Source organism: Streptomyces sp. NPDC002490 (assembly GCF_040296045.1).
Taxonomy (GTDB): Bacteria; Actinomycetota; Actinomycetes; order Streptomycetales; family Streptomycetaceae; genus Streptomyces.
Genome location: NZ_JBEOWM010000043.1, coordinates 1 through 57,671, shown reverse-complemented (window position 1 = coordinate 57,671; position 57,671 = coordinate 1). Strand labels below are relative to the sequence as shown.

Genomic DNA, 57,671 nt, shown 5'->3' with positions numbered 1-57,671 from the left:
GTCGAACGCTTCCTCCGAGGTGACCGGCGGGGGAGGGGGCTGTCGTCGGCCCGGCCACGGCCACCAGCGTCTCGGCCGGCGTCGGGGTCGTACGGGGCCGGTCGTGGTGCGGTGTGCAGCGAGGTATGTGAGGGCGGGCGGGCTGGTCAGGACCTCGTGGGGAATACCGTTGGGGTCGAGCAGGGCGGTGAGGTGGAGCATGGGCCGGGCCAGGCCGGCCGGGCGCAGTGCGTCGGCGCGGTCGATGGAGAGGGACCAGGCGGCGGCGAGAACGGCGGCCTGGTCGTCGGGCAGGGTGTCGGGGGCGAGGTCGGTGAGCTTCATGGTGCGGTCGGCCAGCAGTGCTCGGTAGCCGGTCGTGGTCTTGCCGGAGTCGATGAGGTAGGCGGCGGCCTGGGCCAGGGCCAGGGGTAGGTGCCCGAGGTCGTGGGCCAGGGCGGCGAGTTGCTCGATGGGTTCGGTTCGGCCCTGGGCGTTCAGGGCCCCGGTGAGGTAGGCGATCGATTCAGCGGGGGTGAACACGCCGACCTCGATCCGGCGGCGTCCTTCGCCGAACAGGGCGGCGTCGCGGCGGCGGGTGGTGAGCAGGGTACGGCCGTGCGGGCCGGCCGGCGGCCACAGGCCGAACCGCAAGGCGGGGTTGTCGGGGTGGACGATGAGATCGCCCGGGTCGGTGACGTCGTCCAGGACGATCAGCCACCGGCAGGGCCGTGGCCCGGGCTTGGCCAGCCAGGCCAGGAACTGCTTCGCGGCGCGCTCGGGGTCGTCCGGGTCGGCTCGACACAACTCGACACCGGCCTGCGCGTACCCGCTCACCACAGGTGACTGGGTGCTGGCGGTGACCCAGACCAGGACGTCCAGGTCACCGTTGTTCCAGGCGGTCTGGGCGTAGTCGGCGGCGAGTTGGGTCTTGCCGACCCCGCCGAGCCCGGTCAACACCTGGGAGAGCACCGCGGTGCCCCCGTCCTCGACCGCCACCCGGAGCCGATCCGCCTCGGCACGGTGCTGGAAGGAGCGCGCCACGGAAGGGATCACACCGACCTGGTGCGGCCAGGGCGCCGGCTCCCGCGGCGCACGCCGCTGCACGATCAAGTTCTGGACGTTGCCGCTGATGCCCGTCGCGCCGTTGGTGGCGGTCACGCTCCCGGTGCCGGAGACATGAACCGCGGCGGGAAGTTCGAAGCCGCTTCCCGGGACAGTGCCGCGATGTCCGGTCACGGCCGTCTCACCGCTGGCCGCCCTGGCGTTGCCGGTGTCCGCCACAATCACCGACGGTTCAGGCTTCTTGCCCCGTTTCATGCGTGATGATGCCTTCGCTACGAGTGCGGGAGCTAGTTCGAGTAGTCGATGCCGGACACGGAGTTCGTGCCACTGGCCTCGCCCGTCCGGTCGACGGTAGCCGAACCCCGCCCCCGACCACCGGGCCGCCGAACACCGGTGACCCCACCACTGTCAGCCCTGCCTGTACGAGTGGCCTTGTCCGTAGGCCCGTTCGCAGACGAACGCGGCCACACCGCCCAGACCAAAGCACCAATGCCAGCACCGGCTTGGACCGTCGCTCCGACCCACTGCCCCGCACCCGGACCGTCAAGAAGCCACACCAACGGTGTGGACAGGGCACCCACCACCGCCAGCACGACAACCGTGATCTTCCACCCCTGCGACATGCACTTCTCCCCACCCCGAGACCCGCCACCACGGATTGTCCCGCCGCAGCCTCCACCCACACCGGAAAACGCCATATCCAACACCGCAGTTCCCCATACCACCCCCGCCCACCGAACACACCCACCGCCACCGGGGCGGCGCGCACCCGGGAGACCGGGACCAGATCCGCGCCCGCCAGGCCGCCAGGCCGCCACCAAGGCCTACCACGCCGAAGCCGCGGCCGCGCAGCCGGCCGACGACGTCCCGGCCACGCCGGTGGCCCCGGTCGTACTGCCCACGCCGTGCCCGACCGCCGTCATTATCCCCGCTCCGGAGCCGGAGTTCACCGACGTCGACGACGACCAGGACCTCGTCCTCGAAGACCTCACCCGCGAGCAGGTGCGCGACTGGCGGGTGCGGGCGCTGAAGGACCACCAAGTGGTGTTCGACCGCATCGACCGCTACGGCGAGCCGTCGGCCAGGCGCCTGCTCAGCAACCGCCTGGTCGACCAGGCCCACCAGCACTCCAGGCACGGTCACCTGGACCTCGGCTACACCACCTGGGGGCAGGCGTGAGCGGCGAGGTGTCCGGCGTCGACCTGGCGAGGGTCGCGCTGCGGGCCGCGATGGAGCAGGCCCGCCGCAACGGCGCCAGCCGTACGACGAAGTCGAAGCCGCGCCCGGTCCGGACGGTGCGCCCGGCACGAGCGCGAGCCGGTCGCCCTCGGCGCCGCGCTCGGCAGGGCTGATCACCGAACGCGCCTGGGAACTCCCGGCCGCCGTCGCGGCGCTACGCGGCCGGTGGGCGGCCATCGCCCTCGAACTCGCCGAAGACGTCACCGTCGTGTCGTACGACCTCGATTCCGGCCGGCTCACCGAGTGCCCGGAGTTGCCGGCCTGGGCGACCAGGACCCGGCTGCAGCAGACCCGCGTCATCACGGCCACCAGCACCTCGGCCGGCCGCACGGTCGTCCGCGCCCTGAGGGCCCTGGCACCCGGCACGGTGCCCGAGCCGGCCGGCCTCGGCCTTCCACCAGGCCCTGCCCGACAGCGACGCGACGAAGCCGAAGCGGCGCGCCGGCACGGCTCTGCGGCGGGACGGCCGGGAGCCGCTCGGGCCGGGGTCGCCGAGCCGCGGGCCACCGGTCAGCCCAGGTCCGCAGGCCGGACCCCACGGTCGGCTTCAGGTCCGTCGTCGGAGTAGGTCAGCTCATACGCCTGCCCCGGAGCCCCGGGTGGACCGACGTTCTCCACGATCGGCCGGACGGTAAGTCGCTCCCCCGGAAAGAGGGCGAACAGTGCGACTCCGCAGGTGGGTGCCTTGTGGAACCGGGACGGATCGGTGTCGGATCCCGAGGACGCGCGTTCCACGTCGAGTCGGCCGACCTCCGGGCCGACGAGTACTTCGTGGAAGCACAGTCGCTCGTACCCTTCGTCGGCCTGGGGCCGTCCGGTGAACAGCTCGGTCTCCGACTCCCCGAACGGCGCCAGGGGTCTGCCGCGCAGTACGCCCACGACGTCCCGGTCGTCGGTCGGGTCGATCCCGAGGGCACCTCCAGACAGGTGGTCGGCCGCCGCCCAGGACCCGTCGTCCCGCCGCGTCGAGAAGTAGAGCTCCTCGGCGGCCTGGCCGTCACGGCGCCGGTGCAGGAGCAGCACGAAACCGAGGTCGTCGCGTACGCAGATGTCGGCGACGACAGGTCCGGCCCCGATACCGGGCCAGGTGGCGGTGACCTGGATCGCGGCGGTGGCCCGCTCGGCCTTGGCCGTCAGGGCGGCGTGGGCGAGCTCTGCCAGGTTCTTGGGCATGTGTTGATCCTTCGGGCACGGAGGCGGTGTCCTCGCGGGAGTCCTTACGAGCCGGGGTGGCCCACCAAGGTTTCGGTGCGCCACCCCGGGAGTGCGCCGCGTACGCACTGATGTGATCACCGTACGCGGCCGTGGACCGGTTAGGACCTGGCGTTGCAGATGGACGAGACCGCGGTCACGAAGCCGTTCCAACCGAGCACCACGCCGTTGCCGTGGGTCACGATCTTCGTACCAGGCTTGACCTGGATGTTGTAGTGGACCTCCCACTGCTTCTTCCAGGGCGTGTACCAACTTGCCTTGCCCTGGAGCTTGGTCATCCTCCTCTTGCCGGGCCGGGTGCCCCAGGTCTCCGCGTAGACGCCGTTCCCGGACAGGTAGCGGTTTGTGAAGCCCTTGATCTGGGTCTCCACGTAGTACCCGATGTAGCGGTGGCCGTCCCGGGTCACGCCGCCGCCGCGGCGCCTGGTGATGATCTGGAGGCTGTAGCCGTTGGTCTTGTGGACCTTCCCGCACTTGGGCGCGAGCCCTGTGGTGTCGGAGCTGTTGCACGGGTCGGCGTTGGCGTAGTCGTAGGCGTTCGCAGACCCTCCGGGAACGGGGTCGGCCTGGAGGAACCGGCCGAGCTTCGGGTCGTAGAGACGGACGCCCATGTGGACGAGTCCGGTCAGGGTGTCCGCGGAACGTTGTCTGCCGCCGAGCCAGGCGTAGCGGGCGGTCGTCCGGCCGGCGCGCGGACCGCCGTACTCGTCGTAGTCCAACGCTGTCGGCGCCTCGGCGCTGTTCAGCGGGAGTTGCAGGGCGACGTCCCCGTGCAGGTTGGTGAGTTGGAGCACTACGTCACTGGTCCTAGTGCTGGTCGCGGTGAGAGCTCCAGCAGCGGAGACGATGTTGCGGGTGACCGCGCCGGTCGTGGTGTCCTCCACCACCCATCGCGGGCTGTCGGAGTCGCTGTCGTAGTGGTTGCGCTTGGACTCGGTCTGCGTCCAGGTGCTGCCGGAGCCGGTTTCCGTCGTCCAGGACCGTACGCGCAGCTCGGGGTCGCGCTGCCAGGTCTGTCGGCTGGAGCCCACGGTCTGCCGGTGGACGAGATCGTTCGCGTAGTAGGAGAAAGTGCCGTGGCCCGGGGCGGTCGTCGTCCGGCCGAAGATGTCGTGGAGGTAGCCGGTGCCGGTGAGGCGGTCACCACTGTCGTAGGTGTGGTTGGTGGTGGTCCCCGCAGAAGTCGGGCAGTCCAGGCCCGGAGCGGCGGTGGCCGTGGTCAGGGCGGTGCGGGTGCTGCGTTCCCCGAAGGTGTAGGAGCGGCGGGTGCAGACGGTGGCCGCGGTGTCGTCGACCCCGGCCAGCCTTCCGACGGCGTCGTACCGGTACTGCTGGTTCGACCAGCCCGAGTGGGCCGTCCGTTGGCTGTGGACGGAGGTCTCGATGGAGTCGCTGAGGACGACCGCGCTGTCGGAGTTCCTGGTGTAGGTCCGGGACCGGGCCGAGCCGGTCGGGTCGATCTCCTGGGACAGGGTGTAGCCGCCGGGGAGTGTCTCCTTGGTCACGGCACCGTCGGCGTTGTACACGGTGCCGATCTCACCGGCGACGGAGTCGGTGGTGCTGGTGGCCAGGCCGCGGGGTTCGGCCTGGTGGTCGTAGGTGTAGGTGACGGTCGAGGGGACGGAGTCGGAGGTCTGGGTGATCCGGTCGAGCAGGTCGTAGCGGATCTGGGTGACTCCGCCATCCGCGTCAGTGTAGGAGATCTGACGCCCCAGCTTGTCGAACACCTTGGTGATGGCGGCACCGCCGTCCGCGGTGTTCCGGACGGCTTCGCCGGTGGTGTCGTCGTACGTGGTGGTCGTCGTGGGCAGGGCCTGACCGGTGCCTCCGGTCATGGCCACCGACACCGGTCGGCCCGCGTCGTCGTACGTCGTCACGGTGTTACGGGTGATACCCCCGGCGGTCTCCGAGACCTTGGCGGGGCTGCCCCACCGGTCGTACTCGGTGACGGTGACCGGCAGTTCGGCTGGGTTGGTGCCCCCGCCGACGACGGCTCCGCCGGGTGAGGTCCGGCACGGCAGGTCGGCCCACTCGGGGCGTCCGGAGCAGGTGCCTGTGCCGGTGGCCGACCAGTAGTCGGTCACACGGGTGGTGGCCGATGTCGCGGTACCGCCGGGGCGAATCTCCTTGACCACGCGTCCCTGCGCGTCATATTCGGTGACCGTGGTGACGGAGAGGCCGCCAGGGTCCTGGACGGTCCGGGTCGCCAAACCGCGCTGCCAGTCGTAGATGGTCTGTGTCTCACGGGTGTCGGCGTGCAGGGTGGGCTGGTCGCGGAGCTGCGCCCCGGTGACGGTGCCGGTGATCTGGTCTTTGACGGTGGCGGTGCCGTCCGTCGGCCGCCCGGTGTCGTAGGTGTTGACGGTCCAGGCCCGCGCCACCACGGAGGAGCCTGCGGAGTTGAGGGTGGTAGTTCCGGATGTGAGGTCCCGTGTCAGGTCGATCCGGGACAACGGTCCCAGTTCCTGGAGTTCGCGGGTCCCGGTGGCGTCGTGGACGGAGCGGGTCGAGAGCAGCTCAGCCCTTTCGGCGCTAGGCAGGTCCCCGATGCCCAGGTCCGCGAGCGCGGCACGGTCGGCGGCGGTGGTGCCGAGTGCGAGGGCACGGTTGGCCGGAGTGAGCTCGCGAACGGTGTTGCCGAACCGGTCGGTCTCGGAGGCAGAGATCCGGCCGCCGGGCGCGGCAACGTTGACCTGGTGGCCCGAGACGCCCAGGTACTGGACGGTGGCCCGTGCGTAATCCCCGGCTCCGAGGGCGCTGCCCGTGTGGGAGGCGGGTGCGGAGTCGGCCGGGAAGACCGCTGTCGCGTCGGTGGGCGCGTCCGACTGTCCCCATGCCTTTACGTCGGCGGAGCCCATGCCGTAGGGGGCGGACGGGCCAGTGAGCGGTACGTCGTAGACGACGCTGGTGACGGCTTCGCCCTGTACGGTCCCGGCAGTGCCCGGCTGGAGGCCCGGACGCGCTACGCGCAGCAGCATGCCCGGTCCGGCGGTGGCGGAGTTCCCCGCCTGACCGTAGGCGAAGGTCCAGGGCAGTTGGCCCGGCCTTGTCTGCTGTGTGACCCGGCCCGCGCTGTCGTACGTGTACTCAGTGAGCAACCGCGGGGTGATCTGCGGGTTCCAGGTATGGCGCAGGCGCCCGGAGGTGTCGTACGCGTAGCTCTGTACGGGCTTCGCGGTGGCCGCCGTCGCTCCAGGCTGGGTGGCCCAGACCTGGATCTCCTTGACCTGGCCGGTGAAGTCCCCGGGGGTGGTTGCGGTGGCCGTGGTGGTGGTGGCATAGACGAACTCCAGCACCCGGCAACCGCGGGTGGCGGGGGTCTGTGCGCAGGTGTTGGCGGCGACGGCGGAGGTCGCGGCCACCATCCGCTTGGGCCGTGCCTTGATCCCGCCACCCATCGACACGTTCTCGGAGACGACCGTGGTGGTGGAGTTGCCGCGCCCGTCCAGCCGCACCGAGAAGACCTGCCAGGTGGTCGAGGCGGCGTCGAGCTTCTCGAAGTCGGTGACTGTGCCCTCAGCGTCGGTCAGGGTGAACGAGCTGGTCGTGCTGCCGCGCAGGGTCAGCTTCTCCGCGCCCGGTTCCGCGATCCACCCGGTCCTGGCAGCGTTGGCGGTGAAGTGGACGGCGTCGCCCTGGCTGCCGACCACGTTCACGGCGGTGTCGGAGATCCTGGTGATGTGGGAGTAGTCCGCACCTGCGGACTCCGCGACCACCCCGGAGGCCCATTCGTCCCCGAAGATGGCTACCTGGCCTTCCTGGTCACCGGCGGACGGGGTCCGTGAAGAAGCGGTACGGGTCACGGACAGCCCGAAGTGCGGGGCCTCAACCTCGGAGAGGGTGAAGTCCCCGGTGAGCAGGTTCAGCGCCCCCGGTCCGACGAGTCGGGGTGCGGCGCCGGGCGCGTGCCGGTCGACGACCACCGTGTGCGGTTCGGTGCTGCCCGAGGCGCTGCCCGGTCCGGTGAAGTCGGCCTTGATCTGCACGGAGCCGTCGACGGCGACGGTACCGACGGCGTTCCACACCAGCGGCGCGTTCTTGCCGCTCGTCAGGGGGACGGGCCACGCAGCGACCGGGCCGCTCCCCGAGGTGACGTCACCGGCCGGGATCTGCTGCCAGTTGTCCGCCGCGGAGCGGCGCCAGGAGAAGGAGACCTCGTCGTACTTGCTCGCGTCACCCTCGGCGACCAGCGGCAGACGTCGTGCGGTGCGTTCACCATCGGACGGCTGGAGGAAGCCACCGGGGCCGGCATGGAACCGGTACTCGGCCGCTTCGGACTTGTTGTCCGCGTTGTCCACGGCGCGTACCTGAAGGACATGGGTACCGTCCAGCGGCGGGGTGACGGAGAGTGCCTTAGCGGCGTTGGAGCCGCCAGTGACGACCTTCGTCCAGGTCACCCCATCCAGGGACCATTCGAGCCAGTGGTGGTCGGAGGCGGGCGGGGTGACGGTGAAGGTACCGGCGTGGCCCGCGCCCTTGACCCATGCGGTGGACGGGTAGTCCGTCGAGGTGACGGAGGTGGGGGCGGAGGGGGCGGAGGTGTCCACAGTGAACGTCTTCCACGCCGACCAGCCGTTGTTGTAGTGGCTACCGTCGTAGGGGGATGTGCGGAACTTGTACGTCCTGCCGTTGGTCAGCACACCCGTGGGCACAGTGACGGAAGCGACCTGTCCTGACGGTACGTACTTGGAGACGAGTACGTCGCCGGCCTGGGTGTTGGTGGCGTTGTCGAAGATCTGGAAGGTGCCGGTGACCTTGTCACCGTCGGCGTCGACGAAGGTGTCGCGCAGGGTCGGCGTCACTGTGTTGACGGCGTAGGTACCGCCGTTGGAGAAGTACGGCGGTCCGGCCTCCTGTTTGGTGCCGGTACGGGGCCGGTAGTTGTAGGTGACCACGAGCTTGGGCGGATTGGACGCGGCGTTCGCCGAGTTGACCCGCTTCCACTGCGTGGTGACCGACTCGCTGGATGCGCGCAGACCCATATGGCCACGGGTGGCCTTGGCCGACGCCCACTCCTGGACCAGGGTGGACACATCGGCGTCGACCCAGCCGTCGGGCTGGGCGGCGCAGCCCGGGTTTCCCCTGGTCTCGGTGGAGGTAGCCTGCTTCGCCATCCAGGCCGGCTGGGCGGACCACCGCGAGGAGGTCGTGGCCGCGCCGGTGGCCCACACCTCCCACGGGTACGCCTTGCAGTCGGTGTTGCCGGAGTGGAAGTTCCACAGCGACAGCTTGGCGTTCACGACCAGCGCGTCCTGGATCGGCGTGGTGTTCCAGGAGATGAACGAGCGGGCGGTCCGCGGGGTACCGTCGGGGTTCGTGGTACCGGGGTTGCCCAGGTCCAGCTCGGTGTCGGCGGACCAGTCGACGGTCTCACCCTGCTGTACATAGGTGTCGAACACGTTCGAGAGAGCGGACGTCGACGGATCGACCGTCACCGGGTACTTCGTGGCCGGGTGGGCCAGGAACTCAGCGTCCGGGGTCACCACCAGTTCGAAGGACGAGCCCTTGGCGACGACCTTCATCCCCACTGGCACGCGCCGGGTGTGTTCGCCGGAGACGGGGTCGACGGTGGCATCCCACATCACCGGCGCGGGCATCAGGGCCGTCTTCTTGTTTTTCCGGTCGGTGAAGAGCACGCTGCCGTCAGCCTGTTGGCGTACCTTGAGGCCCTGTGCCTTCAGGGGCAGGGTGTAGCTGTAGCCATCGGAGGCCGGTCTCCGCTTGATCTCGACGAACTGCTCGAAGCCGGTCCGGGTCGCCTCGACCACGACGTCGGCACCGGGGACGGCGTTGACGTACTTCGCGCGCGTACCCTCCAGCTTCGGAGCGGGCAGGCCGCCCTTCCACTGGAGCGTGATCTGCTGATCGCCCTCGCCGAGCGTCACCAGGTCGGTGGCCTTCGCCTTCCGCGCCGCCTTCAGCGACGTGGCCGGGCTGCCGGTCCGGCCGGCCAGCACCAGCCCCTCGGGGTGGGCCACCGGCGCCACCGAGCCGTCGGCGCGCGCGGCGAGTTCGAGGTCGACGTTCCGCCAGGCGTCGGTTTCCGCGTTCCGGAAGCGCACCGGACCGGCGGTCAGTTCCGATGTGAGCGAACCGTCCTTGTTCACCCAGGTCGTGGATGTCTCCGTGCGCTCCGACAGCGCCTCGACCCGTTTGCCGGACAGTCGGGCCGCCACCCGTGCGGAGGTGATATCCGCCGCCTGGGTCGCCGACGCCTTCCGGGGTTCCGCGGCCGGCTCGGCCGGGAGCGCCCTCGCTGGTAATCCGTCGAGCAGGGTGATGGACAGCGTCAGGACGAGACTGCCTGCTATGAAGCCCGAAATCCCTCCGGGCCAAACCCGTCCGCGCTCTTCCGGCGCGGGCAGATGAACCGTCATATTCCCTCGTTTTCTGCATGCTTGAGCTTCACATCTATGAGCCGCCTGTGAACGTAGCAAGGAGGAAATGCGCTCAAAAGCATGCCTAAACCGGCGAAAGAAGTTACATCCGCTCATGGCAGGTGCGTGATCATTATCACCGAGAATTCGGGATTGCGGCGCCCAAGGAACAGCGGCGCATCTTCGGTAGTCGCCTTGTCCTCCGATGAGGCCTCTGCATGGGATGAGTGCAGAGAAGAACAACCGCAAGTACGGGCCGGGATCCGCCACAGCACGCGCGTGCGCGCCACACCCCAGGTCTGGCTGATCGGACGGCCGCTCAGACGTCGGCGTGTGCTACGGCTACTCCAACGGTGACGTGAAGGTGTTCCGCTGGCTGTCCAAGGCGACGGCACCTTCAGCGCACCCCTCGTCGCCTGGGAACGCGACGAAGGCCTTGCCGATCCCGGGGCAGATACTTCTCGCACCGCCGCGCGCGGGAACACCGGTGCGCGTTGATTCGTGCGCTGCATCGTGGGTGTTCTCCGCGCGCGGGGATTTCAGAGCGGTTGTGTTGGTTGGTGCTTCAGTGGGCTGGGGTTCTGCCGACTTGGCTGCATACCCAGGTTTCGATGTCCAGCTGGCGTAGGTAGCCGGTGGCCACCGCGGTGGGGAGGTAGTTCATGAGCGCGGCGACCTCGGAGGGGAGGGGGCGGTTGGTGCCCTTGGCGAGGCGGTGGAGGAAGCGCAGCATGGTGGTGGTGTCCCAGGCTGGGCCGTGCTGCTGTCGTCTCCGGGGAACGGGCCGGACTCCCCTGCGTCGCGGGCGTCCGCGTCGCCGAGGCGGTTCGGATCGCCGAGGCGGTTCGGATCGCCGAGGTGCGGCAGGGCACCACCGATCCGGGCCAGAACAGCCCCCGCCCGGCGGGCGTGACCCTGCGGCCGATGGCACACCCCTCGGCCGGGCCGCTGACGGGGGCGGAGACACTTCATCACGTACACACGCGCGCGGCACAGTCTGGGTGACCGTGCCGCGCAGCGTGCTGGTGAGCGGAACGCGAAAGAGGTCGCCGAGGCAGCGCGTCAGGTGCCGAGCAGCGGCCGGGAGATGCCGTAGGCCATGCCCTGCCGCCCGGGCAACGTCTCCCTTATCCGATGATGGCGACCGGGGCGTCCCAGGCGTTGCGGTCGACGGTGATGGTGTGGCCGCCGCGGGTCTCCTTGCTGTTGCCCATGTACTGATGGGCGCGGCTGTGGTTGGTGTACAGCCTGGGGTCCCAGGGCCAGTCGGCGGTGGTGGTGTTCTGTTTGTTCCACAGCGCGTACCAGAGGATGCCGGGGAGGTCGGTCCTGTCGGTGGCGGTGGCGATGGCCTTGGCGCTGGAGCTGGCGAAGCCGTAGTACCCGGCGCGGTACGCCTTGGCCCGCAGGGTCTTGGTGAAGGAGCGCACGTACGTCAGGGTGGCGTCGTTGCACGGCTTGTTCGTGATGTCGTAGGACTCCATGTTGAGGTAGATCGGGCTGCCGGGTTTCATGCCGAGCGCGGATGCCTTGGCCGCCGCGTCCCTGGCGTTGCTCGCTCCGACGCTGGCCGCCGTGGCGGCGGTGAACCTCTCCGGGTTCCTGCTGGTCTGGCAGGGCGGCTGGGCGCCGACGTAGAGCGGTATCAGCTTCCAGCCAGCGGTGCTGACCGACTTCACCCAGGGCGCGGTGAGGTTGGGCTGGGCGCAGCCGCGGTTCTTGCCGCCGATGTAGACGGCGGCGGCTCCGTAGAAGCCGGTCTTCCATGCCTTCATCGCGGCGAGGGAGGGCGCGGTGCAGGTATCGAACGCCCGGCCCGTGTACGTCTTCTGCGCGGGCATGCTCGGGGCGGCCACGGAGGTCTGCGCCACGATCCCGGCGCCGGCGACCACGGCAGCACCCGTCGTGGCCCATGCGATGCAGCGGGCTCGTTTGGGCAGTCGGTGACTGGACATTTCCACTCCCTTTGGATCGCGGCCTGCGGCCGCACTCGGGGCGCCGGCGAAGGCTGACGAGCGCGGTGTCACACCGTGGGGTGTAGCCGCTCGACGTCTTCCCCCGGCGCCGTTCAATTCCGGCAGCCGGGGGGTGGGACTCTATCCAAGATCCACAAACTGGATGTCGACCGAGGACGTCAACGCGCCACCAACACCGGCGCACCGGGCCCGCGCAGTTCGTCCGCGGCATTCGCCTCCTTGAGCCGATCGTCCCGTGAGGTACTCCCAGACGTCCGCCATCGTGATGTCGTTCTTGGTGATGCTCTCTTCGGGAACCAGCGGGGAAGCGACTTCCAGCAGCTTGGGCACTTCCAGCCCCGGTTCTGGCTCAGGCTGCGAACGGTGCGGGAACCCTCAGTGTCCGTGGACCAGCGCCGTGGGTAGTAGGTCGTGCAGGATCTGGCCCATGGGCAGGGCTAGGTCGAACCGGTTTTCAATGATGGTCAGAGATTTGAGGTGGGCGGTTTCACGTTGTGCTTCGTTGCGGATCCCCGCAGCTTCGATATCAGCTTGAACGAGAGCCGCATCCGGACCGGTAACCTCGCGCGACCATGTGTACATGTACATGTGGAAGCCGCACGCGTACTCTCCATCGCGATAGAATTGGAATTGAGGCGGTGGCACTTTCGGATTCTGGGTCTCGTCGTAGAGTACGAATACCTCCTCACCCTTATTGCGGGAGAGGTGATCGCTGTAACCAGGTCCGAGTTCACCCGGCCAGTAGCCATGGGCGACCGTGAACGCCAGGTCGCCGTGGGTGCCGTAGCGGACGGCGGCAATTTCACGGCTCTGGGAGTTGATGTATGCCTCAACACCCTCGGCTGTATATTCGCCAATGAGCATCGGAGTAGATCCTCGCGCGATGCGATCGACTAGTTGAACAACCTCTAGGCCACGCGCTAGATGGATGCAGTAGCCATACCAGGTGGGGGGCTTGCCGACTAGCCACCTAATTCCTTCTGTTTTCAACTCGACTCTCTATCTTTCGCGATTCAGGCGGCGGCCGGAATTACTTCCGGCCGCCGCCTGATCATGTCAGCGGCTTCATCATCGGATATCGCACTTGATGACAGCCTTGGTGGCGTCACACTTATCGAATCCGGTCGTCTTCACCCAATACTTGTCTTTATCGAGGATGCGGAACTTGCTGGCGAAGCTGGGGATCCGGCTTCCTGCGGTGCCGTTCACCCAATTGGACATGGCCGAACGGCCGCACACCTCACGCCAGTCCGGGCCGGAGATGCGCTCGTCGTCCCAGAATCGCCATACGCCATCGGAGTACTTGGTGGCATACGTCTGCACGCACTCGTTTCCAGAGAGCACCTGGTTAGTGCCTTCCATACGTTCCGGCATTCCACCGCTCTGGTACGTGGAGGCGAAAGGAAATTCGTCACAGCTCGACGTATCATTGGCAGAGATCTCGGGGATCTTTGTCGTGTCCGGATGCCCGTACTTTTCAGCCCAACCGGTCGGGCAGATCACGTTGCGGTTCGAATCCGGGTCCCGAGTCCACTTGTTCCGCTCACCGTGCACGCCACCTGTGTATCGGTCAGCCAGGAACTGCAGCGGCGCGCCCTTGCGGATCTTGGTGTTAATCAGCCAAGCGTTCGCTGCGGCTGCCGGAGTCTTCGCGGTGTTGAACGCATACCCGGGGAGGTAGTCAGGGAACACGCAACCAGCAGCAGAGTACACGGTGTCGCAACGGACCCATATATTCCCACCGATCAGTCCCTGGCTATTTCCGGTGGGCATGGACCTGGGAACGCTCGAGGAGAAGGTCGCGTACGGTGCGAATGCCATCTTCGTCGACCGGTCAGAGTCCCACTTCATCGTGCCTGGAACCTTACCGTCCCACTTAACTGTCGCCGTGCCGGTCTCCTCGTGCCGGTCGATGTCCCCGCTACCATTCCACATCAGGCTGCCGTCCCACGAATAGGCGGGCTCTTCCAAGCAGCCTGTGGAGCATTTAGGAACAAGCGTCAGCTTGATCGCACCAGGGATAGCCGGAAAGGGGACCTTTCCCGTTGCCACCGGGAGCGGTGTAATTCGCGACCAAAGCTGCATCTCGTTACCGACCATGGAGGTCTTCATGTGGTAAGCCGTGAAGAATTCCTGGTAGCCGGAGGAGTCTGTTCCGTTCTCATTGGTGACCTCAACACTCCAGATGTGGTACATGCAGGCCGCATCGCGTGTGAAGGCCGAAAGGTATTTTGTGCCGGTCTCGCAACTGGGGTTGAGAGGTCCCACAGCGGCCCGTGTTGTGCGCTGTGCGGATCGTGCCTGCTCGATCCTTTCCAAGTCCGCTGCGGCAGCTGGTCGGGAGCCGATGCACAACTGCATGGTGCTCTCGCCACCGGCAGGTCGACAGTGTCGCTTGCTGTCGGCAGCTGCGGAGGACCGTGCCTGGCTCCTCTGCTTCTCGTACGACTGATAGCCGGGGACCGGCTGCCAGGTGGTGTCGTGCTCCGGGTTCGGGGCGTCCTTGTTCGGGGCGGGCAGCTTGATGTCCACTATTCGGCCGCGGATCTGGAATTTCGAGTACGCTGACCATTCGGTCTCGTACAGCCCGGTTGCGTCGTACCCGGATGTCGTGAAGGCGTAGGTCTTGCCAGGAGTTAGCGCCTTCTGCGGAACCGTGACTTCGGCGGTGCCACCCGAGGCGACCATGGGCGAGACCAGTACACCGAATGGCTCCCCTGGGATCATGACCTGCGCGCCCACTGTGCCGTCAGCATTGACGTTGTGGACCTTGAAGGTCAGGTTGACCCTGTCTCCGTCCGCGTCGGTGACAGTGTTCTTCAGGACGGCCATGGTCCGGTCGACCTGCCATACCTTGTTTGCATCCTGCTTCCACTGTGGACCGGCGGAGAGGTTCTTCCCCGACACGGGACGGTTGCCGGCCATGACGAGCGATTCGGGCCCGGCGGCCGGTGTTTCGGCCGGACGCTTATCTGACTTCGGGCTGGTTACCAGGCTGCCGTCCGCCGCAGAAGCCATTCCTGGACTTAAGAGCAGAGCACCGACGGCCATGGCTGAGGATAAGCGGCGACAGATGACTGAGGACCTCTTTGCTTTACGACGGAACATGTATGTCCTCTCACCACGCCGGCGTGACAGCGAGGCATTGGTTGGATAAGACACCGACCTGTCTATGCGGCCCGAGGCGACCGCACAAGATCCCCTACCTGGCGAATCCTCTCCACCCACACATATCGGATGTGAGGATCCTGTGAATACCGATCCTTTCCAGTCTTGACTGGTTTAAGTCATCCCCGGCCGATAGCCCCCCACGCCACGAACCCCGCATACGCGGGGAACACCACGGTCGGCACCGACGCCGTGCGGGCCCTGCCCTCAAGTGCCGCGCCCTCGGCCGGACCATGCCGGAGGCCCCGGCCGCCACAGGCGTTCCGCGGGCACAGTCGAGATGGCATCGCCGGCTTCCACCAGGCACTCGCCGCGCACCAGGCCGCCCGGCCGCCGAGCCGCGTCGACCCATCGATCGCAAAGACGGTGGACAGCAGACGCGGCCGATGCCAGGGACCGTTGCATGATCGCGTTTGGTCCGGAGTGCCGCGCTGGCCCTGGGACACCCCGGTTTGGGCAGGAGGCGGACGCAGTACAGGCACGGTCTCGGTGATCATGTGAGTGTCGAAGTCCCATGCACACCTGGCGAGTCCGTGCCTGCTCCTGCATCTTCTCCCATGCCCACCATGCTGGCCCAACTGGGCCGGACTACCGCGCCGGTCCCTCTGGCGGACGCGGTCGCACTGTCCGGCTTCCTGGATCTGGTGCCCGACTGTCGCCTTCGGCTACGACCCACCACGAGGGACACGCCCTGGGTGATCTCACCATGAACGCGGAGCCGCAGGCTGGAGCTCTTCGACCAAGCCGAGGACCAGCTGGCCTACCGCCGTGCGCGGCGTGGTCGCGGCTCGGGTCGACGCGGTGCTACCCGGCGTCTCGGAGGCGGAGCCGCGGTCGGCCACCGCCACGCGGCTGCACCAAAACGTGACCGCTGATGGCTCGGCGCGGGTGAACGAGTGGGCACGGCACCATGCCCGGCAGACCCCGGCAGACCCCGGCAGCTCAGGCACGTGCCGAAGCCGAAGCCGCGCGGCCCGACGCCAGGCCCCGGCCTCGCCTGCGGGCCCGGTCGTGTCGCCCGCGCCTCGGCCTGCCGCCGTCGCACCGGCCCCGGAGGTCAAGAACGATCAGGAGCGGGTGCCCGAGCCGGCCGGCCTCGGCCCCGGCCCGGAGCCTGCGGCCGTCCCGACCGGGCGGTGCGCATCCGGGAGACCGCGCGGCCGATGCGGACGCTCAGCCGCCGAACGTTCCCCGAACCGGAGCCCCCCGGCCGACGACCAGCCAGCCGGTTCCACCAGCGCCGGGCGCCGGCGCGGTGCTGGTACTGAAAGCGGACAGTAACCGCACCCTGCTCGGCCCGCAGCGTCCCTGGCAAGTCACGTCAGCCCAAGAGACGAAGGCACGGCCTTGCGCTCCTGGAGGTCGGCGAGCAGTGCCAGGTCCAACTGGTCGCCGACTCCGGCAACCACCGGGTGCGCGGAATGCGGTGGTGGACGGGACGATCAGCATGGTCGCGGGAATCAACACGGCGGGCTTCGGCGGGGGACGGCGCCCTGGCCGCGTCCGCCCAGCTGTACTTCCCACTGGGGCGCCGTGGACTGCGTCGACACCCTCTACATCGCCGGCCACCTCAACAGCCGGTGCGGAAGACCGCGTCGCCGAGGTTGGGCGGCCGGCCGACGAGGGAGGACGCAGCGCCGTGGGTTAGGGGGCCGGGGTCCAGGTGACAACCTCGTCGCCGCACCCGGCGGCCAACTGGTAGAGCCGGCGCTGCTCTTCCTGGTCCACGGCCAAGCCCCACCGCAACTTGGTCGACGTCCACTCGACCGCGTACCGGCACAGCGCGCCGGCGGCCGGGGGCAACCACTCGCCCGGATCCTTGTCGGCCTTGCTGCGGTTCGTCTTCGCCGTCACCGCCACCAACGACTGCGACGCACCCTGGTCGTTCGCGTACGCCTCCCGGCGGCCCGCCGACCAGGCGGAGGCTCCGGAGTCCCAGGCCTCCGCCAAGGGGACCATGTGGTCAATGTCCAGCCCGGACGCCCCGATGACGTGCTGCTCGTCGTAGTACGACGACCACTCCCCACCCTCCAACTTGCACCCGGGCCCGATGACGGGCGCGGCCATCGCCTCCGAGATCAGGACCTCCGCCCGGGTGTTGCAACCGTCGCGGGCATCGAGGCCGGCGTTCCAGTGCTTGAACTTGGTGCGCGAGTAGCCCTCCCTGCTCTCGCTCGAGACCGGCAGCAGTCCGACGGCCACCGCAAGGCGGTCGGACTCCGAAGGCGCGGCGGCGTGAGCGGACTGGGAAACGAGTGTGAGGGGCAGGAGAGCGAGCGCGGTGGCCGTAGCAGCATGGCGCAGAGAGGTAATCACGGGGCAGGGATACCGGGTCAACCGGGCCCGCGGGGCCAGACCGGGGACAGATCACCCGCTCGGGGGACGGCAGACTCGGCGTGCACCGGCGGGGACCACGGCGCACGCTGGAGGTGTGAGGGGCGCTTCGATCGTGGTGCATCGGCCGTCGCCGACCGGGGGCCGGCGGGTGAGCGTGCACCGCGGGCACGGGGACGAGATCCTCGGGCTCGCCGCCGGCCGCACGGGTATGACGCTGTTTGACCTTGAGGTGGCGGTGCGGTCGTAGGTCTCCGGTGCCAGCGTCTTCGCTGGTTCGACGCCCTCGTCGCTGGGTCGCCCCCGGGAGGCGGGCGTCGGGGTTCTGCGCTGTGCCGGCCAGCGTAGGGTGCTGCGGGAGTCAACCGCGGTAGACGCGGACGTCCCAGCCTTCGGGGACCTCACGGAGGTCGGCGTCGGGGGCTAGGACCTGGTGGACGTACGAGCCGTCTGGGTAGCCGGCCAGCGTCTCCAGCACGGTGTGGATTCCGGGTTCCTTCACGTTGTCGAACAACACCACCGGCTCCAGGAGCGAGGAGTTGATCGAGCACCGCGCTCCCGGGGGCAGGGGCTGCCAGCCGACAAGCGGCACGACGTCGATGTCACGGTTCTCCGGGTCTCCAAGGGCGATTCGCCACCCGGAGGGAGCGGGAACGAACGGGGCGGGGTGGCTGCTGGAGGTCATGAAGGTCAGCTTGCCGGACCGGACAGCCCATCCGAGCACGTTTCCGCCGTTCGCATCGCTACGGCCCTCCCTGGCTGACCGCGGCCGCCAGGCTTCGGTACCGCTGCCCGGAGGCGAAGCGGCAGCCCCGCGTCCAACGGCACTCTCCCCGTAGGGTGAAGCGCGTCTGAACTCCCCTGTGTGCGTGCTCTGTTGCGCTAGAAGGAGGGGTATGACGACTCATGACCTGATGGTGGTCGACACCATGTGGACGGCAGCCAAACTGAACCGCGCCTACCTCTCACAGGACAGCACGCGGATCGCTACCTGCCTTGACGAGGCCAAGCGCGACGTTCACCACCTGGAGCACGTGGTGGTGTGGTGTTCCCTGCAACACGATGATCTGTTCGCTGAGTTGGGGGAGCCGTCGATGTCGTCGCGCGCCCTCACCGTCACCGCGGCCTTGGCGCCGCCCGAGGTCGAGTTCGCGGTGACGACAGCACTGCGACGTGTGGCCGAGATAGGGCTCCGGCGCGCGGTGGGGGCCCTGGACCTGAGCCATCAGGCGCACGCCCTCGCTATCTGCAGCACGGTCTTGATGATGGAAGCCTTCGGCCGCACGGAAGCCCTAAAGCGTTTGGACAACGATGACGCGATGCGCGAGGAGGTGGTGAGGCGCTCCCGGCCTGCTCGAGACAAGAACGTCTGAAGTTGGCCAAGTTGGTGCGCATCGTTGGGATCTTGCGGGGGCCCCGTCCGGGGTAGAGGGGGGTCGGACGGGGCCCCGTGCGGCCCCTCCCCGGGTTCGTCAGCACGGGAGGGGTGCGCCGCCTTCCAGACCGTGGAAGGTTCGACGGTCGTGCCGTCGGAGTTCATCATGGCGCGGCCGGAGCCCCGTGGGGTCGAATAGAGCTATTTCACCCTCAAAGTGTCATGTTGACAGCTCAGTTGGGGGAAATTCTCACCAGGCGGAACGGTCTCTATTTTTCCGTGACTCACCGATCACGTTGAGTACTTCTCTGGGTTGGGTCCATGCTGGCCGTTCAGCCTGCTGATCACGCATCAGCACCGTGAAGGCGGGCACCCCCAGACCCCAGTAGAAGAAGGTTCGATGTCCCGTTCGCAGGTGTGGGTCACCATCACCCTGGTGGCGATCCTCGCGTGGAGCACAGCGATGGTGGCGATGGGCCACGACGCGGCGCTCGCTGGACTCTTGCCGTCCGTGGGCCTCCTCGTACAGCAGGCCCACGCAGCATTCCCCAGCCGCACCACAGACCCGGCCACCCGTCGGCAGACTGACCAGGAAGGGACCCCCCGATGACTCCGTCCCTCATCCCGGAACAGCCCGACGCCAGCAAGCCGGGCCGCCGCGGCAGACGACGCCAGCCCATCTCCGACAGGGCGGGCCCCGCCCACCGCACGTGGCTGGAGCAAGTTCGCCACCGTATGACCGCCAGCGGGATGACCCTCAAGACCCTGGAACACCGCAGCGGCTACTCGGCGACAGCCTTGTCCGAGTTGCTGCGCGGCAACTACTACCCCTCCTGGCTCCTCACCTACACCATCGTCCGCACCCTCGACATGCCGGCGCCCCCGATGCTCCGGCTGTGGAGGGCAGCAGCACACGAAGCCTGCAAGGAACCCATCTGGATCACACGCAGCATCGAAGACGTGGCCGCCATGCAGCCCGAAGACCCGCCCCTGGCCTTCCAAGGCCTAGTCGCCGACATGATCGGCCCCTACACCGACTACGCCAGGGTGTTCCTCCAAGTCGACGACCGGGCCCGCGGAACCGTCGCGCGCGCCTTCGACATCCTCTGGGTCCGCTGGGACGAAGCCATCGCCAGCCACAACCCCTACCAGTACGCCTGGGAGATCCTGCGCAACCAGGTCATCGCCCGAGCCCCCCGGCACACCGACGGCAGCCCCGACCTTCGCGCGGCCGCGTGGAGCGCCAGGGTCCCCAACCAAGCTGTCGGACTCGCCGACCGAATCAGCAGCGCCACACACCTCAGCATCATCCTCGACTCCGTCGGGCGACTGCCCAGCGACCACCGCGACGTGGTGGTCCTCCACTACACCTGCGGCCACGAACCGGACAGGGTCGCCACCATCACCGGCACGTCCCCCGCCCTCGTCAACTCCCACCTCAGGCACGCCCACCGCATCCTCCACGAACATCACATTGCCGATACCCCGGGAGCAGCACCGTGACCACCATCGAAGAACTTCTGCGCAGCACACGCCAAGTGGACCGCCCCTGCGTGCCCGCCGACGTGGTCCCCTACGACGACATCGCCTATCCCGACTGCGCCTCCGCTGAGGACCTCGATGTCCCCGCCGGCGCGGACACAGCCAGAGCCCTGTCCATCCTGTGCGAAACGATCATCCTGCGGGATCACCTGGGCATGGACGACTTCCTCGTCGACGATGTCCCCGACGCCCGTGGAGCCTGGATCTTGGGCTGCGCGCTCTACCTCGCCGCCGCCACCGACGACGCACGCTTCCTGTGGCAGTACGCGGCCGGCGTGGGCACCGACATTGACGTCTTCGCCTCCAACGCGGCGTACTGCCTGTCCCTCCTCCACCAGTCCGCCGGCGAACACTACGTCGCCACGTTCTGGGAAACCCAGACCGACATCGACACCGAACCCCGTGCGGAGACCATCGTCCTGCGTGGGGTGCCCGCTCCCGAGGACCGCCTCGGAGTCGACCTCAGCACCCCAACGATCCTCCGTGTCCTGAGCCGCCTCACCAGCACGAACAGGCGATCGGCCTACGTCAGCGCCATTCTGCGCTGCGTCGCCCAGGCATTCATGCCCCGCACCCCCCGCTTCCGTGACCCCGAGGTGGAGATCCCTGCCCTACGTCCTGGATTCGCCCGGCACATCGCGGTCACCGTGAGAAGGAGCACACCACGCCCACCGGCCGCACCGAGCGGAGACCCCGGCCACAAGACCCTGCCCACCCGACCCCAAACCCAAGGGTCCGAGATCAAGAAGTCCTCCTGCAACAGGAGAAAAACCCTTCAAACAACCACAATGCACTCAGCTTGACCAACCGATCACCCTGGCCGGGTCCGCGAACCAACCGATGAGTCCAGGGCCGCGATCAACACGCTGCCCACCAGCCGATCACACGACGAGCTCCAAGAGGATGTCGTCGAGAGGCCGGGCACGTCCAGCGATGGCCAGCCGGCGGTTTCCGAGGTCAACGTCGTCGAACATGGCGGTGGCGATCTGGGCCACCCGGGCAGCGTGGACCGCCGCGAGTACGCCTGAGCCGCTACGCATCCGAGTGGGTGGAAACCGAGTTGCACTGGGGACTCGCGGTGGATGAGACGGAGAGGCAACCGCTGTACACGCTGGCCGCGGACTGCACCGACAGCATGGTGTCGTGGGAACCCGCGACCTGAGCAGGCGGGAACCACAAGCCAGCCGCTCCTGCGCCGACGGCGCAGGAGCGGATCTGCGTCTGCCCCTTCAGCCACCCCCCTGGGCCCATGAGCCAAGGGCCGGCGCGCTCCCCCCTCCGAACGCCGGTGCTTCGCCCCGGGCCGCCGCACCAGAGCCCGGGACAGCCGGGGCCACCTGCCGCTCCGGGACCGCCCGACCGTGCACCGCGTTGCTGAGGACCACGCCCGGGCCAGGTGTTCTCACCGACCGCTGCCCCCAGGGGCCGTTGCGTGATCGCGATTGGTCCGGAGTGCCGCGCTGGCCAATGGGACACCCCGGTTTGGGCAGGAGGCGGACGCAGTACAGGCACGGTCTCAGCGATCATGTGAGTGTCGAAGTCCCATGAACACCTGGCGAGTCCGTGCCTGCCTCCCATGCCCACCATGCTGGCCCAACTGGGCCGGACTGCCGGGCCGGTCCCTCTGGCGGACGCGGTCGCACTGTCCGGCTTCCTGGATCTGGTGTCCGACCCGCGGGGCGTCCGTGGCCGCCGCTACCGGTTGTCCGCCCTGGTCGCCGCGGCCGCGGCGAGTGTCCTGGCCGGTGCCCGCTCCCTGACCGCGATCACGGAATGGATCGGCGATGTCCCTGCGTGGGCCTGCCGGGTTCTCGGCTTCCCCACCGATCCGCTCTCCGGCACCGTGTCCGTCCCGCATCCCCACACCCTGCGCCGTCTGCTCGTCCAGCTCGACGGCGACGCCCTGGACCGGGCGATCGGTGCCTTCCTCACCGCCCGCGCCACCCCGGCCGGCCCCGGACTGCGGGCGATCGCTGTTGACGGCAAGGCCCTGCGCGGCTCGCGCACCCGCGTCACCGGGCACGTCACCCTGCTCGCCGGGCCACACCGGTCACGTCCTGGCACAGCGCCAGGTCGCCGACAAGAGCAACGAGATCCCCGTCTTCCGGCCCCTGCTGGACAGCGTCGACCTGACCGGCACGGTCATCACCGCCGACGCGCTGCACACCCAGCACGCTCACGGCACCTACCTCCGCGGGCGCGGTGCCCACTACATCGCCCAGGTCAAGGCCAACCATCCCGGCCTCTTCAACCGCGTCCGCCGCCTGCCCTGGCGCGAGACCACGCTCGACCACCACGACCGCACCCGGGCTCACCCCCGCCTGGAGATCCGGCGGCTCAAGACCGTCGCCTTCGCCCACCTCGACTACCCCGACGCACGTCAGGCCCTGCAAGTCGTGCGCTGGAGGATGGACTTCACCAGCGGCAGGCTCACCGTCGAGCGTGTCTACCTGATCACCAGCCTGCCGCCCGGCGCGGTCACCGGCGCCCAACTCGCGGACTGGATCAGAGGCCACTGGAAGATCGAAAAGCTTCTGCACCACGTCCGCGACCACACGTTCCGCGAGGACGACTCCAAGATCCGTGCAGGTCATCTCCCGCGCATCATGGCCGGCCTACGCAACCTCGCCATCGGCGTCCACCGCCAGGACCGCCACGCCAACATCGCCGCCGCCCTACGTCACACCGCTCGCGACTGGCGCAGGCCCCTGACCGCCCTCGGCACCACCGGATGAATCCGGACAGACCTCAATCATGCAAGGGACCCTGCCTCCGACCTCCACCGCCTCCTCGGCATCGCACCAGAGCTTCCTGCTGGACCGGCCGGGCCGGGCGGGTAGGTTCAGCCGTAGTGGCAGCCGGGCAGACACCGGGCAGGTCTTCCCGGTCGTCCCTCACCCCACGGCCTCCCAACGCCAAGGGCGAGGACCCCGAAGCCCGCGGACGCAGGCAAGCCGGTGCTCCGCCTGCCAAAGGGCGCTGGGGTCTCGAGCCGCGGCCTGGAAGGCGAAGGTCACGAGGCGAAGCTCTCGCACGGCCCGCATGACCGGGTACCCGCTCCAGGTCCGGACGTCGTAGCCGTACGCGGCGCAGAACCGGTCGTACTCGTCGGTGGTGAGCGTGTCGAAGCTGTCCATCTTGATGGCCGTCGAGGTGAGGTCCCACTCGCGCAGGCCCAGCGACACCCGCTCGAAGTCCAAGAGGAACCGTCGGCCGTCCGACGTGACCGCGCAGTTCCCTTCCCACGCGTCGCCGTGGATCACACACAAGGGACGTCCGGCTGGAAGGCCCACCCAGGCACGCTGGAGTTCGTCGAGGCGGTCGAGGAGGAACCGCCGGTCGGCTTCCCCGAGGGAACGCGCGGCTTCGATCCGCGCTCTGACCCTGACGAAGGGCGCCATCCGGCCGAGCGGGAGCTCAACGGGCGGGGTCAACTCGTGCAGTTGGCGCAGGAGGGGGGCCAGATCGGACGGTGTCCCGCTCCGGTGCGGTGGCAACTCTTCCCAGAAGGTGGCTGCCCGTCCATCGACCTGCACGGGCTGTTCCCGATCGAGGGGGCGTACGGTCGGCAGTCCTTCGTTGGCGAGCCACCGGGTTACTGCCACTTCACGGGCCGCCGCCGCGGACTGGCCCGCGCGGGCAATCCGCACGACGGCACCTCCCTGGCCCCGGAGCAGCCAGAGATCGTTCTCGGCGAGACGGATCGGTATCGCTCCGACGGAGGACAGCCCGGCGGCCAAGGTGACCCGATGCAGGAGGTCGAACGGTTCCTCGACGGGTTCGGGCGTCACGCTTGGATGACACCCTTGATCCGCAAGCGCAGTTCGGAGACCTCCGGGGACTTGTATCGGGCCGCTGCCCGAGCGAGGGACCGGACGTCGTCGACAGCCCGCCGGGAACTGAGGCGTCCAACTTCGTCCAGAGCCCGATGCCCGGTAGCCACTGCCTCGTGCGGATCTCCCGTGGACATCATGAGGGTCGCCAGCTTCGTACCCGAGAGCGCCCGGGAACGGACGTACGCCTGGGTGTGACCGTTGACAGCGGTCCGGAGCCGTTCGGCTGCCTGACGAGGGCTCTGCCCATGCAGGAGGGCGATATCGAACAGTGCGTGACCCGTATCGCCGTAGTGCTGGGCGTGGTCGTAGAACGCCATCCAGGCCACGTCCTCCCCGAGCCTCGCCCGGCTGAACGCGTCGTCGGACTGGCCGATCGCGGCCACGGTCTCCTGCCGGTTCTCCATCCTGGCCCAGGCGCGTGCCCTCGCGTTGTGCAGCATGGCCTGCTCGCGGGGAGTCAGCCTTTCGGCCCGCACCAATCCGTTCTCGGCATGGGCGAGACCGGTGTCTGGCGAACCAAGCCAGACCTCTTGGCGGGCGAGCACGTTGAGGGCCCGAGCCCGCAGATGCCAGTTGTCGGAGGCCTCTGCGCAATGGACACCGAAGGCCACCAGTCGGCGGGCGTTCTCGTGTTCGTAGGCATCGAATGCCGAAGCGCCGATCGTGATGGCCAGTCGCCCAACCGCAGTGAAGAGGTCGCTCTCCAGGTCAGGTGGACACTTCACCTCAAGGAGGTTCTTGGCCCAGGTCAGGTGGCCGATGGAAGCCTCCCGGACCATCCCACCGCCCCCGTGGAGGTTGTCCCACTCGGCAAGGGTGGCGGAGGCCGCGCACACCTGCTCAATGTCCTCGGCGTGAACGGTTCTGGGCGGGGGGCTCTGCCTAGACCGTGGGATGAGATCGGCGAGGGCCACGGGGAGAGCAACTCCACCGCTGACGAAGACGCGGCGTTCCACGGGAGGGACTCCATTCAGACGAGATGTTCGGCCCGGGTCCAGGATGCCCGCGCATTCCTGCTCGACGCCGTTCGTGGAACAAGAGCACTCGGGGTTGTCCGCATCAGCACGCCTCTTGTCCGCTTCCACTCGGCTCCATAGTCGACGTAAGGCGCCGCCAGCGTCGAGAGCATCATCGAGTCGGCCAGCCAGGATCGCGTCGCACGGGCGCTCGTTCTTCTCGATGCGCTCGATCGTTGTACCACTCAGGTTGACCAGGGCGCCCAACTGTCTTGAGGACAGCTTGCGTACCCGTCGCCAGTTCCGAAGTTCCACGCCCCACCAGTCCCGCGTGGACTTCATGTCGTCCAGCGGTCTCGGCTTCTGCGCCATCGCGTCCTCCGAGCAACGTGATGCGGACAGAGCGTCAGACACGTGCCTGTCCGCATCAGCGAGAGATTCCGAACCGTTCGGGCCAGGCTGTTGCTCGCCCGTTCCGCCAGGTCCCTGGACGAGCCCGGCGCCCCACTCTGGCGGTGTGGCCCCGCCCAGATCCAGGGTGTCCGGGACGAGCCACGAGCCCCCGGTCGTTCAGCTGGGGCGCTGGTGAAGCGCGCCTGCGCAGACTGCGTCGGTGAAGGCGGTCCATGAGCTGTGGGTGAGACCGACAACGGGTCCTCCAGGGATTTTTGAGTCCCGAACGAGGACCACCTGGGGCACGTTCATCGCGCACTCGACGCACTCGTTCTGGGGCGAGGCGCTATAGCTGCTCTTGAACCACTGGGGCGACTGTTCCACGTTCTTCAGCTCCGGTTTCGCAGGTGGGACTTGCTGGCCTCGGCGATCATGTCGGCCGAGGATGCTGGGTCAAGCGCCTCGCGGCGTAGGAACGCCATTGCGCGGGCGAACTCCTCCCGGGCCTGGTCCTCTTCGAGGATCAAGGCTCCGAGCTGGTTTTCGACGAAGGTGATGTCCAGGGAAGGATCGGAACCGCCGTACACGATGAAGCTATTGACTCCGGCGGTGCAGACCCCGACCGAGAAGGGCAGGACCTGGATCGTGATACGGGGTTCGCTTCCTCGCTTCAGTAGGTAGTCGAGCTGGGCGGACATGACCTCCGGGCCACCCACTGCACGCCGGATGACGGATTCGTCCAACACCAGGTGGTACTGGGGCGGGGTGGGGCGATCGAGGATCTGCTGGCGCCGCCGCCTCATGAACAGGTACCCCTCAAGGTCCTCGTCGGACAGCTCGCTGCCGGGCGTCGCCTTGATTGCCCTTGCGTACTCCATGGTCTGCAGCAGGCCCGGGACAACGCCCACCGTGTGCTGGTTGATTCGGGTTGCCTCGTCCTCGACGGCGTACAGCAGCCGCATCGGTTCAGCCAGCTTGGTCGCGTAGGGAACCCACCACCCGTCCTTGACCTTGGAGTTCTTCGCCAGGTCTACGAGGGCTTCCCGTTCTTCGTCCGAGGCACCGTACGCGCGGCAGAGCATCTCGACGTGGCCCCAGCGAACGTTGCCCTTCGCGCGCTCGTACCTGCTGACCGTCGCCTTCGAAAGTCCGGCCAGTTCGCCGGCGCGCTCGGCGGTCATGCCCCGCTGCTCCCGAAGGGCCAGCAGCCTGAGACCGAGTTGCCTCCGGCGGGCCGTCGGTTCGTTCTCCTCGCCTGGCCTGCTACGAGCGGTCCCCTTGGACGGTTCCGTCATGACCACGCTCCCCTTGGTGGATGCAGCAAGTGTTGCCGCTGACCTACGGCAGCGACAAGGAAGTTACACGGTGGAACAACTGGTCCTGCCGACTGGGCATAGGTACGGAACGACCATGCGGACACTTCCGCAGTGAGCGTTACATGCGGAGAGATCCCGGTGCCATACTCCAACCCGATCGCTACCGGAGGCAGTTATTTCGGGACTCCGGGTGATCGCGATGAGAGGTGCATTACTCCTCAAACAAGGATGTTTGCCATGAAGTCCTTGACCGACTCCGTCGCTCCCCACGAGAGGGGGTGCGCGATGCCCGTGGCTCTGCGCGGCCACGTCACAGCGGTCGTTAGCCCTGCATCACGCCCGATCGCCGAGCACCACGCCGTGGTCTTCGAGTGCCGCCGCGTTGACGGCCAAGCGATCCGCCCCCAGGACGCACGCCATGTCGCGCAGATGCGCCGTATCGGGCGTATGTCGCTTCACCAATGGGGGCTGCGACAGGTCGTAGATGACGCCTTGTTGATCATCAGTGAGTTGGTCACCAACGCCATTGAGAACGGTGAGGGGACCGCCGTCGGCTTCTCGATCTCGTACTCGGGAACGACCGTGCGCATCGAGGTGGCTGACGGGTCCCACGACCGGCCGTGTGTTCGCAGCCAGAGCGGGACCTATGAGGAGCGCGGGCGGGGCCTGGTGTTGGTCGAGAGCATCGCCAGTTCCTGGGGGGCCAGCGAAGACGGCACTCGCACCTGGTGTGAACTCCAGGTCGCCGAGGGCTGGCAGGGGGAGCCGGCGTGACGCGGACCGGTCACGGTCCTGCCGGCCGCGAGCCGCGACGTCTGGAGGTGGAGCGGTGGAGGCCACCGCACAGCCGGGGAGTGCTGGAGCGGCTGCTCGGAGCGCTCAGGGTGTACCAGCCGGGTTCCTTCAGTGCGGCACGAGCGACCCTTGAAGCTGTGCGGGGCGAGGGCCCCTGCGCGAACAGCCCGACGATTCGGGAACTGACCGGGCGTCTCCACGAGCAGCTTGAGGAGCTTGCACCCGTGCTCCGGGAACGGTCCCGTGCGGGCCCCCGTCGACGAGACCTCCGGGCACTTCGGCAGGCCGAGTATCTGCTCCGGGTCGGAGAGGCACTCACCATGACCCAGGCCCGGCGTCATCTGGACGACTTGGTGGACGTCACGCAGGACGTCCTGCGGTGCCTGGCCGTGAACGCTGTCCCGGTGGACAGCTCCGCCCGGGAAGGGCGGGCCCCTCCTGGCGGGACCTGCACCCAGCTGACGGCAGAGGCCATCCGGCCTGCTGCTGCGGTGAGTTGATCGGTCACCTGTCAGGCAACGACGTTCAGCCCTCTGTTGAAGGAGCGGTTCATGGAGATCGAAGTCCTTACCCCCGGCGAGTTCGCCGCCCCCGTGGCGGTCATCACCGGTGGTTGGTCCCGGGAGCGGGACCGGGCCCTGCTCTCGGGCTCCACTGCGGCCGGAGCCCTACGGGATCTCGGCATCGAGACCCGGGTGCTGGATCTGGAGAAGGACAAGAAGTCCTTGGTGACGACGTTGCAGGGAACCGAGCTGGCGCTGCTCGCTATCGCGGGGCGTGGCGCGGAGGACGGTCGGTTGCAGGGGTTGTTGGAGTCGATCGGTGTTGCGTACACCGGTAGTGGGGTGTTCGCTTCCGCGGTGGGGATGCACAAGGTCATCGCGAAGGATCTCGTGGCCGCCTGCGGGGTCCGTGTTCCGGCTGGAACCGTTGTCGTGCCGGGGGCTTCGCCGGAGATCGAGGCGCGGCGGATCGAGGGTGTGTGCGGTCTGCCGGTGATCGTGAAGCCGGTGAGTGAGGGTGGGTCCATCGGTCTGGCCCTGGCCCGGTCCCGGGAGGAACTCGCCACGGTGGTTCGGGAGGGGGCGGGGGCGCCGATGATGGCGGAGGAGTACGTCGATGGCCGGCCGGTCAGCGTCGGGATTCTCCAGGGCCCGGACGGCGGGCTGGAGATACTGCCGCCGCTGGAGACGGACACCGCCGGGGGCGTGTACTCCTACTCGGCGAAGCGGCAGCCGGGGCTCACGACCTACCACTGCCCGGCGCGGTTCTCCGACGAGGTCCTCAGCGATCTGGAGATCGCCGCCCGGCGGGCGCACCTGGCGCTGCACTGTCACGGCTACTCCCGTCACGACTTCGTCGTCTCCCCGGAGCGGGGTGCGGTGTGGCTGGAGGTCAACACGCTCCCGGGGCTGTCCCGGGAGGGGAACCTCGCCCGGATGGCCCACGCCGCCGGGCTCTCGTACGAGCAGCTCCTGGCCCACATCGTCCGCACGGCCCGTACCGACCGCAGCGTCCAGCCCTGAAGGAGCGAGACCTATGGCTCTGCTGACATCGCACGACGTGCTTGCCGCCGCCGACCGTATCCATCACCTGGTGGCGCGGACGCCGCTGCTGACCTCGTCCGTCGTCGACGAGTGCCTCGGCCGGGAGGTCGTGGTCAAGGCCGAGAACATGCAGCTCACCGGCAGTTTCAAGATCCGGGGCGCGTTCAACGCCGTCGCCGCCCTGCCCCCTGGGGCGCGCGGGGCGGGCATCGTGGGGGCGTCGTCCGGGAACCACGGCCTGGCCCTGGCGCTCGCGGGCCGCCACTTCGGTGCCCCGGTCACCGTGGTGATCCCGGCCGACGCGCCGGAGACCAAGGTCCAGGGGATCAGGGCGCTCGGCGCGACGATCGTCACCTACGACCGGACCACGGGCCAAAGGGACGAGATCGTGCACGACCTGTCCAAGCGGTACGGCCTGTCAGTCGTGCCCTCGTCCGACTCCCACCCGGTGATCGCCGGGGCCGGGACGGCAGCCCTGGACCTGCTGCGCGAACGCCCCGACCTGGCCGCGGTCCTGGTCGCGGTCGGCGGCGGCGGGCTCGCCGCCGGAACCTGCCTGGCCGCCTCCGATCGGGAGACGAAGACCAGCGTGTACGGGGTGGAGCCCGAGGCCGCCGACGACACCCACCGCTCCCTCCTGGCCGGTCACCGGGTGGACATCCCGGTCCCGTCCACGATCGCGGACGGCCTCGGACACACCCAGCCGGGCGCCTTCACCTTCGAGGTCAACCGCAGGCTCCTGGCCGGGATCGTGACGGTGCCGGAGGACCTGATCGCCGACTCGATGGCCTTCCTCTGGCGCCACTACCGCACCACCGCCGAACCGTCCGGCGCGGTCGCCTTCGCCGGACTCCTCCACGCCGCCGGACGGCTGCCCCCGGGACCGGTGGGCGTGATCCTCTCCGGCGGCAACGTCGACTGGCCCCGCTTCCAGACCCTCCTCGACACCGCCACCACCCGAGAGGACCACCACCCCCATGCTGCCGCCCTGCTGCGATGAGACCGGCCCCATGAACTCCCGGCCCGTGCACACGGTGCCCGTCATCACCCAGTACGCCAGCCCCGACCTGGTCAACGCCATCGCCTACCAGGGCCACGACCCAGGGGACGACCCCGCGTGGGCGACCAGCGGCGCCCGCACCCGCGAGGAATACCGCACCTGGTGCCGCCACCTGTGCGGCATGGCCTGCCTCCAGATGGCCCTGCGCCACCGCGACGGCCACACGCCCACCCTCTTCGGCCTCCTCGACGGCGCCCGCCACCACGGCGCGTACATCGAGAACGCCGACGGGATCAAGGGCCTGATCTACGCCCCGTTCGTCCAGTACGTGCGGGCCGCGCACGGACTGGCCGCCACGGTCCATCCCCGGCTCAGTATGGACGAACTTCTCGGACTGCTGGATCAGGGGCACCTGGTGATGGCGTCCGTCTCGAAGGGAATCCGCACCCCGGACCAGGACCCGCCGCGCCGGGGCGGACACCTCGTCCTGGTCCGGGGCCGCACCCCCGAAGGCGACCTCGTCTTCAACAACCCCTCCGGCCACACCACGGCCTCCCAGGAAGCGGCACTTCCCGCCGAACGCTTCGCCGACTTCTTCGGAGGCCGCGGCATCGACCTCGACCTCCGCGCCCACACCCCCGCACCGTCCGCCGACAGCGCCCCCGCCCGTACGTCCGCGAACTGATCAGAAAGACCCGCCCGTGGAACCGATGTCCCTCGCCGCCATCGCCAGCGTGACCGGCGGCCACCTCACCGACGTGCCCGACCCCGACACCCAAGTCACCGCACCACTCGACTTCGACTCCCGCACCACCCAGCCCGGCGGCCTCTTCCTCGCCCTCCCCGGAGAGCAGACCGACGGACACGCCTTCGCGGCCGACGCCGTCCGCACCGGAGCCGCCGCCGTCCTGGCCACCCGCCCCGTGGGAACACCGGCGATCGTCGTCGACGACGTCCTCGTCGGCGCGGCCCGCCTCGCCGGACACCTGGTCCGCTCCTGCCTCCCGGACACCACGATCGTCGCGGTCACCGGCTCGGCGGGCAAGACCAGCACCAAAGACCTCATCGCCCAACTACTCCCCACCGCAGGCCCGACCGTCGCCACCGAACAGTCCTACAACAACGAGATCGGCCTGCCGCTCACCGTCAGCCGCGCCACCGCCGACACCCGCTATCTGGTCCTGGAGATGGGCGCCCGCCACCTCGGCGACCTCCACGCCCTCACCACCGTGGCACCGCCCCGGATCAGCGTCGTCACCAACGTCGGCACCGCGCACCTCGGCGAGTTCGGCAGCCAGGACGCGATCGCCCAGGCCAAGGGCGAGATCATCGAAGCCCTCCCGTCCCACGGGGTGGCCGTCCTCAACGCCGACGACCCCCGCGTCCTGGACATGGGGCACCGGACCGACGCCCGGGTCGTCAGCTTCGGTACCACCAAGCACGCCGACGTCCACGCGACCGGCATCACCCTCGACGCCGAGGGACGGCCGCGGTTCACCCTCGTCACCCCGGCGGGCGCCGCCCCGGTCCGGCTGCGGCTCACCGGCGAGCACCAGGTGCTCAACGCGCTTGCCGCCGCCGCGGTCGCCCTCGAAACCAGCCTCTGTGCTGACGACGTCGCCGAACTCCTGAGCGCGGCGACCGCCCAGTCCCGGTGGCGGATGGAGACCACCACCCGGGCGGACGGCGTCACCATCGTCAACGACGCCTACAACGCCAACCCCGACTCCATGCGCTCCTCTCTGGAAACCCTCACCGCCATGGGCCAGGCCGCGGACCGCAGGACCATCGCGGTCCTGGGACAGATGAACGAACTCGGCCCCCAATCACGCACCGCCCACGAGGCCATCGGCCGCGCCGCCGCGTCCCTCGGCGTCGACCAGCTCGTCGTCATCGGCGGCGACGAGGCCCGCTGGATGCAGGAGGCCGCCAAGGCCGCCGGACTCGGCGCCGTCCACCTGCCCGACCAGGACACCGCCCGCGCCCTCCTCCGGCAGACCCTCCTCCCCGGCGACATCGTCCTGGTCAAGGCCAGCCGCGACGTCCAGCTCCAGCAGCTCGCCGAAGCCCTCCAACTCCTCCAGGCCGCCGACTAGAACACCCCAGTTGCTCGGGGGCCGGCACCGGCCCCGGGCAGCCAGCCCCACCCTCCTGCTTCCCTCCTTCGCCCAGAGATGAACTCGCCGTGCCCGGAAACGACCCGGCCCCTTGCCCCCGCGGATGCGCCCACCACCCGCCGTGCCCCGCGCCGGACGCCGAGGACCGCTCCGCCGCCGTCGGCGTAACCGCGACTACGTCACCGGCTGGGCCCTGCTCTGCAACGGCGTCCTCCACTTCGACGACACCGGAGAACTGCTCCCCAACGGGCAGATCATCGCCCCGGTCACCCACGCCGCGTAACACCCACGCCACCCGCCAGAGAGAAGAGAACGGTGTCCGACACCCTCGACGACCTGCCCGTACTCCCCTACGCCAAGCGCCTCGACCCCAGGGAGAACGGGGAGACCTTCGCACGGATCGCCCGCGCCTACGACGACGGCGCCAGCATCCGGACCATCGCCGCGAAGACCGGCCGCTCGTACGGCTTCATCCACCGACTGCTGGCCCAACGCCCGGACATCACCTTCCGCGAACGCGGCGGAGCCAACAGGCACCGCACCACCTGACCCCCTCCACCCCGTACCCCCGCCCGGGCCGCGCCCGCACGACCGGTCCGGGCGGGCCTCCCCTCCGAAAGGCGCAACGTCATGGCCCCCCACCTCGAAGTCCACGTCCTCGTCGCCACCGAGCAGATGCGACGGGGGTTCCAGCTCCAGGGCCCGGACGGCCGGTGGGCGCTCCCGCACACGCCGGTCCGCGATGGCGAGTCCATCGCGGACGCCACCGCCCGGATCATCCGCTCCACCCTCGACCTGCCCGCCCGGCGAGCCCGCGTCCTGTGCGTCGACCACGCCCCGCGTGGCGGGCCGGACCAGTCCGGCGTCCTCACCTTCGTCATGGACGGCGGCACCCTCACCGACGACCTCGCGGAGCGGGTGATGCGGCACACCCCCACACCGGCCCCGCGCCGCTGGGCCACGCTCGACGAGTTCCGCGACGCGACGCCTGTCGTCCACCAGGCACTGGTGATGCGGCTCACCGATCGGCTGACCGTCGCGGTCCTCACCAATGGCGTCTCCGACGTAGAACGCGCGACGGCGTGCGCGGACGGTCCGATCCTGCTGGACCAGTTCCGGAGTGCCAAGAATCTCAACGGGCAGGCGCGGTCGTGACGAGGAACGAACCGAACAAGGTCCCGGCAGCAGTCTGCCCAGCCGAAGGCGGGCAGGGAAAGAGGACGGCCCTGCCCGCTCTGCTGACCGAGTGGGCGCGAGAGCCTCGCGGACCGGGTGGCGGTGACGGCACTCATCGAGGACGACGACCTCGTCCACCAGGACACGGTCCGTGCCGCCCTTGTCGTGCAAACGCGAGAAGGCCAGATCATATGCGACTGGGGCCGACTTGCCCGCCGCAACCACGTCTTTGCGGAACTGCCCGCCCCGGACTCCGTGTTCCTCATCATGGCCCTCGCCATTGCCCAGCTGTCCCATTCTCGTCGGGAGGCTGTACGTCCTGGGTGACCGGCGGCTGGCCCTGATCCTGCGCGCCTTCGCCGCGGTGGCGGAGTCCAGGACCGTCACGGTCACGTCGTCCGAAGGCTCCGTTCGATTCCGTCAAGGACTTTGACCCGGGCCTTCAGCTGAGCGATCAGCGCGCGTGCTTGCCTTCTCGCCGCGTCCGGCTCGGCGGGCAGGCAAGCGCGGGCCAGTGCCGTGAACTCGTCGCGGAGGGCGGGGTCGAGCGCGGCCTCGGGAAGACGGACCATCACGGGATAGGCGGCGATCTCGCTGACGTCCCACCTTCCGTCGGGCGCGTTGGTCGCCCAGATCACCGTGCCGCTCTCGGGCACGAGGGTGAGACTGCATCCCGGACCGATCAGCCGAGCGAGCCCTGGCAGGGGGATGCCGCGTGCGCCAGCGAGGTCGGCTGCCGCGCGGGCCGTCGCGACGCTGACGCGGGCGGTCGCGTTCTGGACAAGGCGGCGGCGTTCGACGAGGTCGTGCTGGGGAGTCGCGCTCGCGACACGGGCGTGGTCCTCCTCTCCGGTCCAGCTCACCATGACCATTTGATGCTCCGGGCTGGCGGCCGGGCTGAGGACGTGGGTGACGGCGGTGACCGGTTCCCAGCCCAGGGCGGGCAGGCTCATCCGCAGGGTGACTCCGTCGCCGTGCGCGCGGACGCGAGTGGACGCGTCCCAGATCGCCCGGACGTCCGGATCGGCGCAGACCTCGTCGACCAGCGCGGCGATCCGGGGATCGGTGTCGCCCCAGTGCACGAGGGCATACCTGAGCTGCTCCACTCCGATCTCCGACGCGTGGCGGTACCAGTCGTGCACCTGCGTGCGCGCCTCGCGGCTGATCAGGAGCCACTTCATCAGGTTGGCCCCGGGGTTCAGCAGCCCGGGCCACAGCGCGGCGGCGGCGCGGGAGTAGGACACGACGTTCCACGAGGTGTCGTAGACGACGGCGGGAGCGTTCCGCGTGGCGACCAGCAGGTCCAGGAGAGCCGTCGGCCGCGCACCGCCGCCCTCGGCCGGCTCGGAGGCTCCCGTGGAACGGCCAGCCAGGGTTGCAAGGGTCTTGCGTTCGGCGGGGTCGAGGCGGAGAGCGTCAGCCAGCGCGGGCAGACACCGGGCGACCTGAACCGGAGCGGCACCGGTCTCCAGGTCGCGCACCCATCTCTCGGACCGGCCCACCGCAGCAGCGAGGGCCTTCTGCGTCATCGGCTGGCCGTGCTCGCCAGCCGTGGTCCGCCATGCTTTGACGAGGTCGCCGAGCCTCAACGCCCGGCCGATCCGTGGAGCGGCGGTCGGCGGTATCGGCTCGTCACCCTTGCCGTCGTCGGCCCGGTGACGCGCAGGGGGAACACTCACTGCAGTCCTTGCTTCTTACGCAAACTGGGAAATCTATGAGAAGCCACGTGCTCGACGGTCTGGGGATACGGGGAGACCGGGGTGCGGGGGGCCGTTGTACGTGGTTTGACGGGGCGGTGGTGCAGAGCTGGGCGCGTTGGGCGGATTAGGCTGACGTCGCCGTATCGGCTCGAGAGGCGTCCGCTCTGGCAAGCTCGTCGCGTATCTGGGTGAGGGCCTCCGTGCGTTTGCGCAGGTTGCGGAGCCGGGCGTCGCAGACCTGGATGGCTTCGGCGGGGCTGGCAGGGAGGTCGGCCCGGAATTCGTCCATCAGGTGGTGGCGGGCGGTGTACTCGGTCACGGCCGGAGGCAGGTACGACCAGGGTGCGGTGGTCTCCTGCCCGGAAAGGGCGGGCACTCCGGCGAGGGGAACGGAGACGTCCTCGTCGGTTCCGGCCCAGGTGATGACGGTGGCGCGGCTGCCAGGCAGTGAGGCGGGGAACAGCACGTGGCTGATCACCTCGATGTTGCCCAGGGATGGCAGGGACATCTGGAAGAGGTGGCCGTCACGGGACTTGGAGACGGCGGCCACGTCGGTGTCCCACAGCTTCCCGCATCGGGGGTCCGACTTCACCTCCGTGATGAGCTTCAGCAGGTCGGGGTCGTGCGGGTATCGGGTGCTCGCGAACCGGAGGAGTTTGACGTACTCGGTCGCGTGGTGGTCCCAGTCGACGTACTGGACACGGGCTTCCGGGCTGAGCATCGCCCACCGGATTAGGTTCGCGCGGGGCTCGCGTACCCACGGCCACAGCGCCGCCATCGCCGTGTTGTGGCCGATGACGTTCCAGACCTGGTCCGTGAGGTAGGCGGGGGCCGGCAACTGGTGGTCGAGCAGCTGCTGGAGGTCGCGGCGGACGGTCGGGTTCCCCAGGGACGTGGGGATCGTCGTCAGCGCGCCGTCCATGAGCGCGAGCACCAGGGCCTGGTACTCGTCGGGTCCGAGCCGCAGTGTCTTCGCCAGTGAGTCGAGGACCTCCCGCTCCATCTTCGGTCGGGCCCCGCGTTCCAGGTTCTGGTACCAGCCCCGGCTCCGGCCGATGGCCTCCGCGACCTCGGTCTGCGACAGCGGCCTGCCGAGTCCCAGCTTCTCCCCGGTGACCGCGCGCCAGGCGCGCAGGAGGCCGGGGTGGCCGAGGAGCTGCCCGGGGGACAGCGGCTCGGAGCCGTGATCCGGGAAGGGCGCGGGGGCGCCGACGACCATCAGTTCCTCCAGGACGCGGGAGCGGAGTGTTCACCACGGGGCGGTGAACACGAGGCGCACTCGTGGTGGCCTCGTTATCAATATCAACCGGCGCAAAGAGATTGCAAAGCGATCTTGAAGCCGCGGCGGGGTAGGGGATCTGGCTGTTTTGGTTGAACTTGCAGCCGACCTCCTAGTGCACCCCCCGTCTTCCGGTGGACTGCGGTGTGCTCATTTTTTTGAGCGCGCCGAGTTTTCCGGGCTTTGGTTGGCGGATGGACGGGTTTCCGGGGCTGGTTGATCTATGGATTCACTGTTTACGTGTGAGTAAGTCCGGCTGTTCTTTTGAATGTTGGCGGTGTGTGGATAACCGGCAATTTACCTGCCGGTCCTGGTCGTTGCGTCTTCTCGGAGGGCTTGCCCGTCGTTGACGGGATAGTGAACTCCCGCTTAAATCCGAGATGCCGCCAAGCGGTGGCTGCTGGGTGCGTCCGAAGGGGGAGCGATGGGGTGCCGTACTGGTTAGTGAGCATGCTCACTAATGCGTGACCTGGTCATGTGGCCTCTGCGGGTGTTGCTCCAGTGCCGTGGCGTGAGTGGTCGCGGGCCGGATGAAGGGTGGGCGTGGGGCTTGCGCTCGTTCCCGTAATGCCCTCTGCGGATGTAGGGCGATCGACCGCCCATGTCTCTATGTCGTGTTGGTGTCGAAGTACCCGAACACCCTCTATGCGCTGGAGTGTTGGACTGGTCACGCATATGTTGTTGTTCCCGGCGCGACGGCCGGACCGGACCAGAAGAAGGAGGGGGCGGGTGAACGACCCACCGCAGCAAGGCGGGTAAAGGAAACGGCGCCCGGGAGTTAGCCGCTCCCGAGCGCCGCACTGGCGCCCCGAAGGATGCCCATAACTGAAGCGGGTCGGCTGACCTTTTCGACGAGAACGGCCGACCCGCTCCACCTACAAGTAGGGAATTCTCGCATGCCCGCGCACCACAGCGGAAGGGCCCGCATAAGCCTGCCCACCGCAACCCCCTCCGACCGCAGCCAGCGCCTCGCCCGCGCCGTCGCCGCGATGCTCCCCGGGGCCACCACCGCCCGGGTCTCCCAGCGCGACCCCGGCAAAGCGTGGCCCAGCCCCCACCTCCGCGCCTACGACGCCCACGGGCACCAGCTCCCGGTCACCCGCGCGAAGGCGCTGACCGCCGCCCGCTGGATCATCCGCGCCCACCCCACCGTCAACTGGACCGGCGAGGCCCACGACCTTGACCTCACCACCGGCACCCTCCGCCTCGCCGCCGAGGCGTACGCCACCGCCGGGGGCCGCTGACCATGGCGCGTATCCGCACGATCAAGCCCGAAGCCTTCGTCTCCGAGTCTCTCGCCGCGGTCTCCCTCTCCGCCGAGCGGACCTTCCTGGGCCTGCTCACCGAGGCCGACGACCACGGACGCTTCCCCGACCAGCCGGTCGTCATCGCCGGACGCCTCTGGTGCACCCGCCCCGGCCACGGCCCCGTCGGCGTCGAAGACGACCTCCTCCAACTCGCCGCCCAGAACCTGATCTGCCGCTACGAGATCGCCGACGGCGACACGACCAAGCGCTACGCCCACGTCGTCTCCTTCCGCAGGCACCAGCGGATCAACCGGGCCAGCGCCTCCCGCTACCCCGCCTGCCCCCACCACGACACCTGGGACACCGCCACAGTGCCGCCCCCGACCACCACCCGGGCGGCTCACGGAGGGCTTACGGAGGACACGGTGAGCCCTCCCGGAGCACTCACTGAGGGCTCACTGAGCCCTCACGGAGGCAGCGATGAGCCCTCCATGAATCACAAAACCACAGGTCAAACGGCACTCAGTGAGCCCTCAGTGAGCCCTCACGGAGGACTACGTGAACCCTCCGTGAGCACTCACCCCCTGGAACTAGGAACTAGGAACAGGGAACTAGGAACTACTGCTGGGGGCGCGAGCGCCCCCACACCCGGCAACCGTCCCTCGGCGAAGCAGCTCATCGACGAGTACGCCGCCGCCTGCGCCCACACACCCCCGAACAGCGTGCTCGGACACCTCGGCCGCGAGACGGCCAAACTCCTTGCCGAGGGAATCGACCCGGACCACGTCCGCGCGGGACTCGCCCGCCACCGGGCCAAGGCCCTGCACCCGAGCACCTTGCCGAGCCTGGTCCACGAGGCCATGAACGCCGGGGGCGGCTTGGACCGGCCGGGCTTCCCGACTACCGTCCCCGCACGCCGGGCCTGGGCCAACCCCGCCGACCCTGCCGCCGCCTACGCCGAGGAGCTGTGATGCGCGTACCGAACGCCCAGCCCCAGCCCGTCGGCGGTCTCGCCCGCCGTCTCGCCCACATCCTCACCACCCGGGGCATCGACCCCCTCGCCGCCTCAGTAGCCGAGGCCCAGCCGGTGCCGGCCCTGTTGGCCGCCGAGTCCCGTATCCCCGCCCGCTACCGGGCGGCGACGGCGGACCATCCGGCGGTCGCCGCCTGGGTCCGCAACATCGCCGCCGCCGGACGCCCCGGCCCCGGCGGTGCGCCGGGGATCGCGCAGGGCAGGTCGCTGCTGATCGCCGGGACCACCGGAACGGGCAAGACCCACCAGGCGTACGGCGCCGTCCGCTCGCTGATCGGGGCGGGGGTGCGGTTGCGCTGGAAGGCGACCACGGCCGCCGACCTCTACGCCGAACTCCGCCCCCGCCCTGGCCACGACGGCGAACGCGAACTCCGGGACCTGGCCCGCTGCCCCCTGCTGATCATCGACGACCTGGGTGCGGCGAAGCAGTCGGAGTGGACCGAGGAGATCACGATGCGGCTGATGAACCGCCGCTACAACGAGATGCTCCCTACCCTGGTCACCACCAACCTCGGCATGGCCGACCTGCGCGCACACGTCGGCGACCGCGTCGCCTCCCGCCTCGCCGAGATGGCCGACAAGGTCATCCTCGACGGCCCCGACCGCAGACGCACCCACACCGCCGCGCGACGCCACCCCGCCGCCGCGACCGCCTGATCCCGCCGAACCCACCGGACCCCGCCCACCACGGGCCCGCCTTCACCGACCCCGGACGAGCACACCACTGCCCCGGGGCCCTCTGGAGACCACACATGCTCAGCGCCACCACCCACAAGCCCCGCACCCTCGGCAACCACACCTGGCAGAACCAGGCCGCCTGCCACACCACCCCCGGCACCAACCCGGAGACGTTCTTCCCCGAGCCCGACGAAATGGACCGCATCCGCGCCGCCAAAACCCTGTGCGCCCAGTGCCCGGTCCGCCGAACCTGCCTGGACGCCGCGCTCGAGAACGGCGACCGCGACGGCATCCGGGGCGGCCTCACCGAACAGGAACGCGACGCCCTCCACAGCAAGCTCGCCCACCGCGTCGACTACACCCGCATCAACGCCACCCTCGCCGGGAGCGACGTCCACCTCAGCCGCGCCGAACGCCGCGCGGTCGCCCGCGACGCCTACCAGACCGGAATCCCCGCCGACCACCTCGCCCGCCTCCTGAAGGTCACCGTCGAGCACGCCAAAAAGCTCTACCGCCACGCCGCCCGCGAGATCAGCCACCGCAACACCAACACCAACACCAACACCACCAAGGCCGCGAAGACGGTCCCCATCACCCCGGTGAAGACCCCGGCCCGCACCGACCTCGGGACGGCCGCGTGAGCGCCCCGGCGCCGATACCGGCGCACGCCACCACCGCCTGGGACAAGGCCGCCGTCGTCACCCTCGGCGCCGCCGCCTGCGCCCTCTCCTACGACGCCCTCCAGCAGATGGCCGCCTCCATCCACATCCGAGGCGCCCTCACCTACCTCTTCCCCCTGATCATCGACGGGTTCATCGCCTACGGCGTCCGAGGGCTCCTCGTCCTGCGCACCGCGCCCTTCGCCGCCCGCCTCTACGTCTGGGCCCTCTTCGGCACCGCCTCGGCGGTCAGCATCTGGGCCAACGCCCTGCACGCCGTCCGCCTCAACCAGCAGGGCCCACCGGGAGTCGGGCTGAGGCTCGGCGACCTCACGGTGGGCGTCCTGTCCACGGTCGCCCCGCTCGCCCTCGCCGGTGCCGTCCACCTCTACATCCTCATCGCCCGCCGCGCGGAACCCACCGACCGGCCCGGTCACTTCGGACAGCCGGATACTCAGACCGTCCGCACCGACCGGATCACCACCCACCGTCCGGGAGTGACCGACCGGCCGGAGAGCGACCGGACAGAACTGACCGGCCCGGCGGACACTGACCGCCCGGTCGCGGTGACCGCCGGACACCCGGCGGCCGAACTGACCGTGCCCGTCCCCTCCGCCCCGGACACCCGCCCGGTCACCACGGTCACCCTGTCCGACCCGGAGCCCGAGCACACCGGCCGCGACGACGCCAGACCGTCCGGGGAACCGGACAGCAGACCCACCTCGGACACCTCACCGGCTGCCTCGACCGGGCTGACCGGAGCGGAGGGCGAGGACGAACTGCTCCCGATCGCCCGCGCGGCGGTCACCCGGGCGAACCGGGTCACCCGCCAGATCGTCGCGGACGCCATCCGGGGCCAGGGCATCCCGCTGGCCAACGACCGGCTGACCGCCCTGGTCACCCAACTCCGCACCGAGGACCGACCGGCCCAGGTCACCCTGACCGGCTGACCGACCGCCCCACGGGGTGACCGGCCCGGAGACTGGCCGGCCCGGTCACCCCGCCCCGGACATCCGGACGCCCCGGACACCGACCGACCGCCCCTGTCCGTATCGGAGACCTTCGTGCGCACCACCCCGGTCACCCCGGCCGAAGCCGACGCCTGGATCACCACCCTCCACCGGCACGGTCACCTCCACGACGCCGAACGTGGCCCGGACGGGACCTGGACCGTCCGCCGCACGGCGACGAGTCGGCCGTGGACCCTGCACCACCCGGCACTCGCCCTCGACTACGCCGCCGAGATCCTCCGGGACCTGCGGCGAACCGCCCCGGAGACCCGCCGATGACCCTCCCTCCGTCCGCCGAGCCCGCCACCGTGGTGGCGGGAGGCGACTGCCCGGCGCGAGGCCGAGCAAGCTATAGCGTCCGAAACTCCTTGGCAGCCCAGGGCAGCCAAGGAGTTTCGGACGCGCTCGCCCCCACCCCCAACGGGGCGGGGGAACCCTCCCGGCACCAGGGGGCGCCGGGAGGGGAGGCCGCGACCGGGGGCGGATCGCAGCCAGAAGACGGAGAGGCTGAACCTCCCGCGCGCCAGCGTCCGCGCCTGCGCCAGACCGTGCAGCGCGACCACGTCCGCAGCGTCCGCCTCACCGCCGACGAACTCGCCACCGTCCAGCACGCAGCCCGCGCTGTCGGGCTGACCACCGCCGGGTTCCTCGCCGACGCCGCCGTCGCCCTCGCCCGTACCCACGGCGAAGCACGGATCTGGCTGACCGACCAGCGGGCCCTGGTCGAAGAACTGATGACCGTCGGCGCCCAGCTCGCCCGCGCCGGGAACAACCTCAACCAGGTGGCGAGGGCCCTCAACTCCGGCGGACACAGCGACCACGTCGACCAAGCGGTCGCCCAGGTCCTGAAAGCGGCCGTCCGCGTGGAGACCGCCGCCGTCGAGATCGCCCGGCGGCGGTGACCCGTGGTCCCGGACATCTCCACCGGCAGCCGCACCTACGGCCTGCTCGCCTACCTCTACGGCCCCGGCCGTCGCGACGAACACGAAGACCCCCACATCGTCGCCTCGTGGCAACCCGTCCTCGCGCCCGACCCGGGCCGGGACCCGGCAGCCACGCTCAAGCAACTGACCGACCGGCTCGACCTCCCCGTCCTCGCCCTCCCCGCCGACCGCCGCCCGACGCGGCACGTCTGGCACTGCCCCGTCCGCACCTCCCCCGGCGACCGTCTCCTCACAGACACCGAGTGGGCCGAGGTCGCCCGCCGCATCGTCCACGCCACCGGCATCGCCCAAGCCGGTGACGATCAGGCATGCCGCTGGATCGCAGTCCGCCACGCACCAGATCACATCCACATTGTCGCCACCCTCAAACGCCAGGACGGCCGAAGCCCCCGCCGCCACAACGACAGCGACCGTGCCCAGGCCGAATGCCGCCAGATCGAGAAGGACTTCGGACTCCAGCGCCTCAACCCCGGCGATCGCACCGCCGCCAAACGGCCCACCAGCGCCGAACGCTCCAAGGCGGAGCGCACCGGACGGGCCGAGCCACCGCGCGAAACCCTCCGCGAAGCCGTCCGCCAGGCCCTGGCCGGAGCCGCCACGGAGGACGAGTTCTTCGCCCGGCTCACCGCCGCCGGACTCCGCGTCGAACAGCGGATCGCCCCGTCCGGCGACACCCTCGGCTACAAAGTCGCCCTCCCCGGCGACCGCAACCGCAACGGCCAGCCCATCTGGTTCCCCGGCTCCAAACTCGCCCCCGACCTCTCCCTCCCCAAGATCCGCCAACGCCTCACCGACAACCCCCTCAACCCCACGGACGAACCCCGGCCACGCCCGGCCCGCGCCCGCCGCGACGCCATCACCCCCGCCCTACGAGCCGCCGCCCTCCTCGACCATGACGACGACGGCACAGCGGTCGCCCAACTCGTCGGCACCGGGGAACTCCTAGACGCCCTCGCCCAGACCGCCCCAGCCGCCACCCGAACCGAACTCCGAACAGCAGCCCGCGCCTTCGAACGCGCCACCCGCACCCACGAACGCGCCGCCCGCGCCGACCACCGCGCCCTGCGCACAGCGGCCCGCGGAGTCCTCCGTGCCGGGGACGCGCTCGGCCGGGGCGAGGACGGCGGCACCACGGCCATGGTCCTGTCCACCCTCGTCCTCGTCACCCTCGCCGCCGCCCGCTGGCACTCCGCCCACAACCACGCCCAACAGGCAGCCGCCGCACGACAAGCAGCCCACCACCTCCGCACCGCCTACCGGACCGCCGCCGCGACACCGTTGAGGACGATGCGCCTCCACGGCCAGCGGCTGCCCGAACCCGTACGTGACCATCACACCGCCACGGTGACCGCCGCTCTTCCCGAGTACGCCGACTGGCTCCGGAACGGAACCGGCTGGGACGCCCTGATCGCCACCCTCGACCAGGCCCAGGCGGCTGGCCACGACCCGACCACCTTGCTGAAGACCGTGATCGGGCAACGCGAACTCGACACCGCCGACAACATCACCGACGTCCTCATCTGGCGCATCCGCCACACCACCAACCTCCCCACCGCCCCGAAGCCGACCACGGCCACCAGCCCGGCCCGCACCCGGGCCCCGAAGCCCGCCGAGACCGCCACCCACACCACTCCGCCCCCGCCCGGTCAACAACGCCCACGCCGCTGACCCGCGCAAACCACTGGACTTCCACCAGCCCTACCGCTATGGCTCGAAGAAGCGAGCCCCAAGGAGGAGCATGATCTACGACGACACCCAGCAGCAGCCCAGAACCACCACTCGGCTTGCCCCTGCACCGCAGCCGACCCCCGCTCTGACCCCGGTGCCAGCCCCCGGCGATGACCCGATCCTCCAACTCCAGCAGGAGTACGGCCTTGAGGGCGCCCACATCCGCATGCGCAGCACCAACTACCCCGAGGAACTGTTCATCACCGGCCTCGTCGTCATGTGCCCGAGCTGCGGAGCCCGCCGCGACTGGATGGTCATCTGCGACGGCAACCGCATCGACATCCGCTGCCGGTGCGCGCACCAGTGGCACGAGCCCGAACTCACCCGCGCCGATTTCGAGGAGATGATCGACGTCGGGCCCGGCCCGGTCTACCCGAGCCTGGAGGACGCTGCCCGCGCCACCGGCTTCGATGGCACCTTCACCGGCATGTACCTCAACGAGTGCCGCCCGATGGAGTGACCTGGGTGGCCGCAGGCCCGCCCGGCCTGGAACGGAGGCGGGGGCGGGGCGCCACGGTGACTGTGAGCGGGGGTACGACGATGAGGCCGCCCGGAAGTTCCGGGCGGCCTCATCGTGAGTGGTGGGTTCAGATGGTGGTGAGGGCTTTGGTGGCGACGCGGAGCGCAGCGTGGAGGGCGAGGGTCTCGTAGACGGTGGGGTGGACGGTGGTGGTCCAGTCGCCGTGGAGGCTGGGCCAGGTGGCGAGGGTGACGTCCATGGTGTCGAGGCCGAGGTGGGCGGTGACGTCCATGCCGTCCGAGGGACTTGGGGTCCAGGTCAGTAGGAGGGCACCGGGGCCGAGCCGGTCATGGTGCGATCTGGGGGCGGGGTGCCAGGTGGCGCGGAGGAGGTCGCCGGGGCGCGGGGAGACCTCGCGGACGAGGGCTCCCCGGACACCGACCGGCATGGGTCGCCGGGCAACCGTGCGCAACGGGAAGAGGCCGGTGGACGGGGTCATTCGCCGCAGGTCCAGTTCAGTTCGGTGGAGATGGAGGGCGGGAGGTAGTGGTCCTGGCCGTTCTCGGCGAGGTAGGCGGCGGGGCCGTCCACCCCCGTGCCCTGGACGACTTGGCCGATGGTGTGTGCGAAGGGCCAGTCGGGGTTGACGGCGAGGAAGACGGGGAGCGCGGGGTCGAGGGTCTGGAGCTGGTGGATGAGCTGGGCGACGGTCAACTGCTGGGACAGGGCAATGCCTCCTGGTGAGGAAGACGGGAAGAGGGCTGGAGGTCAGCGACGGTGCGGGTGGGCGGCGGCCCATGTCGGCGGCGTAGCCCTTGGTCGACGACGGTGCCCCGGTCCAGGTGCCGCAGGAGCAGGTGGCCACGAACCGGTCCCGGCCGGTGCAGTCTTCGGCGAGGGGTCTGTTGCCGGTGGTGAACCGGTGCTCGGGCGGGCAGACGGTGCCGTCGGAGTGGTACGCGTTCACGGCGACCTGGTGACGCACGAACGGTCCTCCTTCAAAGGGGGCGGTCAGGAGCAGTGGGTGCAGTAGGTGGTGGGGGTGGCGACGGGTCCGGCGAGGAACCCGGCGACGGCCTGCGGGGGGTCGTTGGCCGGGAAAGTCTGCTGCCAGACGGCGTTGCCGCTCGAGTCGAGGGCGGTTTTTCCCGGCATCCGTACTTGAACATGGGTGGGGAACAGGTCTCCAGTCCGTTTGGGCCGGTGGGTGTCTGCCGTGGGCGAATCCCGCCCGGAACGGCGGCCTGGGGAAGGAAATGGCCGGAAGAGAAGGAGTGAACAGCGACGCGGTTCGGATCTACGAGGAGCTGGTCGACAACATCCAGGCGTCGTCGTGGGGTACATGCCCGAATCGCGGACGCCCCGCCGTGTCGAGCTGCCCTGGACGAACTCGTCGCCCTTGTACGCCCAGAGGACGAGCCGGGGATCCCTAACGTCGTCCGGTCCGGGGAACAACCCTCAGTTCCCCCGCCGTGCCGCCCCAGGAATAGGAGCAGGGGCAGGGGCAGGGGGGCCGGTGCTGACCGGTGGTTGTGCGAGCGAGGGCGGCATTGGCGCGTGGCACGCCGGTACGGGACAGGTCGAGTGTCAGGTTGTCGGCGAGATGGCCTTCGGGGTGGGCGTCGATCACGGAGCAGATGGCGTGGAGGCGGACGTTGGCTTCGGCATGGGCGGTGCGGAGCCGGTCGCTGGCGGAGGCGATGGCGTCCGGTTCGTGGAGGACGGGGACGTGTCCGGGGCGGGTGAGGTGGTGGAGCGGTTCTGGTGGGCGGTGATCTCGGCGTCGGAGAAGAGAAGACTCCCTCGTATCCGCAGCACCGTGACGAGGGCGGGATCGGTGGTTCGGCCTTCGCGCTGAAGTGTCAGCAGGGCGTCGACGGGTCGCTGCCAGGCGGCCTTGATGACGGAGTCGGCGGTGGCCAGGGCCGTGCGCTGGGACACGAGTGGTCCTTCCCAAGGGGGTGAGGCCGCGGTCAGCGGCCGGATGAACAGGGGTGGGGACGGGTGGTCGCGGGGGTGCAGATGCCCGGTCAGCTCGGGTTCTCGGTCGCCCGGGCCATTGGTGGGAAGCGCAGCGGCGGACCTCTGGACGGCAGGGTGGGTGCCCATGGAGGGATCTGGTCAGCGGTGCCGCGCTGACGCGGTGCCTGGGGCCGCGGTCGTCGTCCGGTACACGAGGGCCGGTGGGGGGCTCACCGTCCGGGGCACGGTCGAGCGGGAGCGGGCGACCGCCGCGCGTTGGACGTCCAGCGGGCTGGGGGCCGGCGGCTTGACCGGGGTGATGCGGGCCGCACTGCGGTTGCGTTCCGGAACGAATTCCTTGTAGCGGGGGACGGGGGCGGGGTCCGTGAGCCGGTTCATGGTTGCTGTGATCAGGTGGGTCGGGGTGTGGGTGGTGAAGGTGCCGAGCCACTCGGAGGAGTAGCCGGAGGCCCCACCGCTGACGGTCCACCGGGAGCGGAGATCGTTGATCTCGTCCTGGTGGTCCAGTTGGCGGTGGACGTAGCTGACCAGGGCGAGCCGGTCGGGCGGCTGGCTCGTGCTGACGTAGGACCTGTGGTTCGTGCGCCACCCCGCCTCGTCCAGGGCGAGCAGCGGAGCCGTCTTCGAGGCACTGGGGGAGACGCTGCCGCCCCCGGCGAGGGCGGTGGTGAACGCGGCGACGACCTCGACCGGCGTGTAGTGGTCGAAGGTGGCCAGCCACAGGGGCGGGGCGAGGGGCCGCTCGTGGCCGGTGATCCGCCACAGGCAGCCGTTCTCGCCCTCGGGCAGCCAACCGACCTGGACCTTCTGGTCCGGAGAAGCCAGGTACGCGTTGGCCAGGTCGTCGTAGACGATGGTGAACCCCGCGCCCAGCAGGGGGCGCAGGGCCGGGTCTCCGGTGTAGGTGGAACCGGCGAGGTACACGGGGGAGACGAAGACGTCCCCGTCGATCTCTTCGGCGGCGGGCATGCGGGTTGCTCCGTTCCTCGGGATGGGGGCGGGTTGGGGGTCAGCGGCTGCGGGGCGGACGGGAGAGCGCGGTGACGCTGGCGGGCACCTGCGGCTGGGCCCCGGGCGGGTGCGAGAACAGCGTCGCTGGCGCAGTCGGCAGCGACGGGGAGCGCTGGACGGCGACGGCCGCCCACTCGCTGCTCGCGGCCTGCGCCCGGATCACGACCGACCGGGCCGTAGTAGTCGGCGGCTCGGCGCCGAGTGGCCAGGACGCCAGCGCGGCGTAGACGTCGCCGAGCTGCTGGGCGGCCGGGGTCAGTTCGAACTCCCCTCCCCGCCTGGTGGCGGTGGTGTGACGCATGAGCAGCCCGTCCTGCTGCATGCGCGTCAGTCGCACGAACACGGAGCTGGACTGGAGCCCGGTCTCCCGGGAGACCTCGGTGGCAGTGAGCGGCCCGTACCGGTCAAGCACCGTGAGAGCGGCGGTCGTCCCGGCCCCGCGGAGCCGGGCGAGGACGTCCTCGGCCCGTTCCGCGTCGGCGGTGGCCGTGCTGAAGTGGGCGCGGTGCCAGGCGGCGAGGGCCCGGTGCACCGGCTCGGCCCCCCGCCCGGACTCGGTGATCTCGTACGTCCCGAACTTCAGCCGGTGAACCAAGTCCCGGTCCTGCATGCGGGTGAGGAGTTGGACCGTGTAGGAGTGGCTGTTCCACGGCGTCGCCGCGACGATCTCCGCCGACCGCATCACCTCCTGCTGGCACAGGGTCTGCAGGAGCCAGGTCGTCCAGCGGGGCGCGAGTGAGGCCAGAGCCTGGTCGATCGATTCGGTCCGCCCAGGGAGGGCGGTACGCAGGGTAGGCACAGTAGGACCTCCGGGGTCAGCGGGTACGGCGGACAGCGGTCGATGGCGTGGTGGTGGGGATGCCGGGCCGCCGGAAGTACGGGGCACCTGTGCGAGCCTCTGCGCCGGGGCGTGCCCGGCGCCGTTGGCGGGGGAACGGCGGCAGGCGCCGGCCATGGTCTGCAGATGCTCGGCGCTCTGGTCCCGCCGGGCGGACAGCAGCGCGATCTCGGTACTCGCGGAGCCGAGAGCGATGGCGCTCTGCCCGCCGCGGACGGAGTCCAGCTCCTGGGAGATGTGCGCGGTCCGCTCCTGGACGCGCTGGTCGAGGTCGTCCACCTTGAACGTCGCGTCCGCGATCAGCGCGCTGAGCCGCCCGTAGGGGCTGAGGAAGGGATGGCGGCCGAGGAGATCGGCCGCCGAGTCGGCGCCGAGCATCTCGCGGACGAGACGGGTGCCGAGACCGGACGGCGGGGGGCGTGCACAACAACTCCACAAGAAGGGGCGGGGGTTCAGGGACGGGACCGGCGCTGAGCGGTCGGTGCAGAGGCCGCGGTCGGCGCGGCAGCCTGGAGCGGCTGAGCGCTGGTAGTGCGCATGTGAGGGGAGCGGGAGCGCGCGGCCTCGGCCCGCTGGTCCGGCGCCCCGACGACGGCGTCGCGGCGGAGGCGGTCGGCGGCGGCGCGGTAGACGGTGTTGTCGTAGCGTTCGCCGACCGCGACGAGGAAGATCTCCCGCCGGTGCTGCGAGGAGGGCGGGGCTTCCCGGAACTGGAACACCATCCGCCAGCGGGTGCGCGGGTCGACGTAGACCTTGTGGCAGCCGGCCAGCTCCCGGTGCATCCGCGCCCCGCGCTCGTTGCCGTGGACGAGGTGCTGGAGTTCGAGCAGGGCCAGGTCCCGGATGTTCCCGGGAACGTTCCGCAGGTCCTCCAGGGCCTCGGGGTGCGCGGCGAACGCGTACCGCGCGGACTTCATGATCGCCCCCGACCGGGCCGGGCCGTCGCCGGGGCCGTCGGCCGGGGCTCGACGACCGGCGCCGGCGTGCCGGCGAGCCGCGACGGCGGCCGGGGCGAACGCGCGCGGGCGGCCTCAGCCCGTACCTCCGCAGGCGCGGGGGCGTGGGGGAACAGGAGGCTGGGGTTGGCGAGCCAGTCCGCCGCGGCCTCGGGCGTGGGGAAGGCGCCTTCGCGCAGCGTGTAGGTGTGCGAGGGGCGACTGACCTCGTCGAGGAAGAGACGGCACGGCGCTCCGGCGGCCTCCGGGTGGGAGTCCCGGATCAGGGTCCAGCTCTCCCAGGTGCGGTTGCGGTGCTCCAAAACCTCGTACCGGCCTCCGGGATTGGTCCGCAGCCGGGTCTCCAGGCTGGTGGTGAGCGTGTCAGCGGGACGGGGCCCTTGCGCGTTCGTCACCACGGTGCCCTCGGGCGGACAGCCCCGCCCGACCAGCCACCCCTGGGCGAGCGGCACCAGAGGATGCGCGCTCGCACCGAACCGGAACGTCCGCGCGTCCGGATCGCGAATGATGTGCAGCGCCACGAACGGCGGTGTCTCGGGACCACCCCACACGGCGGCGCCGTTGTGGAAGAGGAAGAAGCTGTCCCGCTCGGTGTGATGCCCGGCCAGAAAAGCGAAATCCTCCCCCGCCATGGCCACGAAGTCGAAGTCTTCCCCGACGAGTTCGTCCGCCGGACGATAGCCAGCCACCCAGTAATCCAGCAGCCGATCCACAGGCTCGGACATGGTCACACCTCCCCAGTCCCCAGTGCGGACAGCAGCCGGTGACTCGGCCGCGCCGCGCTGGTGGTGCAGGCACCGAAGGGACCGTCCGGAGCACGGAGCTGAAGCCACACCGGGTCCAGATGGTCCCGGTGCCACGTCCCCGGACCCACGGGGCCGGCCTCGGTGTCGGTGAGCTGCTGCCACGCCAGCCACAACCCGTGCAGACGGGCGACGGCCTCGGGGTGCTCCCGCCACTCGAAGCACCACGGACGACCGGTCGTGATCTCCCGGCCGTAGACCGGCAGCAGCAACCGCTCCACCCACGCGCCGAGCGCAGAGAGTTCGTCCTCGAACGCCTGCCCGGCCATCGCCAGGATGAAGATCGACGACGGACCCTCCACCCCATCCGGGACGCTCTCCCCGGCGGCGGGGCTGGCCGTCGGGTCGGGGTCCTCTTCGTCGTCGGGGTCTTCGGTGAGGCGGGCGATGTTCTCGCCGTGCCGCTGGGACTCGGTCATGAGCCGGTTCACGGTGGAGACCAGATCATCAAGGTCGTGGTCCGCGACACGCACCGGCTCATCGGCAGGTATCGACATCGGCAGCCCTCATTTCCGCAGATCGGACGGGTGTTGGGCTGCTGATGGTCCGGACGAATCCCGGTTTGGCCCGGCCGGGAGATCCGGGATAGAAGGGGACGCTCACCGCGCCTGGTGCGGGCAGTGGTCCAGGGGCGGGGCGAGCAGTTCGACGGCGCGGGCGGCCTGTTGGGGGACGACGCCGTTACCGAGGGCGGTGAGCTGGGCGGGACGCCCCAGACCGGGGGTGTCGGTGACCCAGCCCGGAGGGAGACCCTGCATCCACTCCACGAACCGGGCGTTCAGACGCCCCGCGTCACAGGTCGGCGCCGGTGCCGGACGGGTCACCGTCTCCCATCGGGCGACGGCTGGCGCGTACCGTCCCCACCGCTGTCCGTCCCGGTGAACAACGGCAGGACGTCCACCGCTCCGGGACACGGGGCTCCTGCCGGAGCCGGGCCGCCGCCGAGGACAGCGTCAAGTCGCCGTTGCCGTGGCGCTGGTTCGGCGAACCCTTGATCCCGTCCGACGCCTTCGGAGTCGGCAGCAGCCACTCCACCTCGTCCGCCAAGTTCGGCCCGTGGCCACCCCGTTCCGCTTCGCCGGCTGCTGGCTCCCGCCGTTCGTGGCGATGTTGCTGGTCGGCGTCTTCAACAGCGGCGTGGTGGGGCCAGGCGGTGAGGAAGACCGGCTCGCAGCGGTGCGGGGCGCCGACGTCACAGGCGCGAAGCACACGCCAGCGCGCATCGAACCCGCAGTCGGCCAGGGAGCCGAGTACGGCACCGAGTGCCCGCATCCCAGGCTGACCTGCATGGTCTCCCAGACACCACGGACAGGGTTCCAGCTCGCCAGAGGTCGGGTCGGCGGGGGAGGTGAGGAGTCCCCGGACATTCTCGATCACCACCAGACAGGGTTGAAGGGTCTCGATGGCGCGGGCGACGTGGTGCCACAGACCGGACCGGGTGCCCGCGGACAGTCCGGCTCGGCGACCGGCGACCGAGACGTCTTTGGCAGGGGAAACCCGCCGTCAGGACGCACACCTCGGCACCCGGGTCGGTGTCCGCGTGCCAGGCCATCCGCCCACCGAGCACCGACTGGACCCCCAGATCCAGACCGCCGTACCCGGAGCACAGGCTCCCGATCAGCCGCCCACCACGAGCGAGCCGTTCAGCGGGCACGGCGGGGCTCCGGGGGATTGGGGTGCCGGGGCACCAGGGTTGGCGAAGGCGGTGGGGTGCGGTAGATCGAGGTCGCCGGAACGGAACGGTGGAGCGCGGCGAGCACCCGAAGCGGCGTGGTGCCGATCCCGTCCGTACAGCCCCGCAACTCCCGGCCCACGGAACCCAGGCTGTTGTGAACGTGCTGCAGCCCGTCCTGGATCGACCGGAACTCGGCCTGGCTGGCATACCGCAGGCTCCCGCTGCCCGGAGCCTGGGGAGAGTGGTGGAGGAAACCGAGCCGCCGATACGTCTCGGTGAAGTGCGCCAGGGCCCGGCCCGCGTGGACGGCCGCCGCCGTGTACCCGGAGATGACCGGCCTGAGATCGAGCCCGGAGTCATGGTCCGAGGCCCGTGACTGGACCTCGTCGGCCAGACCGTTGACCAGCCCGCTCAGGGCACAGAGCTGCTGGGACGCGGTGACTAGGTCGGGCAGATCGACAGGCGACGACGGGACGACGATGGCCCGGCCGAGTGCATCGGACTCGCGGGCGATCGCGTACAGCTCGTCCTGCTCCAGCCAGGCACGGCCAGCGAGGTGGTTCATCACGCGGGGCTCCGTCGGGGAGTACGGGAGGGAACAGGAGCAGGAGCGGCGGCGGCCAGGGGCTGTGGGGCAACGCGGTGGGGGCGGCTGCGGGCGCGGGCGGCCTCTGCCCGCCCCGGCGACGCCCGCTCCGGTGCGGGTGGCTGCGGTTTCCCGGGCGGGGGTCCGCTGCGGGCGGTGTGCCAGCGGCGACGGACCTCGTCCAGAGGACCGAGGGCGTGCAGGGCATGCCCGATCAGCCGTCCGGCAGGAACCGCCGCGTCCTCGGCCAGGGCCCGGATACGTTGTGCGGACTCGGCCGCCGTCCGCACCAGGGCCGCGCTGACGACCCGTTCACCGAAGTAGTCGGCTGACCCGGCGACCCCCAGTGGGTCGAGCAGGTGCAGCACACGCTCGGCGTCCAGATCAAGGTCGTTGAGGGCGCCGCGCCGTTGGGCCTCCCACAGCACGGTGAGCTGGTCCACGGGTTCGCCACGGTGGTGCAGGGCACCCAGGGCCTGGTAGAGCTGCTGGTGCCCCAGGTCGGCGAAGTCCTCGGGACGGAGCCAGCCGACGACCACGCCGAACTGGTCCGGGCGGGAAGCAAGGCAGGCCAGCAGGAACTCCTCGTCCGCATGCAGCTCCCCGTCCACCGCCGGGGCCCGAGCGACAAGTTCGGGACCGGTCGGGGGCGGAACGGGACGGGCGTCGACACTCCAACGACGGGCGAGATCGCCCAGCATCCCGGCGAGGGCATCCGCCCGGAGAAGGGTCTCTTCGGCGCCGCCGCGGACTGTGTCGGCGCGGGCGGCCTGGTGGAGGCGGACGGCGTGCTCGGCGACCGTGCGGTGGATGGCCCCCTCCAAGACCATCCGCCCGTACACCACCGCGTTCCCGAAGTGCGGGCAGGCGGCGACGAGCTGGTGCGCGTACGACGCCGTGACACCCCGGGTGCGGGTGCCCGCCTCGGTGACCGCGTCCGCCACCCAGGACACCGGTACCGCCCCCACCACCGCCGTGCTCCCGGGATGGGCGCGCTCGCGAAGGGCGAGAACGGAGGCGTAGAGGGCCTGGTGGGAGGGCCGTGAGAAGTGCTCGGGCCGCAGCCACGGCGTGAGCCGGTCAAGCTGGGAAGGGTCGAGGAACACCGCGCCGATCACGGCCTGTTCAGCCCGGTCGAGGGGAGTCACGCCGGGCCCCGGCGGGAGCGGAGCGCGGCGACGGCCTGCTCAGCGTCGGCGAAGTCGGCGGCGAACCGGTCCAGGCCGACCGTGAACGCGGGGTCGTCGAGCCGGATCGAGAGGGCGGCGGTGGTGAGCCCCCACTCGCCGCTGCGACGCACGACCGGAACATCACCAAGCAGTTGGGAAGGAGGGGGCGGGGAGGGCACAGAGGACTCCAGGAGACGCGAGATGGAACGGGGAGGCGGGCGCGGAGTCCGTCTGCGCTGGCAGGAAGCGTATGGGGCGATCACGAGGAGGCCCCGAAACCGTCACGGCCGAGGGTCTTGGCGAGGGCGCGCTCGGTGATTGCGGCCGTCGCCGCTGAGGACGCGGCACCGTGGCGAGCAGCGTCCGGCTCCTTGTACCAAGGCTTCAGATCGAGGAGCGCGGGGCGGATACCGGTCGCCAGCAGCAGCGCGGAGCCCTTGGGGAGCGCGCGGATCGCGTCGGCGGGCAGCACCCGCTCCTGCCGCATCGACACCGACGTCGACTTGCCCGACCCGCTCGTAGAGACGGACACCGTACGGACGTCATGGTCACCAACGAGACGACTTAGCTTGTCGGCAAAGTCCGCGTCATCAATGCCGGAGCCGATGAGCTTCACGGTCGCCGCGGACCAGAGGGCGTCCATGCCACTCTCACCCCAGACCCGCACCCCTTGCCGGTAGGACTGGAGGATCGTCACCGGGATCACACCCCGGGACCCCAAGTGCGAGTACAAGTCCGGGAGATCCTGGATCTTGCACACGTTCGCCGCCTCATCCAGGATCGCGAGCAGAGGGGCGTCGAGCCGACCACCATCCCGCTCGGCCTGGACCACCGCCGCCCGCATTACCGCGTCAGCGGCGGCGGCGATGATCGCCGACGCGGAGCCACCACCGTCCTTCGACAGCAGGAACAGCGTGTCGCGGCTGGTGGCGAACACCTCCGGGCGGAACTCGGCGACCTTCTCCATCCGGCGCGGTGGGGTGACCCAGGCGGCGGTCCCTGGATCGAGGAGGCAGCTCGCGTACTGGCGGGCGGTCTCGTAGATGCCGTCGCGGGTCTCGACGGCACCCGCCACGGTGCCCTGGAGCTGAGCGGCGACCGCATCCAGCCCCGCGTCGTGCAGCAGATCGACCGGCGTACGGTCCGCCGGGGAGGCCAGCCACGCCAGGACGTCGGTGATCGGCCGCCCGTCGTTCGCCGCCGCCAGGAACAAGGCCGTGAGGGTGTTCGCGGCGGCCGTCGACCAGAAGTCCCCCGCGGACGACTCGTCGACCGAGGCGGTGACGAAGTGCCCGGCGAGCCGCCGCGCCCCGGCCAGGTCGTGGGTGTCGGCGAGGATGTCCCACCACATCGTCCTGGGGGCATGGGCGATCTGCTGCGGGTCCAGCGTCCACACCGTCCCCACCTCCGCTCGGGCCGTGGCGGTGGCGGTGAAGGCGTCGTTCGCGGCCTTGTTCGACGTCAGCAGCACGGGGCCCGGGGCCCGCAGGATCGCCGGGATCGCCAGACCGGACGTCTTCCCGGAACGCGGAGCCATGATGGCCAGGATTACGTCCTCCCACGAGGAACGCACCTCCACCCGCCCCGGCTTCAACGTGCCCAGCAGGACACCCCGGTCGTCCGGCGCCACATCCTTCGGCCGGATGCTCTTGAGACTGGGACGCAGCCCGATCGCCTTCGCCGCGCTCTCCTTCGGCAGCAGCACGGACAGGTCCCGGGCGGTGGCCAGACCACTCGCGCCGCCGCGCCGTCGCAGCCAGAGCCTCGCGCCCACCACGGCGCCCGTGGTCAGGGTGAGGCCGGGCAGGACCCAGGCCGTGGCGACCAGCACCACCTGCGGCAGACCGGGCCACAGCTCCCTGGGACGAAGCAGGGCGGCGCTCGGGTCGTGCGGGACCCAGGCGTCGGAGCCGACCACGGCGTTGGCGAGGTTGCCGAACAGCCAGCCGAGCGACCCGGCACCCATGCCGAGTACGGAGGGGCCGAGCATCACATAGAGGAGGAAGTCCGTGCCGGTGGCGGACGAGGGAGGACGAGAGGAAGACACAGAGCAGTCCCGGGCAGCGGAGCGGACAGGAGGACGGGGCAGGGCCAGCCCGGGGCTCTGGTGATCACGATGGACACGACAGGGGCTCCTTCAGCGACGGCGGGAAGACGACGAACCGGTGGGGCCCGGCCGGGCACTCGCAGGTGCGGAACGGCCCGGGGCGGGCAGGGGAATCGCCGGGTGCCCGGGTTCTGCGGCTGTCGGCGGCTTGGCTGGTGCCGTGGCGTAGTAATCGGCGAGCCGGGCCCGCCATCCCGGAATGGTGGAGGGCGGTGGGTCCAGGGCGCGCAGCCGGTCGGTGGCGGCGTGGAGGTCCTCGCCGAGTGCGTGGACGGTCGCGGCGGCGTCCTCGAACAGGTACGAGAGGTCCCAACCCTCGTCCGTCCCGGACTCCTTGGCCCACTCGACGGCCGCCTCGAAGAACCCCGAAAGCCGTTCCAGGACCCCGTCGTCCGGGTCGAGGACGTGCTCGGCGAGATTCGCCACCTCCGCCGCTGACCGGGCGCCGTTGAGCTGGTCGGTCAGCCGAAGGAGCCGCTGCCCGTGCACCAGTCGACCGGAAGGATCAGAGGGGGTGGTGAGCCGCTCCGCATCCAGGGAGGCGACGAGACCGCCCCGCTCGCGGACGGTCACCACATCTGGCTGTTCGGGCTCGGACACCAAGGACTCCAGAAGATCAGTGGGAGGGAAGACGAGTGAGGGGAGATCAGAAGTGGGGGTTCTCGATTGGCCGGTCGGTCCCGCTGGCGGCGGCCAGCAGCTCGGGAAGGTCGACCGGGTCGGTCTCGCGCTGGTCGATCCACCAGCCAGCAGGCGTCACCGGCCGCACCGCGTCCTCCACCTCCGCCCACTGCCCCTCGCTCATAGCCCCTTCGGTGACGAGGGCGGCGTAGGCGGCGGTCACGAGCTGATGGCGGCACCGCGCACCCCAGGCGACCGCCCGCTCGCTGCCCTCTAGGGGCGGCATCCGGAACTCCTCCTCCCACGCGCGGGCCGCTTCGGCCTCGGCGGCCCGCTGCACGGCGATCCGTTCCGCCGTGGCCTCGGCGTCCTGGGCGCGGGCGGTGTGCCAGCAGTCGGTGCAGTCCCGCCCGGACAGCCACCGGGCATACCCCGCCCGCTGGTCAGCCCGACGAGCGGACAGATCCACCTCGCCGGCATGCCCACAGACGTGATCAACGGACCAGACGGTCTTGACGACCATGAACGTGCTCCTCGATACGAGACCAACAGAACGAAAAGGCAAAGGGGTTCAGCGGGTACGACCGGGACCTGCGGGTGCCGAGGGCGGTGGGAACGCCGTGCCCGAGGGTGGCGCGGCGGTGAGGGACTGCCATGGCGAGGCGGCGACCGTGGAACGGGCACGGGCGGCATCGGACACATCCGGTATCGCGGACCGCTCCCGCACCGGGGCCGGTACGTCCTCCCCACCGGTGTCCGGCATCACCGAGAGCGCGAGCTGGACCTCGGAGCCGCTCGCCCAGCGTGACCACCTGATGGACACCGGCTCGCAACTCCAGGGCCAGCTCCCGCCCGTGCTCCGTTCCGAGCCGCTCGCACCACGACGCCGCCGAGGCGAAGACGTCCTCCAGCCCGGTGAAGACCCCGTGGTCCTCGTCCAGGACCGGATCGAGCGCGTCGGCGACATCCACCGCCCGTCCCAGCCCGGACAACTCGGCACTCACTGTGGTCAGCGACAACCCTGGAACCGCCTCCCGCACTCGCACCCCGGCCTCGGCCTTGTCCGGGGCCGGGGGTGGGATCATGACGCTCGGGTCGGACAGCACCGCCAGCCCCGCGCCCTGGAACTCCCTCGACGCCGAGGCCACCGTCCGCAGCGTGGTGTTGAACGGCGTGCCGGGCGGGAGCTGCCACAGCCGCAGGCGGTCGCTGTAGGCGAACCGGTGACGGCGCAGGACCTCGGCGAGAAACAGCCGCTCGTCCGCCGTCTCCGCCACCACACCGAACTCCGGATGCGCGCCGAAGGCGACATCGGGCTCCAACTGCAACACCAGCACCCACTCCTCGGGACGACCTCCCGGACCGGTAGGGCCCGGTGCGGGAGCCCGATGATCGGGCCGGGATGCCGATTTGGTGCGGCCGGGGGTTCCGGGTTAGCGGCCCCGCCCGCCACGCCGGTCCGGTACAGAACCGGTCGCCAGTGCGGGCGACGGGGCGGGTGCGGACGAGGAGACGCTGGGCTGGGGCGAGCGGGAGCGTGGCCTTCGCACGCAGCGTCCAGCAGGGCTGCGGGCGATCTCGACGAGGGTGTCGGTGTCGTCGCTTCAGATCAGGGCGCAGCGCCAGCCCTTGGCTCGACCAGCGCTCTGGTGTGGGCCTCGTCGGTTCTGAGTGCCCGAGGATTAACTTGATCTTTAACCTCGGACGTCGAACGGCCTCTCGTACTTGATCACCCGGTCTGGTAACTGCCGTACGTGCAGGCGGCCTTCGGCTGAGCATGT

54 protein-coding genes and 2 pseudogenes (1 of these 56 running past the window's edge) are annotated in these 57,671 nt (G+C 69.9%); 23 read left to right on the top strand and 33 right to left on the bottom strand.

All coding sequences use genetic code 11. The annotated features are described in order from the left end of the window. Positions 1-1,035, bottom strand: part of the annotated coding region (locus ABT092_RS24260) for a tetratricopeptide repeat protein (RefSeq protein WP_502968494.1) (this coding region is incomplete at its 3' end). 758 nt of the annotated region lie to the left of the window's left edge; 1,035 of its 1,793 annotated nt are in view. Positions 1,036-1,923: 888 nt separating this feature from the next. Between ABT092_RS24260 and ABT092_RS24255 the strand changes: the two genes are divergently transcribed. Further along, positions 1,924-2,223 carry a hypothetical protein gene (locus ABT092_RS24255; RefSeq protein WP_351247267.1) on the top strand — a complete coding sequence of 100 codons (300 nt, stop codon included), beginning with the start codon at positions 1,924-1,926 and terminating at the stop codon, positions 2,221-2,223. Between the two features lie 570 nt (positions 2,224-2,793). Here the strand turns inward: ABT092_RS24255 and ABT092_RS24250 are convergent. The 8 genes from ABT092_RS24250 to ABT092_RS24215 all read right to left on the bottom strand — a co-directional run bounded on the left by ABT092_RS24250 (position 2,794) and on the right by ABT092_RS24215 (position 18,035). Continuing rightward, complete coding sequence (locus ABT092_RS24250; RefSeq protein ID WP_351247265.1) at positions 2,794-3,456, bottom strand: hypothetical protein; 663 nt, start codon at positions 3,454-3,456, stop codon at positions 2,794-2,796. A gap of 140 nt (positions 3,457-3,596) precedes the next feature. After that, the gene (locus tag ABT092_RS24245) at positions 3,597-9,782 is read right to left on the bottom strand and encodes an RHS repeat-associated core domain-containing protein (protein ID WP_351247277.1); all 6,186 of its coding nucleotides are present in this window, start codon (positions 9,780-9,782) and stop codon (positions 3,597-3,599) included. A 655-nt stretch (positions 9,783-10,437) separates the two neighbouring features. After that, the gene (locus tag ABT092_RS24240) at positions 10,438-10,605 is read right to left on the bottom strand and encodes a hypothetical protein (protein WP_351247263.1); all 168 of its coding nucleotides are present in this window, start codon (positions 10,603-10,605) and stop codon (positions 10,438-10,440) included. Positions 10,606-10,999: 394 nt separating this feature from the next. Then, positions 11,000-11,827: a glycoside hydrolase domain-containing protein gene (locus ABT092_RS24235; RefSeq protein WP_351247261.1), complete on the bottom strand. Its 828-nt coding sequence runs from the start codon at positions 11,825-11,827 to the stop codon at positions 11,000-11,002. 396 nt (positions 11,828-12,223) lie between these two features. Beyond that, positions 12,224-12,712 (bottom strand): hypothetical protein, encoded by a 489-nt coding sequence (locus ABT092_RS24230; RefSeq protein WP_351247259.1) that lies wholly within the window; start codon positions 12,710-12,712, stop codon positions 12,224-12,226. Between the two features lie 204 nt (positions 12,713-12,916). Beyond that, complete coding sequence (locus ABT092_RS24225; RefSeq protein WP_351247257.1) at positions 12,917-14,866, bottom strand: hypothetical protein; 1,950 nt, start codon at positions 14,864-14,866, stop codon at positions 12,917-12,919. A 1,794-nt stretch (positions 14,867-16,660) separates the two neighbouring features. Continuing rightward, positions 16,661-17,332, bottom strand: coding sequence for an HNH endonuclease family protein (locus ABT092_RS24220; RefSeq protein ID WP_351247255.1), 672 nt, complete (start codon positions 17,330-17,332; stop codon positions 16,661-16,663). Positions 17,333-17,711: 379 nt separating this feature from the next. Then, a complete protein-coding gene (locus ABT092_RS24215) occupies positions 17,712-18,035 on the bottom strand; it encodes a hypothetical protein (RefSeq protein WP_351247253.1) in 324 nt (107 codons plus the stop codon). Between the two features lie 211 nt (positions 18,036-18,246). On the opposite strand from ABT092_RS24215, the gene ABT092_RS24210 reads away from it, so the two are divergent. From ABT092_RS24210 to ABT092_RS24190, 5 genes and pseudogenes are all read left to right on the top strand, one after another. Then, positions 18,247-18,723 (top strand): hypothetical protein, encoded by a 477-nt coding sequence (locus ABT092_RS24210; protein WP_351247252.1) that lies wholly within the window; start codon positions 18,247-18,249, stop codon positions 18,721-18,723. A 737-nt stretch (positions 18,724-19,460) separates the two neighbouring features. Continuing rightward, complete coding sequence (locus ABT092_RS24205; RefSeq protein ID WP_351247250.1) at positions 19,461-20,228, top strand: sigma factor-like helix-turn-helix DNA-binding protein; 768 nt, start codon at positions 19,461-19,463, stop codon at positions 20,226-20,228. After that, positions 20,225-21,070, top strand: a complete 846-nt coding sequence (locus ABT092_RS24200) for a hypothetical protein (RefSeq protein ID WP_351247248.1) — start codon at positions 20,225-20,227, stop codon at positions 21,068-21,070. Before ABT092_RS24205 ends, ABT092_RS24200 begins: the two co-directional genes overlap by 4 nt. A gap of 773 nt (positions 21,071-21,843) precedes the next feature. After that, a pseudogene (locus ABT092_RS24195) lies at positions 21,844-22,134 on the top strand (transposase family protein); the annotation flags it as partial. A gap of 109 nt (positions 22,135-22,243) precedes the next feature. After that, the gene (locus ABT092_RS24190) at positions 22,244-23,002 is read left to right on the top strand and encodes an ISAs1 family transposase (protein ID WP_351247246.1); all 759 of its coding nucleotides are present in this window, start codon (positions 22,244-22,246) and stop codon (positions 23,000-23,002) included. A 159-nt stretch (positions 23,003-23,161) separates the two neighbouring features. Here ABT092_RS24190 and ABT092_RS24185 read toward each other — a convergent pair whose 3' ends face one another. From ABT092_RS24185 to ABT092_RS24170, 4 genes are all read right to left on the bottom strand, one after another. After that, complete coding sequence (locus ABT092_RS24185; protein ID WP_351247244.1) at positions 23,162-24,058, bottom strand: phosphotransferase family protein; 897 nt, start codon at positions 24,056-24,058, stop codon at positions 23,162-23,164. After that, a complete protein-coding gene (locus tag ABT092_RS24180) occupies positions 24,055-25,431 on the bottom strand; it encodes a helix-turn-helix domain-containing protein (protein ID WP_351247242.1) in 1,377 nt (458 codons plus the stop codon). The genes ABT092_RS24185 and ABT092_RS24180 overlap by 4 nt, the downstream gene beginning before the upstream one ends. Positions 25,432-25,629: 198 nt before the next feature. Continuing rightward, positions 25,630-25,836: a DUF397 domain-containing protein gene (locus ABT092_RS24175; protein WP_351247240.1), complete on the bottom strand. Its 207-nt coding sequence runs from the start codon at positions 25,834-25,836 to the stop codon at positions 25,630-25,632. A gap of 5 nt (positions 25,837-25,841) precedes the next feature. Beyond that, the gene (locus ABT092_RS24170) at positions 25,842-26,747 is read right to left on the bottom strand and encodes a helix-turn-helix domain-containing protein (protein WP_351247238.1); all 906 of its coding nucleotides are present in this window, start codon (positions 26,745-26,747) and stop codon (positions 25,842-25,844) included. A 258-nt stretch (positions 26,748-27,005) separates the two neighbouring features. On the opposite strand from ABT092_RS24170, the gene ABT092_RS24165 reads away from it, so the two are divergent. The 8 genes and pseudogenes from ABT092_RS24165 (at position 27,006) to ABT092_RS24125 (ending at position 33,382) form a co-directional block, all read left to right on the top strand. Further along, positions 27,006-27,542, top strand: coding sequence for an ATP-binding protein (locus ABT092_RS24165; RefSeq protein ID WP_351247236.1), 537 nt, complete (start codon positions 27,006-27,008; stop codon positions 27,540-27,542). Positions 27,543-28,114: 572 nt separating this feature from the next. Then, on the top strand, positions 28,115-29,089 hold the full coding sequence (locus ABT092_RS24155; protein ID WP_351247232.1) for a D-alanine--D-alanine ligase family protein: 975 nt from the start codon (positions 28,115-28,117) through the stop codon (positions 29,087-29,089). 13 nt (positions 29,090-29,102) lie between these two features. After that, positions 29,103-30,110: a threonine ammonia-lyase gene (locus ABT092_RS24150; protein ID WP_351247230.1), complete on the top strand. Its 1,008-nt coding sequence runs from the start codon at positions 29,103-29,105 to the stop codon at positions 30,108-30,110. Positions 30,111-30,120: 10 nt separating this feature from the next. After that, a complete protein-coding gene (locus ABT092_RS24145) occupies positions 30,121-30,795 on the top strand; it encodes a C39 family peptidase (RefSeq protein WP_351247229.1) in 675 nt (224 codons plus the stop codon). 16 nt (positions 30,796-30,811) lie between these two features. Continuing rightward, complete coding sequence (locus ABT092_RS24140) at positions 30,812-32,206, top strand: UDP-N-acetylmuramoyl-tripeptide--D-alanyl-D-alanine ligase (RefSeq protein ID WP_351247228.1); 1,395 nt, start codon at positions 30,812-30,814, stop codon at positions 32,204-32,206. Between the two features lie 89 nt (positions 32,207-32,295). After that, positions 32,296-32,510, top strand: a pseudogene (locus ABT092_RS24135) (DUF5999 family protein). A 53-nt stretch (positions 32,511-32,563) separates the two neighbouring features. Further along, on the top strand, positions 32,564-32,776 hold the full coding sequence (locus ABT092_RS24130; protein WP_351247275.1) for a helix-turn-helix domain-containing protein: 213 nt from the start codon (positions 32,564-32,566) through the stop codon (positions 32,774-32,776). Positions 32,777-32,857: 81 nt separating this feature from the next. Continuing rightward, positions 32,858-33,382 carry an NUDIX hydrolase gene (locus tag ABT092_RS24125; RefSeq protein ID WP_351247227.1) on the top strand — a complete coding sequence of 175 codons (525 nt, stop codon included), beginning with the start codon at positions 32,858-32,860 and terminating at the stop codon, positions 33,380-33,382. A 410-nt stretch (positions 33,383-33,792) separates the two neighbouring features. Here ABT092_RS24125 and ABT092_RS24120 read toward each other — a convergent pair whose 3' ends face one another. Together ABT092_RS24120 and ABT092_RS24115 are read right to left on the bottom strand one after the other, a co-directional pair. After that, positions 33,793-35,082, bottom strand: coding sequence for a helix-turn-helix transcriptional regulator (locus ABT092_RS24120; protein ID WP_351247225.1), 1,290 nt, complete (start codon positions 35,080-35,082; stop codon positions 33,793-33,795). 145 nt (positions 35,083-35,227) lie between these two features. After that, positions 35,228-36,322 (bottom strand): helix-turn-helix transcriptional regulator, encoded by a 1,095-nt coding sequence (locus ABT092_RS24115; RefSeq protein ID WP_351247224.1) that lies wholly within the window; start codon positions 36,320-36,322, stop codon positions 35,228-35,230. 956 nt (positions 36,323-37,278) lie between these two features. Here ABT092_RS24115 and ABT092_RS24110 point away from each other — a divergent pair. From ABT092_RS24110 to ABT092_RS24070, 9 genes are all read left to right on the top strand, one after another. Then, positions 37,279-37,626: a hypothetical protein gene (locus tag ABT092_RS24110; RefSeq protein ID WP_351247222.1), complete on the top strand. Its 348-nt coding sequence runs from the start codon at positions 37,279-37,281 to the stop codon at positions 37,624-37,626. A 2-nt stretch (positions 37,627-37,628) separates the two neighbouring features. Further along, entirely contained in the window at positions 37,629-38,600 is a 972-nt protein-coding gene (locus ABT092_RS24105; RefSeq protein WP_351247220.1) for a hypothetical protein, read from the top strand. After that, positions 38,600-39,319 carry an ATP-binding protein gene (locus ABT092_RS24100; RefSeq protein ID WP_351247218.1) on the top strand — a complete coding sequence of 240 codons (720 nt, stop codon included), beginning with the start codon at positions 38,600-38,602 and terminating at the stop codon, positions 39,317-39,319. Before ABT092_RS24105 ends, ABT092_RS24100 begins: the two co-directional genes overlap by 1 nt. 95 nt (positions 39,320-39,414) lie before the next feature. After that, entirely contained in the window at positions 39,415-39,981 is a 567-nt protein-coding gene (locus ABT092_RS24095; protein WP_351247216.1) for a WhiB family transcriptional regulator, read from the top strand. After that, positions 39,978-40,949: a DUF2637 domain-containing protein gene (locus ABT092_RS24090; RefSeq protein ID WP_351247214.1), complete on the top strand. Its 972-nt coding sequence runs from the start codon at positions 39,978-39,980 to the stop codon at positions 40,947-40,949. Before ABT092_RS24095 ends, ABT092_RS24090 begins: the two co-directional genes overlap by 4 nt. Positions 40,950-41,063: 114 nt before the next feature. Then, a complete protein-coding gene (locus ABT092_RS24085; RefSeq protein WP_351247212.1) occupies positions 41,064-41,288 on the top strand; it encodes a hypothetical protein in 225 nt (74 codons plus the stop codon). A gap of 269 nt (positions 41,289-41,557) precedes the next feature. Then, on the top strand, positions 41,558-41,911 hold the full coding sequence (locus ABT092_RS24080; RefSeq protein WP_351247210.1) for a plasmid mobilization protein: 354 nt from the start codon (positions 41,558-41,560) through the stop codon (positions 41,909-41,911). A gap of 3 nt (positions 41,912-41,914) precedes the next feature. Beyond that, positions 41,915-43,621, top strand: a complete 1,707-nt coding sequence (locus tag ABT092_RS24075; protein WP_351247208.1) for a relaxase/mobilization nuclease domain-containing protein — start codon at positions 41,915-41,917, stop codon at positions 43,619-43,621. A 70-nt stretch (positions 43,622-43,691) separates the two neighbouring features. Further along, positions 43,692-44,141 (top strand): hypothetical protein, encoded by a 450-nt coding sequence (locus tag ABT092_RS24070; protein ID WP_351247206.1) that lies wholly within the window; start codon positions 43,692-43,694, stop codon positions 44,139-44,141. A gap of 127 nt (positions 44,142-44,268) precedes the next feature. Here the strand turns inward: ABT092_RS24070 and ABT092_RS24065 are convergent, their stop codons facing one another. The 18 genes from ABT092_RS24065 to ABT092_RS23980 form a co-directional block, all read right to left on the bottom strand. Then, positions 44,269-44,589, bottom strand: coding sequence for an esterase (locus ABT092_RS24065; RefSeq protein WP_351247205.1), 321 nt, complete (start codon positions 44,587-44,589; stop codon positions 44,269-44,271). Positions 44,590-44,636: 47 nt separating this feature from the next. Next, on the bottom strand, positions 44,637-44,855 hold the full coding sequence (locus ABT092_RS24060) for a hypothetical protein (RefSeq protein WP_351247203.1): 219 nt from the start codon (positions 44,853-44,855) through the stop codon (positions 44,637-44,639). Between the two features lie 297 nt (positions 44,856-45,152). Further along, positions 45,153-45,296 (bottom strand): hypothetical protein, encoded by a 144-nt coding sequence (locus ABT092_RS24055; RefSeq protein ID WP_351247201.1) that lies wholly within the window; start codon positions 45,294-45,296, stop codon positions 45,153-45,155. Positions 45,297-45,767: 471 nt separating this feature from the next. Beyond that, positions 45,768-46,082 carry a hypothetical protein gene (locus ABT092_RS24050; RefSeq protein WP_351247199.1) on the bottom strand — a complete coding sequence of 105 codons (315 nt, stop codon included), beginning with the start codon at positions 46,080-46,082 and terminating at the stop codon, positions 45,768-45,770. A 180-nt stretch (positions 46,083-46,262) separates the two neighbouring features. Beyond that, on the bottom strand, positions 46,263-47,093 hold the full coding sequence (locus ABT092_RS24045; RefSeq protein WP_351247197.1) for an SPDY domain-containing protein: 831 nt from the start codon (positions 47,091-47,093) through the stop codon (positions 46,263-46,265). 40 nt (positions 47,094-47,133) lie between these two features. Next, positions 47,134-48,351, bottom strand: a complete 1,218-nt coding sequence (locus ABT092_RS24040; protein WP_351247195.1) for a hypothetical protein — start codon at positions 48,349-48,351, stop codon at positions 47,134-47,136. Between the two features lie 74 nt (positions 48,352-48,425). Continuing rightward, positions 48,426-48,890, bottom strand: a complete 465-nt coding sequence (locus ABT092_RS24035; protein WP_351247193.1) for a hypothetical protein — start codon at positions 48,888-48,890, stop codon at positions 48,426-48,428. After that, positions 48,887-49,654, bottom strand: a complete 768-nt coding sequence (locus tag ABT092_RS24030) for a hypothetical protein (protein WP_351247191.1) — start codon at positions 49,652-49,654, stop codon at positions 48,887-48,889. The genes ABT092_RS24035 and ABT092_RS24030 overlap by 4 nt, the downstream gene beginning before the upstream one ends. Before the next feature lie 2 nt (positions 49,655-49,656). After that, complete coding sequence (locus ABT092_RS24025; protein WP_351247189.1) at positions 49,657-50,229, bottom strand: DUF4913 domain-containing protein; 573 nt, start codon at positions 50,227-50,229, stop codon at positions 49,657-49,659. Between the two features lie 102 nt (positions 50,230-50,331). Continuing rightward, complete coding sequence (locus ABT092_RS24020) at positions 50,332-50,490, bottom strand: hypothetical protein (protein ID WP_351247187.1); 159 nt, start codon at positions 50,488-50,490, stop codon at positions 50,332-50,334. A 34-nt stretch (positions 50,491-50,524) separates the two neighbouring features. Continuing rightward, complete coding sequence (locus tag ABT092_RS24015; protein WP_351247273.1) at positions 50,525-51,184, bottom strand: DNA cytosine methyltransferase; 660 nt, start codon at positions 51,182-51,184, stop codon at positions 50,525-50,527. 191 nt (positions 51,185-51,375) lie between these two features. Then, on the bottom strand, positions 51,376-51,972 hold the full coding sequence (locus ABT092_RS24010; protein ID WP_351247185.1) for a hypothetical protein: 597 nt from the start codon (positions 51,970-51,972) through the stop codon (positions 51,376-51,378). Next, complete coding sequence (locus tag ABT092_RS24005) at positions 51,972-53,141, bottom strand: DnaB-like helicase N-terminal domain-containing protein (protein ID WP_351247183.1); 1,170 nt, start codon at positions 53,139-53,141, stop codon at positions 51,972-51,974. Before ABT092_RS24005 ends, ABT092_RS24010 begins: the two co-directional genes overlap by 1 nt. Continuing rightward, positions 53,138-53,293, bottom strand: a complete 156-nt coding sequence (locus tag ABT092_RS24000) for a hypothetical protein (protein ID WP_351247181.1) — start codon at positions 53,291-53,293, stop codon at positions 53,138-53,140. Before ABT092_RS24000 ends, ABT092_RS24005 begins: the two co-directional genes overlap by 4 nt. A 128-nt stretch (positions 53,294-53,421) precedes the next feature. Next, complete coding sequence (locus ABT092_RS23995) at positions 53,422-55,152, bottom strand: type IV secretory system conjugative DNA transfer family protein (RefSeq protein WP_351247271.1); 1,731 nt, start codon at positions 55,150-55,152, stop codon at positions 53,422-53,424. A 147-nt stretch (positions 55,153-55,299) separates the two neighbouring features. Beyond that, entirely contained in the window at positions 55,300-55,869 is a 570-nt protein-coding gene (locus ABT092_RS23990) for a hypothetical protein (protein ID WP_351247179.1), read from the bottom strand. A 46-nt stretch (positions 55,870-55,915) separates the two neighbouring features. Beyond that, positions 55,916-56,413, bottom strand: a complete 498-nt coding sequence (locus ABT092_RS23985) for a hypothetical protein (protein ID WP_351247177.1) — start codon at positions 56,411-56,413, stop codon at positions 55,916-55,918. Further along, positions 56,385-57,221 (bottom strand): hypothetical protein, encoded by an 837-nt coding sequence (locus ABT092_RS23980; protein ID WP_351247175.1) that lies wholly within the window; start codon positions 57,219-57,221, stop codon positions 56,385-56,387. Before ABT092_RS23980 ends, ABT092_RS23985 begins: the two co-directional genes overlap by 29 nt. Positions 57,222-57,671: the final 450 nt, after the last annotated feature.

What these genes read in the sequence shown, in the direction of transcription:
- ABT092_RS24010 (WP_351247185.1), bottom strand. Translation starts at nt 51,972, where the DNA reads ATGAACCACCTCGCTGGCCGTGCCTGGCTGGAGCAGGACGAGCTGTAC.
- ABT092_RS24115 (WP_351247224.1), bottom strand. Translation starts at nt 36,322, where the DNA reads ATGGTCGTCGGCGCCCCCGCGCCCTTCCCGGATCACGGCTCCGAGCCG.
- ABT092_RS24155 (WP_351247232.1), top strand. Translation starts at nt 28,115, where the DNA reads ATGGAGATCGAAGTCCTTACCCCCGGCGAGTTCGCCGCCCCCGTGGCG.
- ABT092_RS24025 (WP_351247189.1), bottom strand. Translation starts at nt 50,229, where the DNA reads ATGTCGATACCTGCCGATGAGCCGGTGCGTGTCGCGGACCACGACCTT.
- ABT092_RS24070 (WP_351247206.1), top strand. Translation starts at nt 43,692, where the DNA reads ATGATCTACGACGACACCCAGCAGCAGCCCAGAACCACCACTCGGCTT.
- ABT092_RS24105 (WP_351247220.1), top strand. Translation starts at nt 37,629, where the DNA reads ATGGCGCGTATCCGCACGATCAAGCCCGAAGCCTTCGTCTCCGAGTCT.
- ABT092_RS24180 (WP_351247242.1), bottom strand. Translation starts at nt 25,431, where the DNA reads ATGGCGCAGAAGCCGAGACCGCTGGACGACATGAAGTCCACGCGGGAC.
- ABT092_RS24125 (WP_351247227.1), top strand. Translation starts at nt 32,858, where the DNA reads ATGGCCCCCCACCTCGAAGTCCACGTCCTCGTCGCCACCGAGCAGATG.
- ABT092_RS24230 (WP_351247259.1), bottom strand. Translation starts at nt 12,712, where the DNA reads ATGCTCATTGGCGAATATACAGCCGAGGGTGTTGAGGCATACATCAAC.
- ABT092_RS24205 (WP_351247250.1), top strand. Translation starts at nt 19,461, where the DNA reads ATGACCGCCAGCGGGATGACCCTCAAGACCCTGGAACACCGCAGCGGC.
- ABT092_RS24095 (WP_351247216.1), top strand. Translation starts at nt 39,415, where the DNA reads ATGCTCAGCGCCACCACCCACAAGCCCCGCACCCTCGGCAACCACACC.
- ABT092_RS23995 (WP_351247271.1), bottom strand. Translation starts at nt 55,152, where the DNA reads ATGCTCGGCCCCTCCGTACTCGGCATGGGTGCCGGGTCGCTCGGCTGG.
- ABT092_RS24020 (WP_351247187.1), bottom strand. Translation starts at nt 50,490, where the DNA reads ATGCAGGGTCTCCCTCCGGGCTGGGTCACCGACACCCCCGGTCTGGGG.
- ABT092_RS24165 (WP_351247236.1), top strand. Translation starts at nt 27,006, where the DNA reads ATGAAGTCCTTGACCGACTCCGTCGCTCCCCACGAGAGGGGGTGCGCG.
- ABT092_RS24240 (WP_351247263.1), bottom strand. Translation starts at nt 10,605, where the DNA reads ATGCTGCGCTTCCTCCACCGCCTCGCCAAGGGCACCAACCGCCCCCTC.
- ABT092_RS24030 (WP_351247191.1), bottom strand. Translation starts at nt 49,654, where the DNA reads ATGTCCGAGCCTGTGGATCGGCTGCTGGATTACTGGGTGGCTGGCTAT.
- ABT092_RS24065 (WP_351247205.1), bottom strand. Translation starts at nt 44,589, where the DNA reads ATGCCGGTCGGTGTCCGGGGAGCCCTCGTCCGCGAGGTCTCCCCGCGC.
- ABT092_RS24145 (WP_351247229.1), top strand. Translation starts at nt 30,121, where the DNA reads ATGAACTCCCGGCCCGTGCACACGGTGCCCGTCATCACCCAGTACGCC.
- ABT092_RS24100 (WP_351247218.1), top strand. Translation starts at nt 38,600, where the DNA reads ATGCGCGTACCGAACGCCCAGCCCCAGCCCGTCGGCGGTCTCGCCCGC.
- ABT092_RS24170 (WP_351247238.1), bottom strand. Translation starts at nt 26,747, where the DNA reads ATGACGGAACCGTCCAAGGGGACCGCTCGTAGCAGGCCAGGCGAGGAG.
- ABT092_RS24040 (WP_351247195.1), bottom strand. Translation starts at nt 48,351, where the DNA reads ATGCTCGGCGCCGACTCGGCGGCCGATCTCCTCGGCCGCCATCCCTTC.
- ABT092_RS24250 (WP_351247265.1), bottom strand. Translation starts at nt 3,456, where the DNA reads ATGCCCAAGAACCTGGCAGAGCTCGCCCACGCCGCCCTGACGGCCAAG.
- ABT092_RS24055 (WP_351247201.1), bottom strand. Translation starts at nt 45,296, where the DNA reads ATGCCGGGAAAAACCGCCCTCGACTCGAGCGGCAACGCCGTCTGGCAG.
- ABT092_RS24045 (WP_351247197.1), bottom strand. Translation starts at nt 47,093, where the DNA reads ATGCCCGCCGCCGAAGAGATCGACGGGGACGTCTTCGTCTCCCCCGTG.
- ABT092_RS24215 (WP_351247253.1), bottom strand. Translation starts at nt 18,035, where the DNA reads ATGACCTCCAGCAGCCACCCCGCCCCGTTCGTTCCCGCTCCCTCCGGG.
- ABT092_RS23985 (WP_351247177.1), bottom strand. Translation starts at nt 56,413, where the DNA reads ATGGTCGTCAAGACCGTCTGGTCCGTTGATCACGTCTGTGGGCATGCC.
- ABT092_RS24110 (WP_351247222.1), top strand. Translation starts at nt 37,279, where the DNA reads ATGCCCGCGCACCACAGCGGAAGGGCCCGCATAAGCCTGCCCACCGCA.
- ABT092_RS24235 (WP_351247261.1), bottom strand. Translation starts at nt 11,827, where the DNA reads ATGTCCAGTCACCGACTGCCCAAACGAGCCCGCTGCATCGCATGGGCC.
- ABT092_RS24210 (WP_351247252.1), top strand. Translation starts at nt 18,247, where the DNA reads ATGACGACTCATGACCTGATGGTGGTCGACACCATGTGGACGGCAGCC.
- ABT092_RS24150 (WP_351247230.1), top strand. Translation starts at nt 29,103, where the DNA reads ATGGCTCTGCTGACATCGCACGACGTGCTTGCCGCCGCCGACCGTATC.
- ABT092_RS24225 (WP_351247257.1), bottom strand. Translation starts at nt 14,866, where the DNA reads ATGGCTTCTGCGGCGGACGGCAGCCTGGTAACCAGCCCGAAGTCAGAT.
- ABT092_RS24035 (WP_351247193.1), bottom strand. Translation starts at nt 48,890, where the DNA reads ATGAAGTCCGCGCGGTACGCGTTCGCCGCGCACCCCGAGGCCCTGGAG.